A 57,671-nucleotide genomic window follows, 5' to 3' on the forward strand; every position below is an offset into this window, starting at 1 on the left:
GATTTCTCCACCCGCGTCACGCCGGGCAGGCAGGATGAACTCGGCAGGCTGGCGCGGGACTTTAACCAGCTCGCCAGTACCCTTGAGAAAAACCAGCAGATGCGCCGCGACTTTATGGCGGATATCTCCCATGAACTGCGCACGCCACTGGCGGTGCTGCGCGGTGAACTTGAGGCGATTCAGGATGGCGTGCGGCGATTTACCCCAGAATCCATTACCTCGTTACAGGCGGAAGTGGCGACGCTCACCAAACTGGTGGACGATCTGCACCAGCTTTCGATGTCCGACGAAGGCGCGCTGGCGTATCAGAAAACTTCGGTGGATGTGGTGTCACTGGTAGAAATTGCCGCCGGTGCGTTCCGCGAGCGTTTTGCCAGCCGCAATCTCACCCTTTCTGTGGAGGTGCCGGAAAGCGCCACGGTGTTTGGCGATCCCGATCGCCTGATGCAGCTCTTTAATAATCTGCTGGAAAACAGCCTGCGCTATACCGACGGCGGCGGGAAAACGGTCGTCCAGTTGCTCACCCGCGAGAAGACGCTGGTGATGCGTTTTTCCGACAGCGCACCGGGCGTGACCGATGCGCAGTTACAACGCCTGTTCGAGCGTTTTTACCGCACGGAAGGATCGCGCAACCGCGCCAGCGGCGGTTCCGGGCTTGGGCTGGCTATCTGTTTGAATATTGTGGAAGCGCACGGTGGCGCTATCCATGCGGCGCACTCGCCATATGGCGGGGTTAGCATTACAGTTGAATTACCGCTTGAACGCGAAAAATCGAGAGACGTATGACAGAGCTACCCATTGATGAAAACACGCCCCGCATCCTGATCGTCGAAGATGAACCGAAGCTCGGGCAGTTACTGATCGACTATCTGCGCGCGGCAAGCTACGCCCCCATCCTTATCAATCACGGCGATCAGGTGCTCAGCTTTGTACGCCAGACGCCGCCGGATCTGATCCTGCTTGATTTGATGCTGCCGGGCACCGATGGCTTAACCTTATGCCGCGAGATCCGCCGCTTCTCCAATGTGCCGATCATTATGGTGACCGCCAAAATCGAAGAGATCGACCGCCTGCTGGGGCTGGAAATTGGCGCAGATGATTACATCTGTAAGCCCTACAGCCCACGTGAAGTAGTGGCGCGCGTGAAAACGATCCTGCGCCGCTGCAAGCCGCAGCGCGAACTGGATCGGCTTGATGCCGAAAGCCCGCTGATTGTCGATGAAGGCCGCTTTCAGGCCAGTTGGCATAACAAGCTGCTGGATCTGACGCCTGCGGAGTTTCGCCTGCTGAAAACCCTCTCCAGCGAGCCGGGAAAAGTTTTCTCCCGCGAACAATTACTCAATCATCTGTACGATGATTACCGCGTGGTGACTGACCGTACTATCGACAGTCATATCAAGAACTTGCGCCGTAAACTGGAAGCACTGGATGAAGAGCAATCCTTTATCCGCGCGGTCTACGGCGTGGGGTATCGCTGGGAGGCGGACGCCTGCAAACTGGCGTGACGCTTATAAGGAATGGGGGGACGTGAACTCACACGCCGGTTTACTCCCCCTGCTCCTGGCGCTACAATTCCCGCCCTAAATTCAGGGGAACTCCCCTGCCGCCCTACTGACGTGGGGCTGTCTGACCTGTCATCAGAACGAGAAAATCATGTTTAAACCGGAACTCCTTTCCCCGGCGGGAACGCTGAAAAATATGCGTTACGCCTTTGCCTACGGCGCGGACGCCGTTTATGCGGGCCAGCCACGTTACTCTTTGCGCGTGCGTAATAACGAATTCAACCACGAAAACCTGCAAATCGGCATTAACGAAGCCCATGCGCTGGGCAAGCAGTTTTACGTGGTGGTGAATATCGCCCCGCACAACGCCAAGCTGAAGACGTTTATCCGCGATTTACAGCCGGTGGTGGATATGGGGCCGGATGCGCTGATTATGTCCGATCCGGGGCTTATCATGCTGGTGCGCGAACACTTCCCGCAGATGCCGATTCACCTCTCGGTGCAGGCGAATGCGGTGAACTGGGCGACGGTGAAGTTCTGGCAGCAAATGGGGCTGACGCGCGTGATCCTCTCTCGCGAACTGTCGCTGGAAGAGATTGCCGAAATCCGCGCGCAAGTGCCGAACATGGAGATGGAGATTTTCGTTCACGGCGCGCTGTGCATGGCCTACTCTGGTCGCTGCCTGCTCTCCGGTTATATCAACAAACGTGACCCGAACCAGGGCACCTGCACCAACGCCTGCCGCTGGGAATATAACGTGCAGGAAGGCAAAGAAGACGCCGTTGGCAATATTGTGCATGTTCACGAGCCGATCCCGGTGCAGAACATTGAGCCGACGCTGGGTGTCGGCGCGCCAACCGACAAAGTCTTTATGATTGAGGAAGCCAAACGTCCGGGCGAATACATGACCGCGTTTGAAGACGAACATGGCACTTACATCATGAACTCGAAAGATTTGCGCGCGATTGCCCATGTTGAGCGTCTGACGCAGATGGGCGTGCACTCGCTGAAAATCGAAGGCCGCACCAAATCCTTCTACTATTGCGCCCGTACCGCGCAGGTGTATCGCAAAGCGATTGATGATGCGGCGGCAGGCAAGCCGTTCGATACCTCGTTACTGGAAACGCTGGAAGGCCTGGCGCACCGCGGTTATACCGAAGGCTTTTTGCGCCGCCACACCCACGATGATTACCAGAACTACGAATACGGCTATTCCGTTTCCGAGCGCCAGCAGTTTGTCGGCGAGTTTACCGGCGAGCGCAAAGGCGACCTGGCGGCGGTGGCGGTAAAAAATAAGTTCTCCGTTGGCGACAGCCTGGAGTTGATGACGCCGCAGGGCAATGTCAATTTCACGCTGGAGCATATGGAAAATGCCAAAGGCGAAGCGATGGCGGTCGCGCCGGGCGATGGTTATACCGTGTGGCTGCCGGTTCCGCAGGATATGGCGCTGGAATATGCGTTGTTGATGCGCAATTTCGCTGGTCAGACAACGCGAAACCCTCACGCAAAGTAATTTAGCAGGGTTATTTTTACGGTGCGAAGATTCTTAGAATCGGATCACATACCGCCCCGGTTAATACGGTTATTATTCCGATCGCTGAAAAACATAACCCATAAATGCTAGCTGTACCAGGAACCACCTCCTTAGCCTGCGTAATCTCCCTTACGCAGGCTGATTTTTTTCACCATTTATCTGCTTTTCCCTCCTCCTCTCTTTTCCTGAGATACACTTTGCACATTGAATTCTGTCAGGATGAAAAGAATGCGTGCATTTCCCTCAAGCTTATTGATCCTCAATGGTAAAAACGCCGGTGACGAAACGCTTCGCGAAGCGGTGAATTTGCTGCGCGATGAAGGTATGGATATTCAGGTGCGCGTCACCTGGGAAAAGGGCGACGCCGGGCGCTACGTACAAGAAGCACAGCAGCTTGGCGTGGCGACGGTGATTGCCGGTGGCGGCGACGGCACCATTAATGAAGTGGCGAGCGCGTTAGTCAATTGTGCAGGCGACAATGTTCCGGCGCTGGGGATTTTACCGCTCGGCACCGCCAATGATTTCGCCACCAGCGCGGCCATTCCTGAACTGCTGGACAAAGCGCTGCAACTGGCGATTGTCGGTAAAGCGGTGCCGATTGATATTGCGAAGGTGAATGATGCAACCTGTTTTATCAATATGGCGACGGGGGGTTTCGGAACCCGCATCACCAGCGAAACGCCGGAGAAACTCAAAGCCGCACTCGGTGGCGTTTCGTATTTGATTCATGGCCTGATGCGCATGGATATGCTGAAAGCCGATCGCTGCGAGATTACCGGCGAGGATTTTCACTGGCAGGGCGACGCGCTGGTGATTGGCATCGGTAACGGGCGTCAGGCTGGCGGCGGTCAGCAACTCTGCCCGCAGGCGCTGATTAACGACGGGCTGCTGCAACTGCGTATTTTTACCGGCGATGAGATTTTGCCTGCGCTGGTCACGACCTTAACCCAGCCGGAGGATAACCCGCATATTGTCGATGGTCAGTCTGCGTGGTTTGAGATAAGCGCCCCGCACGACATCACCTTTAACCTCGATGGCGAACCGCTGCGCGGTGAGCATTTCCGCATTGAAGTGGTGCCCAATGCATTGCAGTGCCGGTTGCCGCCGGATTGCCCGTTATTGCGTTAACGTATATATCACCGTTGTGGAATGGTTCCGTTCACCAGGCGTTCAGTGGTTTCAGAAACTCGTCATGCGGTGAACGGGACAAGGGGAACACCGCGTTCCCCTTGTCAATCCCCGCGGCCCCGCAGGGAAAAAGGTGCTTCGCACAGCGCTCACCACCCCCGAGCCAGACAGCGGTCGGCTCGACACGCCGTCCTGGCTCGGTTCGCCTCTGGCCGCCAGCCCTGGCGTCCAGTCCTTGTCAGTCACGCTTCGGTTCGCCGATTTCGGCGGGGACTCAACCCCATCGCTGTAAGATACGCGTTAATAAATAACGGTTGTATGGCTGAACGGTTTGTAGGCCTGATAAGCGAAGCACCATCAGGCAGTTTTGCCGGATGGCGGCTCCGCCTTATCCAGCCTACGAGACGGCACACGAATTCAATACGCCGCCACTTCCCGCGCCATTTCGCGGCTGTATTGCTGGCTGGCATTGACCAACATCCGCGTGTAATCCGTTTGCGCCGCGCCGCTGACCAACGCATCAACGGCCAAGGTTTCGAGGATTTTGCCGTACTGCATCACCGCCACCTTCTGGCACAAATGGGCGATCACCCCCAAATCATGCGTCACCATCAGGTAGGTTAACTGCGACTCCTGATGCAGCGCCGCCAGCAAATTAAGGATCTCCGCCTGCACCGACACATCCAGCGCGGAAGTCGGTTCATCAAGCAGCAACACGCGCGGCTCAAGGATCAGCGCCCGGGCAATCGCCACGCGCTGGCGCTGGCCGCCGGAAAGCTGGTGCGGGTAGCGCTCGCGAAACGCGCGGCTTAAACCAACTTTATCCAACAGCGTATTGATGCGCCGATCGCGATCGTTAATGCCGTGGATCTGCAATGGCTCTTCGAGAATATCGCCAATGGTGTGGCGCGGATGCAACGAACCGTACGGATCCTGAAACACCATCTGCACCAGCCGACAGCGCGGCTGGCTGAGGCGTTTTTCCAGTTTCTGTCCGTTAATCGCCAGTTCCCCTTCCCAGTGGGTAAACAGTCCCGCCAGGCACTTCAGCACCGTGGTTTTCCCGGAGCCGGACTCGCCGACCAGGCCGTAAATCTCGCCCGGCTGCACGGCAAAACTGACATCGCTCAGCACCTGGCTGCGCTTCTCCCCTTCGCCAAAGGCGAGGTGGAGGTTTTTCACGTTAATCATGCGGCTCCCCTTATTCGCCAAGCCAGCTGGCCTGACGTTGCAACACCGGCAGCACCGGGCGGCGGTTGTGAATTTCCGGCAGGGCGTGAATCAACCCCTGAGTGTACGGATGCTGCGCGTTATCAAGATCTTTGGCGGCGATGGATTCCACTACCCGCCCGGCATACATCACCAGCACGCGGTCGCAGAAACTGCGCACCAGGTTGATATCGTGGCTGATAAAAATCAGCCCCAGCCCGCGGGATTTCACTAAATCATCAAGCAAACCCAGCACCTGCAAGCGCACCGAGACATCCAGCGCCGAGGTCGGTTCATCGGCAATCACCAGTTCCGGGTCGGTTATCAGCATCATGGCGATCATAATGCGCTGCCCCTGCCCGCCGGAAATCTCATGCGGATAAAGCTGATAAACCCGCTCCGGCTGGCGGATGCGCACCACATCAAGCATCTCCAGCACTTTGGCTTTCGCCTCCGCTTTTTTGCCCGGATGATGGGTCAACCAGGCTTCGGCAATCTGATCCCCGACGCACACTACCGGATTCAGCGAGTATTTCGGGTCCTGCATAATCATCGAGATGCGCTTGCCGCGGATCTGGCGCATCTGCGCTTCACTGACATGCAGTAAATCGATATCGCCAAACTGCATACAGTCAGCCTGAATACGCGCCTTTGCCGGATGCAGGCGCAGCAGCGCGCGCCCGACGGTGGATTTGCCGGAGCCGGATTCGCCGACAATCGCCAGCTTTTCCTGACCGAGGCTAAAGGAGACGCCGCGCACCGCGTTGGTCACCGCGCGTCCATTGACAAAATCGACATGCAGGTTGCGCACATCGAGAAGCGGCGAATTATTCGCTGCGAGGATCGAGGATGTCACGTAAGCCGTCTCCCAAAAAGTTGAACGCCAGGCTGTTAATGAGAATTGCCAGCCCCGGAATGGTCACTACCCACCAGCACTCCATCATGTAGGTGCGCCCGCTGGAGATCATCGCGCCCCACTCCGGCTCCGGCGGTTGCGCGCCGAGCCCCAAAAAGCCAAGACCGGCGGCGGTCAGAATGATGCCTGCCATATTCATGGTGATACGGATAATCACCGATGGCAGGCACAGCGGCACAATGTGCCGCCACAGTACGCGCACGGAGGACGCGCCCTGCAAACGCACCGCCGAGATAAAATCGGCCTGGCGTAGAGATAGGGTTTCCGCCCGCGCCAGACGCGCAATCGGCGGCCAGGCGGTGAGCGTAATGGCAATCACCACATGCTCAAGGCCAGGACCGAGTGCGGCAACAAACGCCAGCGCCAGCACAAGGCTTGGGAAGGAGATAAAGATATCGGTGACGCGCATCAGCACCATATCGACTTTGCCGCCAAAGTACCCGGCGGTAACGCCAAGCAGCAGGCCGAGCGGGCCAACGGTCACGGAGACCAAAAGCACGATATACAGCGTGATGCGCGAGCCGTACACCAGGCGGCTAAAGATATCGCGCCCAAACTCGTCGGTGCCAAACCAGTGCGCGGCATTCGGCGCGCTCAGCGCATTGTTTAAATCCTGCACCAGCGGGTTATAAGGCGCTATCCACGGAGCGAAAATCGCCACTATTAACAGCGCCAAAATAATGCTGCCGCCAATGGCGGTTAGTGGGTTACGCGCCATCTTGCCGACAAAGCCTGCCGCGCGCCCAAACCCGCGTTTTACGCGCAGGCTGCGTTCGTGGCTGGCGGAGGAAACCGGCGTATCAAAAGAGACGGTCATGATTTCGTCCTCGGATCAAAGAGTTGATACAGCATGTCGGAGAGCAGGTTGAGCATCACAAAAATCACCCCCACCAGCAGCACGCAGCCCATCACCGCATTCATATCGCCCAGCAGCAGGCTGCCGGTGAGATACGAACCAAAACCCGGCCAGGAGAATACCGTCTCGATAAGCACCGCCCCTTCCAGTAGCGAACCGTAGGCCAGCGCCACCACCGTCAGCAGTTGCACGAGGATATTGCGAAAAGCGTGATTCCAGATGACCTGGCGTTCAGTCAGCCCTTTGACCCGCGCGGTGATGATGAACTCCTGCGACAGTTGCGCCAGCATAAAGCTGCGCGTCATACGGCTGATGTAAGCCAGCGAGTGAAAACCGAGCAGCGAGGCGGGCAATACCAGGTGATTGAGCGCATTCCAGAACACCGCGCCGTTGCCGGCCAGCAGTGCATCAATCGTTATCAACCCGGTATGGTGTGGCACCACGCCATCCAGCCCCAGATCTAAACGACCTGCGCCGCCGACCCAGCCAAGCCAGGCGTAAAACAGCAGCAGCCCCATCATCCCGACCCAGAAAATCGGTGTCGAATAGCCCGCGAGGCTAATAATACGCACCACATAATCCGACACGCTGTTGCGCCGCGCGGCTGCCAGCACGCCGAGGGGAATACCCAACCCCGCGCCGACGATAATGGCGACGGTCGCCAGCTCCAGCGTTGCCGGGAAGACACGCACTATGTCGTCCAGCACCGGCTTACCGGTGAGCAGCGCATTGCCTAAATTGCCGTGCAGCAAGTTATTGAGATAGATACCAAACTGGGTCAGCAGAGATTGATCAAACCCCAGTTGTTGGTAAACCTGCTGATAGGTGCTGTGATCCGCATCCGGGCCGACAATCGCCAGCACCGGATCAACCGGCATCACGCGGCCGATAAAGAAGGTCAGCAGCAGTAAGCCGAACAGGGTGACGGCGATTTGCGTCAGCCGTTTTGACAGCCGTCTGGCCCGCGAGCCAGGCGCAAGCAGTAGCGTACTCATCCTTTCTCTCCTCCGGTGGCGGCGCTTTTATATACTTCGCGCAGGAAAGTGGTGGCCGACGGATGCGACTGAAAGTTTTTCACTTCGTTGCGCACCACCACCGAATCGACCATTTGTGATAGCGGGATCAGCGCCGGGATCAGCTGGTCATAACGTATCTGGATCTGCTGATAATCCGCTTTCTGCTTATCGGGATCGCGTTCCAGCAGCGCCTTGTCGATCATCTCGTTCAGCGGTTTGTCATAAAAACTGGTGCGCCAGCCCTGGAAGTTGGTAAGACGCGCCTCGTCGCTGTTGTCCGGGTTGTAAACCAACGCGCGCAGGCTGGAGTGCGGATGCGGTTCAACCCCACTGCCGCCGCGCCCGACCAGCATGTCGAACTTACGCTCGCGCATGGCGCCGTAAATCTGGTTACCGGTGCCGGTGATGATTTTGGCGTTGATCCCCGCCTGCATCAGCGTGGATTGCACCGCTATCGCGATATTGAGAAACGGCTGATCGGCAAGCACACGCAGGGTAGTATCAAAGCCTTCCGGGTAACCGGCTTCCGCCAGCAGCTTTTTAGCGCGGGGAATATCGAGCCGGTAGCCAGGATCTGGCAGTGTCGAGGGCATGCCCGCTTTGATAGGCCGCTGGTGCAGCACGCCGTAACCCGGCATCAGCGCTTTGTTAATGCCTTGATAATCAATCAGGTAGCGCACCGCTTCGCGCACTTTCGCCCTCGCGAAATGCGGCTCTTTCATACTCATCGCCACGTAATAAACCGTGCCCTTTTGCACCGCTTCCACGGTGACATTCGGGTCTTTACGCAGGGCATTAATGTCGGAAACCGCCATATTGTTCGCGATATCCAGGTCACCTTTCGCCAGCATCAGGCGCAGGGTTTGCGACTCCTGGAAATGGCGCAGCACCACGCGGCTCAGTTTCGGCTCTTCGCGCCAGTAGTGCGGGTTGCGCTTCATGCGCAGCACATCTTTTGCCTGCCAGGTTTCCAGCATAAACGGCCCGGAACCCGCTTCGTTGGTGGTCAGCCAGCGGTTGCCCCAGTCGTTATTTACCGCGTGGCTCTGCACGATTTTGCTGTCGAGCACGCCGAGATTGCCAAGTGCGCCGAGAGAGTAAATTACCAGTTGCGGATCATTGGCTTTCGGCAGCGCGATCTGCACGGTGTAGGCATCCGGTGCGCTGACCTGCTGGTCGATATTCTTTTTGCTGAAGCCGTAGGATTTCCACACCGAGGCCTGCGCGAGATTCAGGTGCAATAAGCGGCGCATCGACCACACCACATCTTCAGCGGTCAGCGGGTTGCCGGAGTGAAATTTCACGTTGTCGCGCAGGTGAAAGGTGAGCGTTTTGCCATCCGGGCTCACTTCCCAGGACTTTGCCAGCGCCGGTTTCACGTTGGTCAGTTCGTTGGGATCTAACTCCACCAACGAGTCGTAAAGGTTAACCACAATGCCGACCACTTCGTTGCCGGTCATCGCCGCCGGATCGAGGCTCAGCAGGTTGTTCATGTTCATGCCGATGATGAGCTGATCGGGCGGCGTTTTGGCATATGCCGCGCCGCTGCCCATCATCAGCGAGAGCGCGAGTAAGCACGCTCCCGCGAGGGACGTTTTTTTCATGTATACCGCCATGTAGGGTAAGAGTTTTTATATGTCAGTCGTGGCTGACGGTATTGGCTTCGATATACGCAAAATTAATGTCTTCGCCGAGCCCCGGACGCTGCGGCAGATGGACGAAACCCTCTTTATCCATCGGGTCGACGATACTGTTGAGGTACGCCGCCGGTTGGTCGTACTCGAGGAACGGATGCAGCAGACCGCGCTCGTACCAGCGGCAGTTGCGGATCGCGCCAATCACCGCGAGGCTTGCCGCACCGTTGCCATGCACTTCGCAATCCATGCCGAACGACTCCGCCAGATTCGCCACTTTCAACGTTGGCGAAATGCCGCCCACGCCGTTGGCTCCGGCGCGCAAAATATCGCAGGCTCCGGCTTTTACCCAGTCGGCGCGGCTGTGGTGCTTCCCGCCCAGGCTCTCCGGCCCAATGATCGGGATCGATAAGTTCTCCGCCAGCCAGGCATAGGAAGACATGCTCTCTTCTTCCATCGGCTCTTCGAACCAGGCGAAATCGAGTTTTTCCAGTTCCTTGCCGATGTAGAGTGCCTCAGTGCGGCTATACCAGTGGTAGCCGTCGATCATTAAATCAATATCCGGGCCGACCGCCTCACGCACGGCGGCGCAGGCTTTGACATCCATTTTCGGGTTCGGGGCGAACTTCACCGGCGGCATCCAGGTGTGCAGCTTGATGGCTTTATAACCGCGCGCCACCAGTTTTTCGGCAAAGGTGGCGTACTCGTCCGGTGTGGAAAGGCCGCCTTCCAGTTCGTCACCGCACATGGTGCTGCCATAGGCAGGGACTTTATCGCGGTAACCGCCGAGCAGTTTGTAAACCGGCATATTCAGCGTGCGGCCAATTAAATCCCACAGCGCTTGTTCAACAAACGACAGCGCGCGCTCGGTGAGTTGATGGGCGCTGCCGCGCTGCCAGTGCACCAAATCCTGCCAGATGCGCTCGCGGTTAAAGGGATCCTGGCCGACCATTACTTTGCGGAAAAAAGCATTTAATACAAACGGGCGTACGACTTCCGGCGGCGCGAAGGAGTAACCTTTGCTGCCATCGTCCGCCGTGATGGTTAACATCGCCATCTTCGCCTGGGTTTCCGCTCCCGGATGCGAATGCCCGGCGCTGTCCGAGACCCGGCGCGTGGGGTGCTGGAAGACAGTGACGTTTACAGATTCAATTTTCATTTCGTATCCTTGACTTTTTGAAAAGCTGTTTCATAAATCAATATATGCACAAAACATGGTCACATCCTCGGACAAATAGCGCTAAGCAGCCGCCATTTTTTGGGCATGCGCACGAGGATGCGTGACAGTTTTCACAAAAGGTTACGAAATTGTGATCGGGATCCGAGGGGGATTTCAGCGGGGTTTCCCCCTCCTCCCGCAGGAAGAGGGGAAGACTAACGTTACGCGATGGTGACTTTCTCGTTGAGATAGACATCCTGCACGGCGTTAATCAGTTTCACGCCGTCAGCCATGGTTTTCTTAAATGCTTTTCGACCGAGGATCAGGCCCATACCGCCCGCGCGTTTATTAATCACCGCCGTGCGCACAGCATCGCTCAGGTCGGTATCACCGCCTGAAGCACCGCCGGAGTTGATAAGCCCGGCGCGACCCATGTAACAGTTCGCCAGTTGGTAACGCACCAGGTCTATCGGGTTGTCGCTGGTCAGTTTGCTGTAGACGCGCTCATCGGTGTAACCAAAGTTCACCGCTTTATAACCGCCGTTATTCTCAGCCATTTTCTGCTTCACGATATCTGCGCCAATGGTGGCGGCGATATGGTTCGCCTGGCCGGTAAGATCGGCGGAAGCATGGTAATCCACGCCCTCTTTTTTGAAGGCGGAGTTACGCAGATACGCCCACAGCACAGTGACCATGCCTAATTCATGGGCGCGTTCAAAGGCGGCGGAGATCTCTTCAATCTGGCGGCGAGATTCAATCGAGCCAAAGTAGATGGTCGCACCCACGGCGACCGCGCCCATATTGAAAGCCTGCTCAACGCTGGCATACAGCGTCTGGTCATATTCGGTCGGGTAGCTGAGGGTTTCGTTATGGTTCAGTTTCACGAGGAAAGGAATGCGGTGCGCATAGCGGCGGGAGACCGACGCCAGCACACCATAGGTGGAGGCCACACAATTACAACCCGCTTCGATGGCCAGTTCGACAATATTCTTCGGATCAAAATAGAGTGGATTGGCAGCAAACGACGCGCCTGCGGAGTGCTCAATCCCCTGATCGACCGGCAGAATGGAGAGATAGCCCGTGCCTGCCAGTCGGCCGTGGTTATACAGCGTTTGCATATTACGCAATACCGCCGGTGGGCGGTTATTGTCGATCATGACGCGGTCAACATAATCGTGCCCGGGCAGATAAAGCTGGTCGGCTGGGATGGTCATGCAACGGTGTTGCAGAAGGCTTTCGGCGTCGTTGCCAAGTAACTGCACAATATCAGTCATCACTTTGCTCCCGTAAGCTTCGCGCGAGGCGAATTGGATTGTCCTCACCCACCTGGCGGTGGGCAAAAATAAGCCTGGTACCGTGATGCGATATTTTCCACCGTAGCTCAATTTTTCAGCATTATCTGCTGGCACGTTTCGGATCCTGATTTACCACCATTGATGAAAGTGATGCACCGGCCCAATGCCGTGGCCCACTTCCAACGAGTCGGCCTGTGCCAGCGCGGCAGTGAGCCAGCGTTTCGCTTCTGCCACGGTCGCGGCCCAGTCTGCATGGCGTGGTCGCAGCGCCGCCAGCGCAGCAGAAAGCGTGCAGCCTGTGCCGTGGGTGTTTTTCGTGTTAATGCGCTCCGCGGTGAAACGCTGTGCGCCGTCGCGCGTGAATAACCAGTCCGGGCTTTCGGCGTCATCGAGATGGCCGCCTTTCATCAGCACGGCTTCACAACCGAGCGCCAGCAGCGCTTCGCCCTGGGCATGCATCTCTTTTTCGCTACCTGCATGAGGCGCATCGAGTAGCGCGGCGGCTTCCGGTAAGTTGGGCGTAATAAGTGAAACGTGCGGCAGTAACTGCTGGCGCATCGCAACGACCGCCGAAGGTGATAACAGCGGATCGCCGCTTTTGGCGAGCATCACCGTATCGAGCACGACATTGCGCACCTGGTAACGGCGCAACCGCTCCGCCACCGCTTCCACGATGTCCGTTTCCGCCAGCATGCCGATTTTGGTGGTGTCGATGCGCACATCACTCAACACGGAATCAAGTTGCGCGGCGACAAAATCCGGCGCAATACGGTAAACCGACTGTACGCCCCGCGTGTTTTGCGCCACCAGCGCGGTGATCACCGAACAACCATACGCGCCCAGTGCCGAAAAGGTTTTCAGATCCGCCTGAATCCCCGCGCCACCGCTGGGATCGGTGCCGGCAATGGTCAATGCGTTAATCCGTTTCATACGCGTCCCTCCCCGCCCAGGGTGTACAGCGCGTCGAGAAACGCCGCAACAAAGCTGCCTGGCCCCTGGCTTTGCGCAACCGCCAGGCTGCCCGCCTGCGCCATAAAGGAACACGCCGCGGCGACATTCACGACTCTGTCGCCGGGCAGTGCACAACTGGCGGCAACAACAGCGGAGAGCGCACAGCCGGTGCCAACCACGCGCGTCATCAACACATCGCCGCCGGTTACCCTCAACGTGCGGGTGCCGTCGGTGATGTAATCCACTTCCCCCGTCACGGCGACAACCGCGCCCGTCTGCTGGGCCAGTTTACGTGCCGCCGGAAGGGCGGTGCTGGCAGTGTCGGTGGTATCAACCCCGCGCCCGCCTGTGGTCATTCCGCCAAGAGCCAGAATTTCCGAGGCATTGCCGCGAATGGCGGCAGGATGTAGCGCCAGCAGTTGCTGGCAAAAATCAGAGCGGAATGTCAGTGCGCCAACAGCAACAGGATCGAGAGCCCAGGGTTTGTGTGCGGCGTTGGCGCTTTCAACCGCCGCGCGCATCGCGTCAGCGCGTTCGCGGGTCAAGGTGCCTACGTTAATCAGTAACGCATCGGCGATGGCGCTGAACTGCTGCGCTTCTTCGCGCTCAATCACCATCGCCGGTGATGCGCCAAGCGCCAGCAACACGTTGGCCGTGAAGGTTTGTACGACGTCGTTGGTCATACAGTGCACAAGGGGGGAAAGATGGCGGAATTGCTGTAACGCATGTGCGGTTTGCACACGATCAAGCAGGTCAGGTTGCATGGTTTCGCTCCTGCCCGGCGTGAAGAAGGGATGCCGGGCGGGCATCTGACTTCCCTACGCTGGCATTATCCAGATCAGGTGGTACGGGTATTTCTCAGCCTTCACAAAGAAGGGCACCCCGAGTCATGTTGATTACATTTCTTTATTAATTACCAGCTTAGGAGAAGTAGCCTTGGGATGCAAGCTTGCACTTATGGTTATCCTTTCTTCACGCTGTACCTCCCCTTGTACCCCAATTTGTACCTCACATAAAATCAATAAAAGCTTCATTACTTACGATTTAATTATTTGGGTCAAGGAAGTTATCTAAAATTTTGTAGTTACAATCAAATATGCTTTGGCAACAATAGTTGAAAGAACTATCGATTATAATCTACTCCTTTATTAATTTTTAAAGTAACCAAGCATCCCAAAATATATAAAACAAGCAATCTACTACTACCGGTTAACTTTATCGCACTTATAACATGTTATTTTTATATGAAACGGCATTGATTTATGTCCTATCCTTAAGGTGTGTTAAGCATATTATTTTTAATTAACAAGGATATATATTAATGAAAATGAAAGAACATTATGAACAAAGCATTATAGAAGAGTTAGAAATTTTAGAGAATGAGCATGATTTGAGAAATTATCAAAACAATCCTCCTTTAGATATTGATGCTCTTGTTAAGGCATGGTTAGAGAGACAGTCACGCAAAAAAGACAACCATTAAATAACTTAGCTAATTATAAATTTTAATGCATTGTAAAAATCATATTCAATCATTAAAAAACAATGAGGATTAAAACCTCAACAAAATTTAATTTGAATAGGTAATCCCTTTGATTTTTGCATAACAAAAAAGAATAGTAGCCTCTTAGTAATTGGACAAATTAAAGGCTTGTTCTTTTACGAGATTTTAACTTAGGAAATTTAACATTATATACGAGAAAATCGACACAATTAATAAAAAAGATGGCATTGATGCCAGATAATAAAAGGAATTTACATGAACAATAACTTTTATCAACAGCACTACTTTGAATTTATCAGTAGTAAATGTGGTTCGGGAAAAGGACTACATATGCAGAAGATGATTAACGAAGGAATCGCTACTGGTCATCAGCGATATCACATAATCGTACAAAGCACCAAAGTACTTTTAGAACAATTCTATAAGTATTTAGAGCATCATAGACCAGAAATGATTGTATCAGAGGATGATTTAAGCATTAACCTTCTGCAACGAATCAATACGACTCTATCAAGCGGTGAACACAATATAATAATGATTACAGATAAGATGTTTTATCGTATCGAACCAAATCGCTTAAAAGGTTGGAAAGTGTGGATTGATGATTGTACTAAATCTTTCGACCTAATTATAAGAGGCATTAGCGATACAGATCGGGAAGATATTATTAACATTTACAATAAAATGTTAATAACTGAGAAAGAGTACTTAGAGTTAAGCAGTGTTGATAATGATCCAGTCAATTATAAGTATAAATCAGTACAGATTAATGACGATGTGAAATTATCAGCCGACGTTGACCTACTCAAAGAACAGTACAAGACATTGAAATTCTATCACAAGATTGCAGTATTAAATGATTCATTATTAGGTAAAGCAAATCAGTTAGTAATTGCTGGGTGGTATGATCTTAATCGTTATATCGATGCAGGTATCGATATAACTTATCTGGCAAATGACTTTGAACATTCATTACTTTATAAAAGATGGTCGCACTTATTCAAGAAAGTAAAACTACCTTTGGATTATCAGTCTATCAACGCTAATGATCTTCGTATCGATGTTAAGTACTTTTTTGATACAACAAAGCACGATAAAGGGCTATCGAAGGAACAGCTTAAAAAGAACTGTGCCAATATTAAGAAAGTACAGCAATGGATCGTTGATAATGTACCAGTTGATTCTTATTACTGGACTACTAACGATAAAAGTACTTTCAGATTACCCGGTGCACGTGTACCAGTAGTAACAAGAGGTTTGAATCAGTATCAGGATTACAATACATGCATCTTCATGGTTGCATGTAACGCACATCCACAGGCCGAAGAGTACTTAAATGATCTCTTTGATTTAACACGTGAGGATGCACTCAAAGAGTACGAAACGGAGCAATTTTATCAATTCGTGTACCGTAGCTGTGTACGTAATTATGACAGTGATGAACGGGTAACTGTGTATGTCTATGATGATGAGATTGCTAATAGCATTCCTTCTGGTTCTGTAAACAAAATAGATATTGGTTTGCGTTCGTTGAAAAAGAAGAATGTACTAAGTGTATGTGACGAATTGAAAGACCTATTCAAGAACTGGAAAAATAAATGGAATCACAAAGCAGATACTATGTATCGATTTGAAAAATGGGTTAAGAAAACCATAAAGAAATATCCACAATTTTCAGGTGAAAATTTTGATGAACTGCAAGATACTTTATCAGTAGAACCGAAATAAGGGGCTTGATGCCCCTTTTTCATGGCCTATTTTTGGTAAGGCACTTTAGGAAAGGGGGAAAGATGGGAAGAGTTAAACTTAAAAAGGGACATTTGTTCATATTATAAGAGAGAAAGTCCCTTTTTTATAGGTACTCATTTGTTAGAAAAATCATTTGAAACCTCTTAACTATTCGATTTGTGCGAATGAGCAAAGCGAATGAGTAAAATCGAATAGTTAAGATAGATTGATGCCGTTCGCTGAACGGCTTTAATCTTGATTCGTTTACACTAATATTGATTGATGTACATGAAAAGAATAGATACATAACATTGAAATGAATGGGCATGTTCTATCGCGGCAGAGCCGCAACAGAACATAAAATTAAAGGCGAATAAATCTCGTTGCTGACGCACTCGATTTATTCGCCTTTAATTTATTTTATGAATGGTTTTGAGGTACTGATCAAACCTAATCAATATCAGAACATATCTCATTACATAATATTCAGTTATAAATCCTTTTTTTGTACATCCAAAGCTACCCGTCCAACCCTCCCCTCATCTTACAGTGCCTTAGCAATTAACTATCTAAATCCAAGTTATAAGTACTCTGAATACACAAGGTACTTACTGAGCCGATAAGTATTTTATTACTTTTTCATTATAATCCTGCAAAAATCTGTAAATGAAATCTGTTATCACTTAACAGTACACTATCGATCCCCTGTTCAGTACCATTTTTAGGTTTGTTTGTTGCGGTGCTGTTCAGGGGAGTAAATTTTATTTCGGATGTACAAATAAATAAGTTATTGGGTGATCAGAATCAGTTATTTTTGAAATTATGGAGGTAGTGTTTCTGTGTAGTTCATGACACCTACCAACTATATCTTGAACTGATTTTTTAAACAATTGTCTGTCATCATCAGTTAGCTCATTTCTGCGATCCACATACATAAAGGTAACTAAAAGTTTATCCATTTCTATATCAGAATCGGATTTCAAATCGTTTGTTTCTTTTATTATTTCATTAAGCAACTTTAAATTTTCATTAAGCTTAGCATTTGGATACCATTTGTATCGTTTTAATGACCCTAATTTTTTAATTAATGAATAGTTGGCGGATGTTAATTCATTGATCAATGTCTCGACATCAACAATCAAAGAATTTGTATAACTTTCATTAACTTTTTCGTTATTTAAACTTTGAAATGCATTATAACAAAATGCAGTAAATTTAACTCTAAATTTATTGCTCAGTATCCTTATCTCAGGTAAGTCAGTGTATATAATTTGGTTAGCAATTGAATATCCTTCTTCGTTAGTTTTTTGATTGAACCAGTTTGGTGCTTTCAATAAAGCAATCAATGCAACTACAAAAGTACCAGCAGTAGCCACAGCACTTAATGGTGCCCACCAATCTTTAATCTTACTCAGGTCTGACTGACTAACTTGAAAGAATATCATTACACTGATAAGTAACAATATGCCAACTATTACCATTAGCATAATGTTGATAACTTTCATTATTCTTTCCATACGTAACCTATTAACTATACAAGAATATTCATCCTACAATAACTTTCAAGTATTTGATATACCTTTCAGAATGAAAGCACACCGGATAACAAAACCAATCATCATCGTCGCGGCTCTGTGTATACAATGCCTTAAGTCCAGATAGCTCAAACCATCAGTGCCTGAGTCTAATAGTTCAAGATACAGCAGTAAATTGATTCAATGCTAATTGAAATACCCCCATCAATAATATCTATCAGGAGGTAACTTGCTCTATATAAAAGTCTAATCCTATATAGTTCCTTCCTATAAGGCCAGATAGATCATTTTAACAATTAAGGTAATTATATAATATGAAAGGATATCGAATGGATTTTATTTCATAATAAATCCTTAACTGCATATCTTACTTGGTTGTCACTTCATGATTTGAAACGGAAAAAATTTTTTCTTGAAAAATCATATTGTTTTTAACTTACCTAATTTTTTGCTAACCGTTATCAGCCAACATCAGATTTTTAGCAAAAAGATCATGTCTAATAATTATAAATTTAGTATTTGAATGATCACATTTGGTATCACCTTAACATTATCACTATATTTCTAATTCACACAATTAATTATCATTATAACGGTTCCAACAACATTTATATTGTTTATTTCATCATTTGGAACTGTGATTGAGGGATAAAGATTATTATCATTAAGTAAACAAATCCCATCCAAAAGCACCTGTACTCTCTTGAAAAGATAATTACCGTTCTGTAGCATTACCACAAGTTTGTTATCAGTTAATTTGGTATCGTTAGTATCAATCAGCAGAACAGCCCCCGGTAAAAAGGTAGGGTGCATAACGTCAGTGCTGATCCTGATCGCGTAAAGAGAACGCAATTTCTTCTTCGCAAGCAACTGGGCATCCAGTTTTAGTACATCACTGCTCCGATCAATAAAAGGTACAGCTATAACTGCTGAGTCAGAGTTTTTATGACTTTGCTGTCCTGTAGCAAGCCACTCAACAGATACATTTCCTGCTTTAGCGAGTAGAACCAAGTTATCAAGAGTAGGGCTTGATACAGCATGTAGATAGTTGTGTAAGGTACTATAACCAATACCTGCACGTGCCGCGAACTCCCTGCCTGACGTTCCAAGTGCTGTTATGATGTGCTTTAAGCGTTCACTGAACTCTTTGATGCTCTGCTTTTTATCGCTCATTCTATCGCCATTCAACTTAAGGAATACTATTCCTAATTCGATTTGACTTGTTCATTTTAATGATCAATCATATTCATGATTAAGTAATGAGTGATCGTAATGAAGAATCATAAACAAACAGGATCTCAAAAAAAGGAATTAAATGCCAGCACTCGAAACTGGCATAGAGCCGATGTACTGGCTGCTATACGCAAAAAGGGCAGTACACTGGCTAAGCTGTCCCGTGATAACGGCTTACATGAGCGAACGCTATACAACGCCCTTGAGAGACATTGGCCAAAAGGTGAGCAGATCATTGCCGATTATATAGGCGTGAATCGAGAAGAAATCTGGCCTGAACGTTACAACAATAAGGAGGAATGAATTGTGGCTTATGCGACATATACAGTGACTTGTCCGCATTGTGGAAGTACTACGACTGTTAACACCGGAATTAAAAGTAGTGGCACAGGTGTAGGTTCTTGCAGTGCATGTAGAAAAATCGTCAGAGTAGAAGTTGACTCTCAAGGGAATATCAAGCGGGTTTTAAAATAAAAAGGAACAATAAAAATGAAGAAAGTACAGTTTTTTGTTTATATGGCATTTGGATTAGTCATGGCATTTATATTTTATGATTATTTCCGTACATTCAGCGAGCCAGGAATGTCATTTTTAACTGTATTACTCGCATTAGTTACTTTAGCATTTTGGTCTATGGTTATAGTCATTTCACTATGGTGGTCAGTTATAGCCATTCCATCTATTAAAGATAACTATCCCGTATTAACCCAGAAACTACCAAAGTTCTTCAATAATTATTTGCTACCAATTATTCTTGTTTTTTTATTACTGATCGCGGGCCAAGCTAATGTATACATGATGAATGTGCAAGGAAAGAATCTCGGCTTCACGAAAGAAGAACAATTTTCTAAAGCAAAAGAAAAAGGAATTTTCGATAGAGATAAGTGGATAGAGTTCAGAAGTAAGGAAGAAGAAGAACAAAAATTAGCTGATGAACAAGCCGCTGCTGCTGCATTAGAACAAAAGAATAGATCTTATATTGAGAGTAAGATTAATAGTCTGGACAAGAGCAGTGGTAAGTACTTAGTAGCTGAAAATATCTACAAGCAATATGGTGTTTGGGTCGATGATTACATTGCTGTTCAAAAGAAGTCATGCTCACATGAATTCAATCGACTGTTAGCTGCTAATGCAGCATCTGAGCAAGCCATTGAGTACTGGAATCAAACTTCGGATGCCTTGACGCAAAGCGGAACATCTCCTTTTGCTGGCGGGAGAAGTCCTACTACCGATCCCGAAATTCAAAGAACCAAGAATGACATCGATTCTGCACGTTCTCAATTAGAAAAATGTGGTGTAGCTCATCTTAAAGAGATAGATCACCGTGTTACAGTACAAATTGATAACTAAAATAGGCTTATTTCTATGTATTACAAAGTGGTGGTTATAAGTGCAAGTTTACTATTTTGTTTATCGGCTTCTGGTGAGGAACTTAAGCAAAATATTGATAGTACATTACAAAAATGCAAGTTGGATGCTGTTAGCACTATTGACTCACAGAATTGCTATATTAAAGCTACTACAGCGTGGGATATTGAGCTTGGGAATCAGTACAAACTGCTAATGAAAGATCAGCCTGAAAATGTGCGTGCTGCCCTAAGAGATTCACAAAGGCAGTGGATAAAATACAGAGATTCATATAATAATGGAATTGAGAAATTTTACCAAAAGGAAGAAGGTACTATCTGGAGTTTGATTGCGGCTGAAAGCAAAATGAATATCATCCGCGATAAAACATTAGATCTATATCGACTAAGGAATAGTACAAATCTTGGTGGTTGATGTTAAAAGGTAGCGTAGGCTACCTTTTTTATTGCCAACGATGTGTCAGGGCTGGTGGAAAACCGCTATTAATAATTCTTGAAGTACTTTCATCGCTCCATTCACACAGCAAAACGCCGAACATGAGATAATCTTCTGTCTCAGTGTCAAAGTATATGTGCATTAGCTCATGTAAAGCCTTTTCTGTTTGTGTGAAAGAAATCATTTTCTTATTTTAACTTAAGGCGTTGCACAGTTCATTTCTTTCTTGATTCGGCTAATGGTGTTAGTACTTACACCGAATTCAGAAGCCACAGAGCGGACACTGCCACCAGAAGCTAATGCTGCCACTATTTTACTGCGAGGAATGTTCCTGCTATTCCCACGTCCGGCAATACGTCCAGCGGCTTTAGCCGCTTCATAACCTTCACGTTGCCTGAGTAGCATTTGCTCACGTTCCATTTGAGCTATTCCCCCGAGTAGCGTTAAAACAAGATTACCTGTAGGGGAGCTGTCGCCCGTTTTAATACCTTCTTTATGAAACTGGATCGCTACACCTCGTTTAGTCAATGCACCTACGATTGAGAGAAGGTCGGCTGTATTACGGGCGAGGCGGCTGATGTCATGCACGTGTAAAGTATCCCCCTCACGTAAGTACTCCATCATCGTTAAGAACGCTTCACGATTGGTATCTTTCGCACTTACTTTCTCAGTGAATACTTTCTCAAAGCTGATCCCCGTATCTGCTAATTGTCGATCGCTGTTTTGTTGCAAGCTGGATACGCGGATATAAGCGACGTGTGCCATGTCAAAAATCTCTACATTGTTTCGATTTGTATGTTGCGTTTTATTGTAAGGTGTAGCGATGAAAAATCAAGGCAGATCGCTACGTTTAATCAGGTTTGAAGGGAGATTCGATGTGTAGCGATTAAGGATGCTAAATCACTACAATCATAATCACTTTTCGTATAAACAAGATGTACACTTGTATGGTATGACTTCTAACACAGGCTGCAAATAAACACTCTCATCAAAAATTATGATTTATTTAATAGATGAATGGCGGCGACTCTTATATAATTGTGTTTTAAGGTGTGTAGCTTATTTAACTCTGGAATATATCATGAATAACATTGACATAAGCATGCTAAAAATTGTCCCTACAAAGCAATTAGCAGATGAAGTATTACAAAAAAAAAGAAGAGAACTATCTAAATCAATTTGGATCCTGAAAGAAAATATACGTGCAGTCGATTTTTACTGTTACTTTAATGTAAGATTTGGTGCCCCAAATGGATTATTTACAGTTTTAAAAAACAAACATGATTCAGATAACTTAATTCACTGGGATTATACTTTTGATTACAAAGGATATAGGATTAATTTAATTTGTAAAAATTACTATATTGAAATTATGAAAGAGATATCTTTCGAAAATGAATCTGAAGCCAAGCAATTATTTATTGATCAGATCCGTAATGATTTCAAATACTATGGTCGTCAACTTTCTGAATTTAGAAAACATTTAGAGCCATGGTTGGTTTTTATTAATCCTTTCAAGCGATTAAAACAAGTTATAGAAAATCAACTAACCAAACTTGAAGATTTAAATATTAGTAGCATTAAACCAAACAATATATCAGACCCAAGAATGAAAGCAACAAGAGAAGATCTCGAGCAATGGCAAAAAAATGCCGAACAGATAGGAGAGAAATATGTAGAAGCTACTTCGTTAGGTTTATCAATAAGCATGTTGCTTCCTGTATATGCTGAGTCTTTTGTAAACTTTTTAATTTTCATTCTGGCTAAGCCAGAAATTAAAAACGACGTAGATCTTTATAATAAAGTTCTACGAATGAGAATTAATGAACGCGTTAGTTCTTTACATATTAACTGCATAGGATTTTATCAGCCTATAGATTATAATGGAGTTGAGGCGTGTAAGGCTTTTCATTCGATAATGAATAAAAGGAATGAAGTTCTACATGGGAATATTAATCCTATGAACTATTCTTTTGACTTTCTTTATTTCGAATATAGAACACCATTGTTTGAAAACTTCAGAGACATTGAATTCGATACTTATAAAGCCTCAATTCGAGGGATAGAATTTGAAAAATTGTTATGTGATTATCAACATGTGCAAAATTTCATATCTTATATTTTACTTTGTCTTGATGAAAATATATTACACCATGTTAAAACTATAATCGATACAGTCCACCCTGGATGGAATAAAAAAACAAAACGACTGGGTGTATTATCCGCTAATTATGGAGTTGAAGGTGTAATGATATATGGAGATGATGCTAAATTTTATTGAATACAAAAGAGCTTTTGAAAAAACATTAATTTTTAACAAGAAATAACAGAGGGAATAATGGCTACAGATTTAATCACCACTCAATTGATTACTGTTGGCGGTACCATTGGTGGTGCTTTGCTCACAGGCATAGTAACTATTATAAGTCAGTACATTAACAAAAAAAGCAAAGAGAATGAAATTAAACAACAAATTACTTTCAAAATTATTGAAGAAAATTTAAAAGAAAGAAAATTATTGATAAAACCAACATTACAGTTTATCGATTCCTTCAACTTACCTGAGCATCATGAATTTTACGATGACAGTGGTGAGTGGCTTGAAAGAGCAATGATCAGCTCTTACATTAAAATAAAAAAAGAGATCAGTAATTTCATGTTGAATTACACTGTATATATGAATGATGAAATTCGTAATTCTATATGGGATCTATCCACAGCTATTAATAAATTAACTGAATTAGAAAGCAAGTTACGTAACGCATCGAACAACTATGAAGTGAGCGATGACATTATATATATGAGCTGTAAAGATGAACCTTCAAAGATTTGGTCTAAGTTGCAGAAACTAAGAGGTGTTCTTTGTGATGAAATAAACATTATTGAAGTTATATGACTCCAAAAAATGACTTTTCCCCTTACACTCCACATGAAACATGTTCATGTGGAATAAAATTTACCATAAAAACAACTTATCATTTAAAAAAGGCATTCGGAAGTTATCAATTTTAAATCCAACAAATACCATCAATCACATAGCTAACTGATGTTAGCGGAAACGTATGCAAATAACGTTTAGTGATCCCACCACTCTTTTCATGTCCTACTATTTGTTGCAGATGCAATATGTTCTTTACCCACCCAGCCATTGCGGCAGAGCAAACAGAGTGACGAATGCTATGCAGCAGCCTCCGCTGTCCAAAGTCATCTAAGTACGGAATGCCAAGCTGATCACGGACATCCGCAAATTCTTTGCCAATCTTTGTCATGTTCGTACCTGCCACTTCTGAAAAAATCCGCTCTTTCCACTGGCGACCAACGTATTCCATGAACCCCCATTCGATCAACTTAGGGTGGATCGCTACTTGTCGAGTGGCATTTTCTGTTTTCCCCTGCCCTCCTTCTGCAATCAGAAAATAATACCGCTGGCTATCCTCATCATATTTGATTTGTGACTTTTCCAGTTTGGCAATTTCTCCCCTTCTGGCTCCTGTGTATGCCAGCAACAATGTTATCCACTTCTGCCAGCCATCAGGCTGCTTAAGTGCCCACCCTACAAACTTCTTCATCTCCGCCGAACTGTATGCACCGAACCTTGCTTTAGATGGTGCAGCCACTACACCATCAGTTGGAGATTTCATCAAAATATCTTTGTTTTCTGTGAGAAAGGTCTTGAAAAGCGATTTGTAGATTTTTAGATGCTTATGAATGGCTTCAGCCCCTACTAACTCATTCGGTGGTACATCATCACATTCAATCAGTTGCTGGATGTTCATTGAGCGATACGGCTGGACAACACGCTTAGGCAAATTTTCAACAACTTCTATCACCTGCTTAATATCCTGCTTAGTAATCGCCGCTACGTCTGTTGTCTCTCCCAAGACAACCATCAAGACTTCCATGTAACGCTCATTCGCCCTTGAGATTGATTGTGTCCAAGTTTTACCCTTCTCCGCTTTGTACATAGCCCAAGCATCAGAAAGAGTTAGCACGTTTTGCGGTTCGGCTTGTGCCGCTGGCTCCTCGAATGTAGCAGGAACAATTACCGGCTTGTGGGATAACAGTGGAACTTTTACAGACCTACGTTCTGACATGAGCAGGGTTGAAACAAAAGCATCAAACATCGGGATTGTGATGGCTAACGATTTAACAAACGGAATGTGCGGAGCAACACCAACCATCAAAGCAGAGGCTTCACGATAGCTGTCAGTGAGTAGTGATTTTTTATACATCCGACCATTCGAAAGCCGGATCTGTAGGTAGTAGTTACCGTTTCGTTGAAAGGTGTATGGAAGGGTTTTGTACCTCATGATTACGCTCTTTTTGTATCTTAGGTTCATTACACACGGACAAAAAGAAATGTAAGCTCATGATAGTTAATACTAAACTTGGATAACTACGCTGGCATTATCCAGATCAGGTGGTACGGGTATTTCTCAGCCTTCACAAAGAAGGGCACCCCGAGTCATTCAAAATCAATAAGTTGTGATAAGCATTTTATTGACTGGCGTTCAGGATAATGCCAGCCAGAAGCGTTGTAAACGCGCTTTGTCACCTAATGGCTCTGTAAAGCCCGCTCATCAGTGCGTGAAATCAATGATGAATTTGTGCCACTTCGGCGTCGGAAAGCCCTGTCATCTTCATCACCGTTTGGTGATCAAGCCCGTTTTGCAACATGGTACGGGCGATTTTCAATGCCTCCTGCTGACGGCCTTGTTCGAGTCCTTGTTCGAGTCCTTGTTCCAGGCCCTGTTTAATCCCTTTTTGTTCAAGCTGTTGCGCGATGGTCATCAGTTCGTCCTCATATTGCGGTATCCGATGTGCCAGTTGACGTACAAAACCTTCGGCATCTGACGCTTCACCAGCATGTACCAGGTAGTTTATCAACGAAACCAATTGATGTCCCGTTATGTACTCAGCCAACAGAATCTCGGTCAGCCTGTCCAGCAAATCGCTCATATCTCTTTGCTGAATGTGTTTTTGCAGCAGGGTCAGTGCCGCCATACTGCGGTGGTTCATGATTTCATCATCAGGGATCATCGTCACATCAACTAACGGAAAATGGCTACTGTAGAGCGTTTGCGCTGTAGAAGGATCATTAAACATATCAAGCCAGTTAGTCGAATAGGGATAAGGGCTACGTTTACCGGTGTAAAACAACATTGGTATTACCAGCGGCAGCTTTTCGTGGCCCGCATCCAAATGCCGCTGCATCGCGGCGAGCGCATAGCGAATTAAACGAAAAGCCATTTCACTGTCTGGCGTAGACTGATGCTCAATCAGTACTTGAATGTACCCTTCACCACGCGTTGTTTTCAGGCTATAGAGCACATCACTGTATAAATGGCGCAAGCTTTCATCGACAAAACAGCCCGACTCCAGCTTTAGCGTACTCAAATCGCAAATGGCAAGCAGCCTTTCCGGTAGATGCAGTTCCATGAAATCCCGGGCAATATCCGGGGACGTCAGAAACTGCTTGAACATGGCATCATGCGGCATTGAAGCCACACCACTTCCTTTCTTTTTAGACACCGCTCTCTCCTGGCTTATTTAGGTCGAAGCATCAAATGCGCCCAGAGATTACGGACGAAGCCACTGCCGGACAATACGCGAACAAGTATCTACAACAACATGCTGGGCCATTATCAGAATACGTTCAGGTTGCCGACCATCCGCCATTTTCACTTTTCAAAGATAAGTCCTGCCCACTTTCACTGGTTTTTCGCACGCCCTGCGTTGACTACCCTTACCGGTATCAACGCAAACCATGCAAAACGGAGCCTTTATGAAAGCAATCGCCATTACCCGCGCTGCCACTGGCGGCAGCAATCTGGATTACCTCACCGATATCGAACTGCCCCAGCCGCAGGCCAGCGGCCACGATCTGTTGGTGGCAGTAAAAGCCGTTTCCGTCAACCCGGTGGACACCAAAGTGCGTGCCGGTTTTAATGCCGATAGCCCGCGCGTGCTCGGCTGGGACGCGGTTGGCGTGGTGAAAGAGGTCGGCGAGGCGGTAACGCTGTTTCAGCCGGGGGATGAAGTCTGGTATGCCGGTGCCCTGACGCGACCAGGCAGCAACAGCGAGTTTCAACTGGTGGATGAGCGCATTGTGGCGCGAAAACCAGCCTCGCTCGATAACGCCGCCGCTGCCGCCCTGCCCTTAACCGCCATTACCGCCTGGGAGATGTTGTTTGACCGCCTGGGCGTGCAGGAAAAGGGCAACGACGGCGATGTGCTGCTGATTGTCGGCGCAGCGGGCGGCGTGGGTTCAATCATGACCCAACTGGCGCGCCAGCTTACACATCTGACCGTCATCGGCACCGCATCCCGCCCGGCCAGCCAGCAGTGGGTAAAAGATCGCGGCGCGCATCATGTAATTGACCACAGCAAACCGCTGACCGAAGAGTTAGCGCGTATCGGCATCAAGCAAGTGACGCATGTCGCCAGCCTGACGAATACCGGGCAGCACTATCAGCAGTTGATTAACGCACTGCAACCACAGGGCAAGTTAGCGCTGATTGACGACCCGGCGAGCCTTGATGCCGTGCCGCTCAAAGCGAAAAGCATCTCTCTGCACTGGGAATTTATGTTTACCCGCTCGATGTTTTCCACGAACGATATGATTGAGCAGCACCATCTGCTGACGCGCGTGGCGCAGTTGATTGACAGTGGCGTGCTGAAAACCACCCTTGGCGAGCACTACGGCGCAATCAATGCCGCTAATTTGCGCAAAGCCCATGCGCTGATCGAGAGCCAGCGGGCGGTCGGCAAAATTGTCCTGGAAGGCTTTGCTGGCTGATTCCTTGCCAGGATTACTCCCAAACGTAACAAGCGGATCGCGAAAATCGTTATCCGCTTATCCTGCTTTGCCCTGGGTTTGCTTACACTTTTTACCAAAGCGTTATTTTTTGGTGGTTGCTCCACTGTCCGTTAACGGCAATGATGTCGTGCTATTTATACAACTGCGTGAAATGTATAAGAACAACCTGGAGAGAAGTATGCGTAAAACAAAAATGATGCTTCTGGGCGCGCTGTTGGCAACAGCCTCATCGGCTTTTGCTGCCCCGCAAACTGCAACACCGAACGCGACCGGAGAGCAATCTTACGAAGTGAAAGAGTTTGTCGCCGACTTTACCAAATTCACCATTGGCGACACGGTACCGGAGATGTACCGCAGCGACGAGTACAACATCAAACAGTGGAAATTGCGCAACCTGCCCGCGCCGGATGCCGGTAGCCACTGGACGTATATGGGTGGCAACTATGTATTGATCACCGATGCCGAAGGCAAAATTCTCAAAGCCTATAATGGCGATATCTTTTACCACCGCTAAGAGGAGCGCCTGTGATTATCCGCCGCTGGCAGGAAAGTGACAGGCCGTTTTTACGCACCCTTTATTTGCATGCTCGCAAAAACGCCTGGTCCTGGCTCGATAGCAGCGACTGGCGTCTGGAAGATTTTGATGCCACAACCCTGGGGGAAACCATCTGGGTTGCGGAGGAAAATGGGCATCGCATGGGGTTCGCCTCGGTCTCTGAAAACGATAATTTCCTGCATAATTTGTTTGTCGACCCGGCCTTTCAGGGCAAAGGCGTTGGCAGTGCGTTACTGAAACATGTACAGACGACATTTACCCACACCGGAGCGCTGAAATGTCTGCTGCTTAATAAACCGGCGCTGGCGTTTTATCAACACCACGGCTGGCAGGTTGAAGCGCAGGGCGTGTCGCCGCAGGGGGATTATTTGCTGTTGCATTATGTGTTGAAATGAGTGTATTGAAGTGACTGTATTGAAATGCGTTTTTCGCCGGATGGCAGTTAATACCATCCGGCGCGTTTAATCACACCGCGCGAAACGCGATCTCACCGGGGATGATTTCACCCTGCCAGTAAAGCTGCGCTGCAACGCGATCCGCCAGGTTGCGGTAAATCGCGGTGAACTCGCTATCCGGGCGGCTAACTACCGTCGGCGTGCCTTTATCCAGATCTTCACGCAGGGAAATATGCAGCGGCATCTGCCCCAGCAACTGCGTGTGATACTGCTCAGCCAGCTTCTCTGCGCCGCCGGTGCCGAAAATCGGCTCATGATGGCCGCAATTGCTGCAAACATGCATGCTCATGTTCTCGACAATCCCGAGCACCGGCACTTCCACTTTCTCGAACATCACGATGCCTTTTTTGGCGTCGATCAGCGCAATGTCCTGTGGCGTGGTCACTACCAGCGCGCCGGTTACCGGAATGTTCTGCGCCAGCGTGAGCTGAATATCGCCGGTGCCTGGCGGCATATCGAGCACCAGATAATCGAGATCCGGCCATATGGATTCCTGCAACAGTTGCAGCAGCGCTTTGCTGGCCATCGGGCCGCGCCACACCATGGCGTTCTCATCGGTGACCAGATAACCAATCGAGTTGGTCGCCAGGCCGTGCGCCATAATCGGCGCCATATGCGTACCGTCCGGCGAGGTCGGGCGCTCATTTTCCGCACCGAGCATCAGCGGGATCGACGGGCCATAAATATCGGCATCCAGAATACCGACTTTCGCCCCTTCAGCAGCCAGTGCCAGCGCCAGGTTAACGGCAGTAGAGGATTTCCCCACGCCGCCTTTGCCGGAACTGACGGCAATAATGTTTTTCACGCCGTTCACGCCAGGCTGGTTCTTCACGCGTTTCAGGGTGGCGATGTTGTGCGACAGCTTCCAGTCGATGGCGCGCGCACCGGTCAAACGCAGCAGCTCGGCGCTACACTGCGCTTTTAACTCCTCGAAGGCGCTTGCCCAGACGAAAGGCATCACTAATTCAATATGCAGGGTGTCATCCAACCAGGCGACATGATGCACGGCTTTCAGCGCCGTGAGATTGTGCTTGAGGGTTGGGTGTTGAAAATCAGCCAGCGTCCCGGTGACGATTGCCCGTAAGGCTTCCGGGGATTTGGCCTGGGATTGCGAACTCATCCCGACTCCTTTGTAGTTGTAAGGAAAACGACATTGTAGCGGCCAAGTTTACCGCACTGATAACTATTATTCATTTATGGATAAATGCCCTTATCGCTTGGCGCATTAATTGCCCTTTTGGTACTATCGATACCCCTTTTTCTCAAGAAGATGTAATTCCTACTATGACTCAAGTCGCGAAGAAAATTCTGGTAACGTGCGCGCTGCCGTACGCCAACGGCTCCATCCACCTCGGCCATATGCTGGAGCACATCCAGGCTGATGTCTGGGTCCGTTACCAGCGAATGCGCGGCCACCAGGTCAATTTCATCTGCGCGGACGATGCTCACGGCACGCCGATTATGCTGAAAGCGCAGCAACTGGGGATCTCCCCGGAGCAGATGATTGGCGAAATGAGTCAGGAACATCAGACCGATTTTGCTGGCTTTGACATCAGCTACGATAACTATCACTCCACGCACAGCGACGAGAACCGCGCGCTGTCGGAGCTTATCTACACGCGCCTGAAAGAGAACGGTTTTATTAAAAACCGCACCATCTCCCAGCTTTATGACCCGGAAAAAGGCATGTTCCTGCCGGATCGTTTTGTAAAAGGCACCTGCCCGAAATGTAAATCACCGGATCAGTATGGCGATAACTGCGAAGTGTGCGGCGCGACTTACAGCCCGACCGAGCTTATCGAGCCGAAATCGGTGGTTTCCGGTGCCACGCCGGTGATGCGTGACTCTGAACACTTCTTCTTCGACCTGCCCTCGTTTAGCGAAATGCTGCAAGCGTGGACGCGCAGCGGTGCGTTGCAGGAGCAGGTCGCGAATAAAATGCAGGAGTGGTTCGAATCCGGTTTGCAGCAGTGGGATATCTCCCGCGATGCGCCGTACTTCGGCTTCGAAATTCCTGGCGCGCCGGGTAAATATTTCTACGTCTGGCTGGATGCGCCGATTGGCTACATGGGATCATTCAAAAACCTGTGCGACAAACGCGGCGATGTCACCAGCTTTGATGAGTACTGGAAGAAAGATTCCGACGCCGAGCTGTATCACTTTATCGGCAAAGATATTGTCTACTTCCACAGCCTGTTCTGGCCGGCGATGCTGGAAGGCAGCGGTTTCCGTAAGCCGACCAACCTGTTCGTGCACGGTTATGTGACGGTGAACGGCGCGAAGATGTCCAAATCGCGCGGCACCTTTATCAAAGCCAGCACCTGGCTGAACCATTTCGATGCCGACAGCCTGCGTTACTACTACACCGCCAAGCTCTCATCGCGCATTGATGATATCGACCTCAATCTGGAAGATTTTGTCCAGCGCGTGAATGCCGATATCGTCAACAAAGTGGTTAACCTCGCGTCCCGTAATGCGGGCTTTATTGCTAAACGTTTTGACGGCGTGCTGGCGGCTGAACTGGCGGATCCGGCGCTCTACAAAACCTTTACCGACGCGGCAGCTACCATTGGTGACGCGTGGGAAAGCCGCGAGTTTGGCAAAGCAGTGCGCGAAATCATGGCGCTAGCCGATGTGGCGAACCGCTATGTGGATGAGCAGGCTCCGTGGGTGGTGGCAAAACAGGAAGGCCGCGATGCCGACCTGCAAGCGATCTGCTCGATGGGCATCAACCTGTTCCGCGTATTAATGACCTACCTGAAACCGGTGCTGCCGTCGCTGGCAGAACGCGCAGAAGCGTTCCTCAACACCACGCTGGAATGGGATGCCATCAATCAGCCTCTGCTCGGCCATAACGTTAACGCCTTCAAAGCGTTGTACAGCCGCATTGAGATGAAACAGGTTGACGCGCTGGTTGAAGCGTCAAAAGAGGAAGTGAAAGCGGCTGCGGTACCCATGACCGGCGAGCTGGCGGAGAACCCGATTCAGGAGACCATCAGCTTTGATGATTTCGCCAAAGTCGATCTGCGCGTGGCGCTGATTGAGAATGCGGAATTCGTCGAAGGCTCCGACAAGTTGCTGCGCCTGACGCTGGATCTGGACGGTGAAAAACGCAATGTCTTCTCCGGCATTCGTTCTGCTTACCCGGATCCGGGCGCGCTGATTGGCCGCCTGACGGTAATGGTCGCCAACCTTGCGCCGCGCAAAATGCGCTTTGGCGTTTCTGAAGGGATGGTGATGGCCGCCGGTCCTGGCGGGCAAGATATCTTCCTGCTAAGCCCGGACAGCGGTGCGAAAGCAGGCCAGCAAGTTAAATAAAAAAATAAGGCGCTGAATTCAGCGCCTTTTTCTATACTTGAAACGGTATTCACCAAATCAATACTTCACATGGAAACAGGGGATTATCGTGAAATTCAGTAAACTCATCGCAGCACTCTTTTCTGTCGCTTTACTCGTTGGCCTGGTCGGCTGTGGCGAAAAGGAGCAGAGTAAGACCTTTACCTGGTCACAAGCGGGCACGGAAGTGACGCTGACCTATTACTACAACAAAGACGATAAAGTGCTACGCCAGACGGCGAAGAACAAAATCGAATACTCCTCGATTGGCGCGAAGAACAAAGAAGAAGCGATGAAGGTTCTCGATCCGATCAGCAAGCGATACCAGAGCATTAAAGGCATCAAAGAGAGCGTGGATTACGAAGAGACCTACGCGCAGGAGACGCTGGATGTGGATTACAGCGAGGTCGATTTCGCCCAGTTGAATAATTTGCAGGGCTCGGAGTTTACCGGCACGGTGAATGGCAATATCAGTATGTCGCGCTCGGAGGAGTTGCTGAAAGCGCGCGGCTTCAAGGAAGTCCAGTAAATACACGGCATCCTTCAAGCTGCCTCTTTGTTGGCTGCGCCTGCGCAACCCCAGTCACTTACTTCAGTAAGCTCCTGGGGTTGCACCGACTTGCCGCCTCGATGCAGCTTGAATGCTTTGTGTATTAGTTAGTGCCTAATTAGTTATTGTCTGATTGGTTATTCTCTGTTTTGCTCTGCGGCTTCTGCATTCTCACCGCTAACCCACGCAAAAAATAACGCATCACCTGGTCGCCGCACTCGCGGAAATTTTTATGTTCCGGCGCGCGCATCATGGCGGTGATTTCCGGCATCGAAATGCGAAACTGCTGCTCGGTGAGGATCGCCAGAATGTCGTCAGTTTTTAATGAGAAGGCGATACGCAACTTCTTCAGCACAATGTTGTTATTCAGCTTGCGCTCGGCAACCAGCGGCGGCGCACTCTCATCCTTGCCGCGCTTGTCATAAATCAGGCCATTCAGAAACGCGGATAACACAATATCCGGACACGGCTTATAACCCTCTTCATCGTCTTTACGCAACCAGGGGGCTAACTGTTCAGTGGTGACCACCGTGTCCGCCAGCGCCAGAATGCGCACCAGGGCGGTGTTATCAGCCTGTAAGGTGTAACGCAGGCTGCGCAGGATATCGTTATTAAGCATTTTTCTTCCAGGAAATGAGGAACCAGCGCGCAGTGTAGGCATCACGCAGGAATTTACAACCCTAACGCCTCTTTTAAATTCTTCAGATAGCGGCGGCTCACCGGCACCGTCAACCCGTCGCGCAGCAACAGTTCAGCCTGGCCGTTATCTTCCAGACGGATCTCTTTCAGGTGCGCCATATTAACCAGATACTGGCGATGACAGCGCACCAGTGGCGTGCGGCTCTCCAGCGTGCGCAGGGTCAGCTCAGTAAAACCCTCTTTGCCTTCCTGGCTGGTGACGTACACCCCGCTCAGACGGCTACTGACAAACGCCACTTCATCCATCTGCAACAGCCAGATACGGCTGTGGCCGGTGCAGGGAATAAATTTCAGCGAGTCCTGATTTTCCGGCAGCAGCGACACATCCTGCACGCCGCGCTCCTGGCGCAGGCGACTGAGGGTTTTCTCCAGACGCGGCGCTTCAATCGGTTTCAGCAAATAGTCGAACGCGTGCTCTTCAAAAGCCTGCACGGCATACTCATCAAACGCGGTAAGAAACACCACATAAGGCCGGTTGCCGGGGTCGAGCATCCCCACCATTTCCAGGCCGCTAATGCGCGGCATCTGGATATCCAGAAACAGCACATCCGGGTGCAGTTTATGCACCGCGCCAATGGCTTCCACGGCGTTGCCGCACTCGCCAACAATCTCAATGTCGCTCTCTTCCTGGAGCAGAATACGCAGGTTTTCCCGGGCCAGCGGTTCGTCATCAACAATCAGCACTTTTAACATGCGTCTTCCTCCAGCGGGAGTCGTAAGGTAATGCGGGTAAACAGGTCAGGCTCGCAAATAATGGTGATGCCGCACTCATCACCGAAACGCGCGCGCAGGCGCTTATCCACCAGGCTCATGCCCAGCCCGCTGGCATCGCTTTTCGGCTGATACAACCCGGCGTTGTCTTCAATATCCAGTACCAGATGCTGGTCTTGCTGGCTGGCGTGAATGGTGATTTCACCGACGCCAAGTAGCTGCGACGTGCCATGTTTAATGGCGTTCTCGACAATCGGTTGCAGAGTAAACGCAGGCAATCGTAAATGTGCCAGCGTATCTGGCACATGCAGTTGCACCTGCAAGCGCGACTGAAAACGCGCCTGCTCAATTTGCAGATAGGCATTCACATGCTCGATTTCGTCGGCCAGGGTCACCACTTCCGACGGACGCTTTAAATTTTTGCGGAAAAAAGTCGACAGATACTGCACCAGCAGCCCGGCCTGATCGCTGTCGCGGCGGATCACCGCTTTTAGGGTATTGAGCGCGTTAAACAGGAAATGCGGGTTCACCTGCGCGTGCAGGAGTTTGATTTCCGATTGCGTAAGCAGCGCTTTCTGGCGCTCGTACTGCCCGGCAAGAATTTGCGCCGACAGCAGTTGCGCAATCCCTTCGCCCAGCGTGCGGTTAATCGAGCTGAACAGGCGGTTTTTCGCCTCATAAAGCTTGATGGTGCCGACCACGCGCTGATTTTCACCGCGCAACGGAATTACCAGCGTGGAGCCTAATTTGCACTGCGGATGCAGCGAACAGCGGTACGGCACTTCATTGCCGTCGGCGTACACCACTTCGCCGGTTTCAATGGCGCGCTGTGTCCAGACCGACGAAATGGGCCGCCCCGGCAAATGGTGATCGTCCCCGGTGCCGGTAAAAGCCAGCAGCTTTTCGCGATCGGTAATCGCCACCGCGCCGATATCCAGCTCTTTATAGAGCACCTGCGCCACCTTCATGCTGTTCTCTTCGTTAAAGCCCTGGCGCAGAAATCCTTCGGTGGAAGCCGCCACTTTCAGCGCGGTGGCGGAAAACGCCGAAGTGTACTTCTCAAACATGGCGCGCTTATCAAGCAGGATGCGCATAAACAGCGCCGCACCCACGGTATTGGTGACCATCATCGGCGCGGCAATGCTCTGCACCAAATGCAAGGCGCTGTCGAACGGGCGGGCAATCGTAAGAATGATCAGCATCTGGATAAGTTCCGCCACGCAGGTGACCGCCCCGGCGGTAAATGGGTTAAATACCCGATCGGTGCGCCCGCGCTTAATCAAAAAGCTGTGCACCAGCCCGCCGAGTAGCCCTTCGACAAATGTGGAGATCATACAGCTCAGCGCCGTCATGCCGCCCATCGAATAACGGTGTAGCCCGCCAGTCAGCCCGACCAGCCCGCCCACTAGCGGGCCGCCGAGCAAACCGCCCATCACCGCGCCAATGGCGCGGGTGTTAGCAATGGAGTCTTCAATATGCAGGCCGAAATAGGTGCCCAGAACGCAGAAGATAGAGAACGTGACGTAGCACAACAGCTTGTGCGGCAGGCGCACGGTCACCTGAATCAGCGGAATAAACAGGCGCGTTTTGCTCATCAGCCAGGCGATCACCAGAAACACGCACATTTGCTGAAGCAGCAGCAACACCAAATTAAACTCGTACATACCCGCCATACCACATCAACCAAAGCGCGTAACATACAGGGAGTCGCCCTGGGTTTCTTTGAAGCGCTGCAAAAAAATACAAAATCGTGCTCTGTGTCACAAAGTCAGCCAGAGTCATTAACCATTCGCACACAACTTGCGCAAATCGGCTTCAGTCACGTCTGCGCGGACGGGTAGCGGCTACAGTTATAGACGGGTACAGGGAAGCAAAGGTGAAATCATGGCGCTTTACACTATTGGTGAAGTGGCATTGTTATGCGATATCAATCCCGTGACGCTGCGGGCCTGGCAGCGACGTTACGGGCTACTCACACCTCAACGCACGGATGGCGGCCACCGGCTTTTTACCGACGCAGATATTGACCGTATTCGTGAGATCCAGCGCTGGGTCGGGGCGGGCGTGCCGGTGAGTAAAGTCCAGTCTTTACTGGCGCACGACAGCGAAAATAGTCGCGACGCGTGGTGCAGGCAGCAAGAAACTGCCCTGCACTATTTACAGCAGGGCAACCTGCACCTGGTGCAGCAGTGGTTAAGCGAACTGACGCGCGATTACCCGGCCAAAACCCTGGCAAGCCATCTGCTCAATCCGTTACGCCAGCGGCTGCAAGCCCCACAACCTGCGCTTCTGGCGATGCTCGGCCTGTTCGATGGCGTACTGATAAGCCATATCTCCGGCTGGCTTGCGGCCACCCGAAGTAAAAAGCCCGGCAGAGAGGCGCTGGTGGTCGGCTGGCATGTTCAGGACACCACCCGCCTGTGGATTGAAGGCTGGATAGCCAGCCAACAGGGTTGGCAAGTCGGCATCCTGGCGCATGCGCTAACCCAGTTTCGCCCGGAGATGTTTGCTGGTCAGACATTGCTGGTGTGGTGCGGCGAAACGCCCTCCCCCACGCAGCAGCAACAGCTGCTGGCCTGGCAGGAGACGGGGCATAACGTCTGGCTTCTCGGCATTTAATGTTTTATTAACAACTGAGATTGCCTTTATAATGCCGCCTCACTGTAAAGGAGCCTGAGATGAAGCCTGGTAAAATTCTCGTCATCACTATTTTCTTACTGATGGCGATCGGCGGGATCAGCGGCGTGATGCTCGCCGGATATTCATTTATTGTGCGTGGCGGTGTCGGTTAAGCAGTACCGCCAGGCGTTCAAACCCGCGATCGACGATGATCGCCGCCAGCGCCACTAACACCGCGCCCTGCACAATATAAGCGGTATTAAAACCGCTTAGCCCGATGATAATAGGCGTACCGAGCGTACTGGCTCCCACCGTGGAGGCAATGGTCGCGGTGCCAATGTTGATAATCACCGAGGTACGCACGCCGGCGATGATGACCGGTGCGGCCAGCGGTAATTCCACTTTCCACAGACGCTGCCCGGCGCTCATGCCCATGCCCTGCGCCACGCTCTGCACGCTTTCCGGTACGGCGGCAATCCCCGCCAGCGTCCCCTGTAAAATTGGCAACACACCGTAGAGCACCAGTGCGATAATTGCCGGTTCTTTACCAAAACCCAGCACCGGAACCGCAATCGCCAGCACCGCCACCGGCGGAAACGTCTGCCCGACAGCGGCAATGGTTTCTGCCAGCGGGCGAAACTCCCGCCCGGCCTGGCGCGTTACCGCCACTCCGACACCCATGCCAATCACCACCGCAATCACACTCGAGAGGGCCACCAGAGAAAAATGGGCCACCGTCAGCGCAAGAAAGCTCTCCTGCAAATAGACCGGGCGCGGCAACTGCGGGAATAACGCGCTGAATAACGGCGCACTGTGCGGCAGCCACAACAGCAGCGCAACAAACAAGGCAATCAGCCACAGTAACGGGTCACGCAGGATCTTCACCGCCAGCCTCCACGCGTAACAAATCACGAAAATGCAGGCTACCGCAGGGCTGCCCGCTGGCATTAGTGACCGGCAAAACATCGCAGCGCTGGGCGACAAACGCCGACAGCGCTTCGCGCAGGGACATCTCTTCCTGTAACGGTTCGCCGCCTTCGACGCGATCGCTTCGCAGATACTCGCTCACCTGGCGCAGGGATAACAAACGCACGCCCAGCTCGCTGCGGCCAAAGAACTCGCGCACAAAATCGTTATGCGGCGCGGTGAGCATCTCCAGCGGGGTTCCTTGCTGAATCACTTTGCCACCGTCCATCAACACCAGGTGATCGGCCAGTTGCAGCGCTTCGTCAATATCATGGGTCACCAGCACAATAGTGCGACCCAGCAGGCGATGAATACGCACCATCTCTTGTTGCAGGGCGCTGCGCGTGACCGGATCGAGCGCGCCGAAGGGCTCATCCATTAATAACACTTCCGGGTCGGCAGCCAGCGCGCGGGCCACGCCGACGCGCTGCTGTTGCCCACCGGAAAGCTGGTGGGGAAAGCGATCGCGCAGCACCGGCTCCAGCCCAAGCAGCGCCATCAGTTCATCGACCCGCGCGTCACGTTTGTCGCGCGACCACTTTTGCAGTTGCAGCACGGTGGCAATGTTCTGCGCCACCGTCCAGTGCGGAAACAGGCCAATCGACTGGATGGCGTACCCCATGCGGCGGCGCAATTCGAGCACCGGCAACTGGCGAATCTCCTCACCAGCAAAGGTAATCGTCCCTTCGTCATGTTCCACCAGCCGGTTGATCATCTTCAGCGTGGTGGATTTACCGGAGCCGGAGGTGCCAATCAGCACCGAAAACGCGCCGGTTTTGACCTCTAAATCAAGATGGCTGACCGCCTGATGCCCGGCAAAGGTTTTGCTGACGTTATTAAATTCAATCATGTTGTTTTACCTTCAGCAGCGCGATGGCTAAACCAAATACGGCATCGATAACCACCGCCAGGCCGATAACCGGGATAACCCCCAGCAGGACCAAATCCAGCGCGCTGCTCAGTAGCCCCTGAAAAACCAGTGCGCCAAAACCGCCTGCGCCAATCAGCGCAGCAATCACCGCCATGCCCACCGTCTGCACGGCGACCACCCGCAGGCTACGCAGCAACAGCGGTAAGGCCAGCGGCACGCGCACCTGCCAGAATCGCTGGCGCGCGCTCATCCCCATCGCTTCGGCGCTCTCCAGCACATCCGGCGAGACCTGATTTAGCCCGGCGACCACACCGCGCACCAGCGGTAATAGCGCATAGAGAATAAGTGCGATAAGCGCAGGCGTGATGCCGGTTCCGGCAACGCCGAGGCGCGCCAGCCACGGAAAATGCTGCACCAGCCCGGCAAGGGGTGCAATCAGCAGGCCAAACAGCGCCACGGAAGGAATGGTCTGGATAACATTGAGCACGGTAAACACCGGCCCCTGGCGCGCCGAATGGCGATAACACCACAGCCCGATGGCAAAACCAATCACCAGCGCGGGTAACAGCGTGCCGAACAGCAGCGTCAGGTGCTGCGCCAGCGCGTCGTTAAACACCTCCTGGCGATTGGTGTATTCGTGCATCAGCGAGAGGTTATCGAGCTTACCGCTCAGCAGTAAAAGGAGAGGCCAGCACCAGACCTGCGCATTGAGCAGCCAGCGCCATACCGGATGGGTGGCGAAACGCCGAATGGCGTCGCTACAGGCAAGTAATGTTAACGCCAGCCATAGCCACAGGCCGCTGCCCGGCGAAGTGCGTGCCAGCGTGCTACCGCTTTGCGCCAGATCCGCAGCCGCCCTGCCCGCACTCCAGACCAGCAGGCAGAACAGCGCCTCGGCCAGCAATAACGTGGCAACCTGCGCACCGCGCCCGGGAACAAAACAGAGCACCAGCAGCACCCCGGGCGCAAGCAGCCACAGCACCGAGAAAAGCTGCCATAGCGCGCGGCCTTCACCGGAAACCAGCCGGTTCGGTGCGTAATTGATAAACGGCAGCCACGCCGCCAGCCCTCCCAGCACAACCAGCAATAACAGCACCCGGTTGTGGCAGCGTATTTGCGCATCCATTGTCGTCGTTATTTCACCAGGCCTTTTTCTTTCAGGTAATCCGCCGCCACTTTCTTCGCATCCAGCCCTTCAACGGCAATGCTGGCATTCAGTTTCTGCAATGTTTTCTCATCGAGGCTGGCAAAGACTGGTTTCAGCCAGTTGTCCAGCTCCGGGTAGGCTTTCAGCACCGCTTCACGCACCACCGGAGTCGGGGCATAAATCGGCTGCACGCCTTTCGGATCGCTTAAGGTTTGCAGACCGAGCGCCGCCACCGGGCCGTCGGTGCCGTAGGCCATTGCCGCATTCACACCGGACGTCTGTTGCGCCGCCGCTTTGATAGTGACCGCCGTATCGCCCCCGGCCAGGGAGAGCAACTGATCTTGTTTCAGGTTGAAGCCATAGGCTTTTTCAAAAGCGGGCAGCGCATCGGTGCGCTCAATAAATTCCGCCGAGGCCGCCAGTTTGAACTCACCGCCCTCTTTCAGGTAACGGCTGAGATCGTCAAGTGACGTGAGTTTATTTTTCTGCGCCAGATCCTGGCGTACCGCGATGGTCCAGGTGTTATTGGCCGGAGCCGGCGTCAGCCAGACCAGCTTGTTTTTTTCGGCGTCGAGTTTTTTCACTTTCTCGTAGCCCTGCTGTGCGTTTTTCCACGCCGCGTCGTTCTCATCTTTAAAGAAAAACGCGCCGTTGCCAGTGTATTCCGGGTAGATATCCAGCTCGCCAGCGGTGATTGCGCCGCGCACCACCGGGGTGGTGCCAAGCTGCACTTTATTGACTGTTTTTACGCCATGACTTTCCAGTACCTGCAAAATGATATTACCGAGCAGCGCCCCTTCGGTGTCAATTTTGGAGCCCACTTTAATCGGTTCTGCCGCCTGCAAGGGTAAGCTTACGGCGGCGAACAGCGCCAGCGAGCAGGCAATCTTTTTGGTGAGTGTCATTATTGTTTCCTCATTTTTACTGCCTTTTTCAGCAGCTTGAGAAAAAAGCGTAGCTGAAAAAAAGCGCAATGGACGCGATATGGCATAAGAAGGAAAAAAATCAGGCCGGTTTCCCGGCCTGTGTAAGGATTAACGTAGCTCGAACTCGCCCTGCTTCACGCGGGCGGAATCCACGCCGATAAAGACATTGAACTTACCCGGTTCCGCGTCATATTTCATCCGCTGGTTCCAGAACTTCAGCGCATTAACATCGATCGGGAAGCTGACGGTTTTGGTTTCTCCCGGTTTCAGGTTCACCTTGTCGAAACCGCGAAGCTGTTTCACCGGGCGGCTCATCGAGGCGGTGACATCCTGCACATACATCTGGATGACCGTTGCGCCTTCGCGTTTGCCGGTGTTGGTGACATCGACACTGGCGGTGACTTTACCGGTGCGCGTCATCGTCGGCGCCGACATTTTCACATCAGACACGGTAAAGGTGGTGTAGCTGAGGCCATAGCCAAACGGATAGAGCGGGCCGTTGGCTTCGTCGAAGTAACGGGAGGTGTATTTGTTCGGCTTGTCGGCGTTATACGGACGACCGGTGTTCAGGTGGCTGTAGTAAACCGGGATCTGCCCAACCGAGCGCGGGAAGGACATCGGCAACTTGCCGGACGGGTTGTAATCACCAAACAGCACATCAGCAATGGCGTTGCCGCCTTCGGTACCAGCAAACCAGGTTTCCAGAATCGCATCGGCTTGCTGATCCTCTTTCACCAGCGCCAGCGGGCGACCGTTCATCAGCACCAGCACCAAGGGTTTGCCGGTGGCTTTCAGCGCGGCAATCAAATCACGCTGGCTCTGCGGAATGGTGATGTCAGTACGGCTGGAGGCTTCATGGGCCATGCCCTGCGCTTCGCCGACCACGGCAACCACCACGTCAGATTTTTTCGCGGCGGCAACCGCTTCATCAATCATCGCTTTCGGCGTACGCGGATCGACCACTACTGCCGGTTCGTACTGGTTGAGGAAATCGACAATGCCTTTATCGTTGGTGATATTCGCCCCTTTGGCGTAAATCACCTCGCCTTTCCCGGCCAGCGCATCGCGAATGCCGGTCAGCACGGTCACAGACTGATCGGCCACACCGGCGGCAGACCAGCTACCCATCGAATCGCGTTTGCTGTCGGCCAGCGGCCCGACAACAGCCACGGTACCGGATTTTTTCAGCGGCAGCGTTTCGAGGCGGTTTTTCAACAGCACCAGGCTTTCGCGCGCCACTTCCCGCGCCTCTTTGCGGTGCAGGCGGCTTTCGGCATTGGTGTCCTGCGGGTCAGACGCTTTCGGCCCCAAATGGCTGTACGGATCGTTAAACAGACCCATATCGTATTTCACGTTCAGCACGTGACGCGCGGCATCATCCAACTCTTCCATCGTCACCTTGCCGGATTTGATCAGCCCCGGCAGGTATTTGCTGTAGTACTCATCGCTCATGCTCATGTTGATGCCGGATTTCAGCGCCACGCGCACGGCGTCTTCCGGGTCGGCGGCGGTACCGTGTTTGATTAATTCTTTGATTGCGCCGTGATCGGAAATGGTAATGCCTTTAAAGTCCCACTCATCGCGTAGCAGGTCTTTAAGCAGCCAGGAATCTGACGACGCTGGCGTGCCGTTAAGGGAGTTGAGCGCCACCATCACTCCGCCGCTTCCAGCGTCGAGTGCGGCTTTGTACGGCGGCATATAGTCGTTGAACAGGCGCTGCGGGCTCATATCGACGGTGTTGTACTCTTTCCCGCCTTCCACCGCGCCGTAAGCGGCGAAGTGTTTCACGCTGGTCATTACCGAATAGCGATCCGCCGGGCTTTTGCCCTGCATCGCTTCAACCATGGTTTTACCCATTTCGGCGGTTAAGAAGGTGTCTTCCCCAAAGCCTTCCGAGACACGGCCCCAGCGTGGATCGCGCGAGACGTCCACCATCGGAGCCCAGGTCATATTCAGGCCGTCATCGGCGGCTTCATACGCGGAAACACGGCCAACGGTTCTCACCGCATCGAGGTTAAAACTCGACGCCAGACCGAGGCTAATCGGGAATACGGTGCGCTGCCCGTGCACCACATCGTAGGCAAAAAAGAGAGGAATTTTCAGGCGGCTTAATTGCAAAGCCTGGTCCTGCATGGCGCGAATGTCCTGGCGAGTCACGGTGTTGAAAATCGCGCCGACCTGGCTCTCCTTGATCATGTCGCGAATGGCTTCTTTCGGGTTATCCGGCCCGACGCTGATTAAACGCAACTGGCCGATTTTCTCATCGACGGTCATTTTTTTGAGCAGATCAGTGACAAAGGCGTCCCTGGCTTCTGGCGTCAATGGATGGTTACCGAACATCTCCTGGGCCTGCGCGGGTTGCAGCGCGAGACTCACAGCGACACCTACAGAACATAGCCATTTCATGTCGTTTACTCTCTTGTATTTTCACCAAAAACCGCGGTTAACGGGCCGCGAAAAAAAGGCAGTGTGCCATAATCCTGGCACGTCTTGCAGACCTGGACTCTGATTTTTATGCAAATTCGCTCCCCCCCGTCTGGGTTGTGGGACTACTATCAATAGGCATAAAAGTCATACTTCGCCACAAGGAGTGGAATATGTCTCATGAACACAGCGCTTTTATAAACGAATTGAAACGGCTTGTTGGCGCTTCTCATCTGCTTACGGATCCGGCCAAAACCGCCCGCTATCGCAAAGGCTTTCGCTCCGGCCAGGGCAATGCGCTGGCGGTGGTGTTTCCCGGCACGCTGGTTGAACTGTGGCGCGTACTGCACGCCTGCGTGAATGCCGACAAAATTATCCTGATGCAGGCGGCGAATACCGGCCTGACGGAAGGCTCCACGCCCAACGGCAATGATTACGACCGCGATATCGTGATTATCAGCACCCTGCGCCTCGACAAACTGCATCTGCTGGATAACGGCGAGCAGGTGCTGGCATATCCGGGTACAACGCTCTATTCGCTGGAAAAAGCGCTCAAACCGTTAGGACGCGAACCGCATTCGGTGATCGGCTCATCCTGTATTGGCGCATCGGTAATTGGCGGGATCTGCAATAACTCCGGCGGCTCGCTGGTGCAGCGCGGCCCGGCGTATACGGAAATGTCGCTGTTTGCGCGCATTGATGAGCAGGGCAAATTGCAGTTGGTGAACCACCTGGGCATTCAACTGGGTGAAACGCCGGAGCAGATCCTCAGCAAGCTTGATGACGATCGCATTCAGGACAGCGATGTGTTGCACGATCAGCGTCACGGCCACGATCACGATTACATCAACCGCGTGCGCGATGTGCAGGCCGATACCCCGGCGCGCTACAACGCCGACCCGGACCGGCTGTTTGAATCCTCCGGCTGCGCGGGCAAACTGGCGGTCTTTGCCGTGCGTCTCGACACCTTCCCGGCAGAAGCCCGCCAGCAAGTGTTTTATATCGGCACCAACCAGACGTCCGTGTTAACGGAGATCCGCCGTCATATTCTGGCGAATTTCGCCCATCTGCCGATCGCAGGCGAGTATATGCACCGGGATATCTACGATATCGCCGAGCGCTACGGCAAAGACACCTTCCTGATGATCGACAAACTCGGCACCGACAAAATGCCATTTTTCTTCACCATGAAGGGCCGCACCGACGCACTGCTGGAGAAAGCGACGGTCTTTAAACCGCACTTTATCGACCGCTCACTGCAAAAAATCAGCGGCCTGTTCCCGTCGCATTTGCCGCCGCGTATGAAGGAGTGGCGCGATAAATACGAGCATCATCTGCTGCTGAAAATGTCCGGCGACGGCATAAATGAAGCGCAAAGCTGGCTGCAAGACTATTTCGCCAGCGCGGAAGGCGATTTCTTCGTCTGCACGCCGGAAGAAGGCAGCAAAGCGTTTCTGCACCGGTTTGCCGCGGCGGGGGCGGCTATCCGCTACCAGGCGGTTCACGCCGACGAGGTGGAGGATATTCTGGCGCTGGATATTGCCCTGCGGCGCAACGACACTGACTGGTTTGAACATCTGCCGGCGGAAATCGACAGCCAACTGGTGCATAAGCTCTATTACGGCCACTTTATGTGCCACATTTTCCACCAGGATTACATCGTCAAAAAAGGCGTTGATGTTCACGCCCTGAAAGAGCAGATGCTGGAATTACTGCGCCTGCGCGGGGCGCAATACCCGGCGGAGCATAACGTCGGGCATCTGTATGAAGCCACTGAACCGTTAAAACGTTTTTATCGGGAAAATGATCCGACAAACAGCATGAACCCCGGCATTGGCAAAACCAGCAAGCGGAAATTCTGGCAAGAAGCGCAAGATGCAGCGCATCACGATACTACGGTGATGAAATAACCTGGTGCGGCTTTGAATTGCGCGCAACTTCCGTAATAGAGTAACGACAACGCCAGAGAAACGTTTCTCTGGCTTTACTCAATGGAGCCCGTCTGTCATGTCAGCTGTCGATATCATGTCTGGTCCTGCGGTGGTGGTGCGCGACGCCTGCCCCGAAGATGTTCACGCCATTGCCTCACTTTACGCCTGGCACGTGCTCAATGGCCGGGCTTCCTTTGAAGAAGTGCCCCCTACGATTGATGAAATGCGCAGCCGGATGAGCAAAATCGCCAATGACGGTTTGCCGTGGCTGGTCGCGCTGTATCAGGGCATTGTGGTGGGTTACTGCTATGCCGGTTTTTACCGCCCGCGTCCGGCGTACCGCTACACGCTGGAAGAGTCGATTTATGTTGATGCCAGCATGACCGGCCACGGGATTGGCTCGGCATTACTGAGCGCGTTAATTGCCCGCTGTGAAGCGGGGCCGTGGCGGCAGATGATTGCGGTGATTGGCGACGGGAATAACAACGCCGGTTCGCTGCGGGTACATAAAAAGCACGGTTTCGAGATTGCCGGGCAACTGCGCAGCGTCGGTTACAAGCAAGGCGACTGGCGGGATACGTTGATTATGCAGCGTCCACTCAACGACGGTGACTGGACGCTGCCGGAGTAATTAATCGTTTTGCGCGGTAAGTTCGCCCGCCGCCACCGCCGGAGTTTGTGCCATCTGCGCCGCTTTCTGGCGCTTATAGCTTAACGCGGCGGCCGGTACTGGCTGCACTTTCCCGGTTTCAATCCACGTGCGTAAGCGGCTGGCATCGGCAAAGTGGGTATATTTGCCGAACGCATCCATCACCACCAGCGCCACCGGTTTGTTGTTGATAACCGTGCGCATCACCAGGCAGTGGCCTGCCGCATTGGTAAAGCCGGTTTTCGTTAGCTGAATGTTCCAGTTATCGCGATACACCAGATGGTTGGTGTTACGAAACGGCAGCGTATAGGCCGGGTTGGCAAAGGTTGCCATCTCTTCACGCGTGGTGCTCAGTTGCCCAATCAGCGGATACTGTTTGGTGGCAATCAGCAATTTGCTCAGATCGCGCGCGGTAGAGACGTTGTGAATCGACAGCCCGGTCGGTTCAACATAGTGGGTATTGCTCATGCCGAGCGCTTTGGCTTTGGCATTCATCGCCGCGATAAAGGCGTTGTAACCGCCCGGATAGTGGTGCGCGAGGCTCGCGGCGGCGCGGTTTTCCGAGGACATCAGCGCCAGCAGCAGCATATCTTTGCGGCTGATTTCACTGTTCAAACGCACGCGGGAGTAAATCCCTTTCATTTCCGGCGTCTGGCTGATATCCACTTTGATCTTCTCATCCAGCGGCAGGCGCGCATCCAGCACCACCATGGCGGTCATCAGTTTCGTGATCGACGCAATCGGGCGCACCAGATCCGGGTGGCTGGAGTAGATGACATTATTGGTTTGCAGATCGACAATCATCGCGCTGCCAGAGGCGATTTCAGGTTGTGCGGCAGCGGACGCAACAGGGGTTTTCGCCACGGCCATTGGTGCCATGGGCGCACTCAGCACTAAAGCCAGGCTTAATAAAGAGACTCGAAATTTCTGCATGGTGAGGCTTCTGAAAATTATTCACGCACGTTATTACGCACACCGCTTCTGTTCGCCAAAGCAATAACAGGGCTGGCTTTGGCATAATAGCCGCCACGCAGGGTTGTCGCCAGAGGATAATCGTTGCGAGAGATTGCGTTGCCAGCTTTTCTGCCAGCAACGCAACGTTATCAGAACAAACGGTAACCGTAGCCCCACAGAATTACCGTCAGCGCCAGCAGCACTTCCAGCACCAGCACACCAATCGCAAGCGTTGAACTGGAGAAGCTCAACCCCTCTTCCTTGTTGATATTAAGGAAGGTCGGAATGCCGACATAGAGCAGATAGCCGGTGTAAAACAGCGCCACCGTACCGATCAGCGCGCAGAGCCACACCAGCGGATAGAGCGCCACAATACCGCTTAAAAACAGCGGCGTTGCCACATAACCGGCAAACACCATACAACGCGTCAACGATGGCCGCTGCGGGTAACTTCGCGCCATCCACCAGATGACGCGCCCCATAACGGCCACCCCCGCCAGCATCAGGGCATAAAAGATAACCGCCAGATAAAACCCGGTGAATAACGACAGCGTCACGACGTTGTTTTCACCAAAGTTCCAGCCAATTTGCGTGGTACCAATAAATGCGCAGATAACCGGAATGGCCGCCATGATAAGTACATGGTGGGTGTAGTGATGCGAAACCGTTTCGTCTTCGCTTTTGATAACCTGCATTTCACGATCGGGATGGGAAAAGAGTCCCCAGACATGGTTCATAACGCCCCCTCACTGAAAGCCCAACTTCGACTCAGTAAGTATACGTCACTCTGGCGATTATTTTTTGTACAGCGCAAAAAACGCGCGCGGTTGCGTTCAGCGGAAACGGCGCGAAGCGTATATGCTTAACAACGTTTTGCCAGGAGGAGGTAATGACATTGGATATCAATAATCTGATTAGCCAATATGGTTACGCGGCGCTGGTTATTGGCAGTGTGGCCGAAGGGGAAACCATTACGCTGCTTGGCGGCGTGGCGGCGCATCAGGGGTTGCTGCGCTTTCCGCTGGTGGTGCTGGCGGTGGCGCTCGGCGGCATGATTGGCGATCAGTTGCTATATCTTGTGGGCAGACGTTACGGGGCGAAAATCTTGCGGCGCTTCTCCCGCCACCGGGAGAAAATCCACCAGGCGCAGTCGCTTATCCGTCGCCATCCCTATCTGTTTGTGATTGGTTCGCGGTTTATGTACGGCTTTCGCATCATTGGCCCGCTGTTAATTGGCACCAGCCGTTTGCGACCACACATCTTTTTGCCGCTGAACATCCTCGGAGCCCTTGTCTGGGCGCTGATTTTCACCACCCTTGGCTATGTCGGCGGTGAAGTGATCGGCCCGTGGCTGCATCAGTTTGATCAACATGCCAAACGCTGGATCTGGCTCGTTATCGCGGTGGTGCTGGTGTTCTGCCTGCGCGCGTGGTTTCGCCATCGCCGGAAAAAACGCCAGCACACGCCGCCGCAAGATTAAGTGGTTTTCGGTTTGAACTGCGGGTTCGCCAGCATAAAACCGCCGTCGATAATAAACGATTGTCCGGTGGTGTAGCTGGCATTTTCTGAGCAGAGCCAGGCCACCATGCTGGCGATCTCTTTGGTGGTGCCGGGTCGCGCCAGCGGGATATTCGGCATTGAGCCGGGTTTCGCGTCGTCGTCGGTCATGTTGTTCATCGGCGTGGCAATGGCGCCAGGGGCAACGGCGTTGACCAGAATGTTGTGCTCCACCAATTCCAGCGCCATCGATTTTGTTAACCCGCCGAGCGCATGTTTGGCGGCGGTATAGGCGCTGGCTTCCGGCAGCGGCGTATGTTCATGCACCGAGGTGATATTAACAATGCGCCCGCCCTGCCCCTGTTTCACCATCTGCCTGGCGGCGATTTGCGAGCAGAGAAACGCGCCATCGACATCGACGGTAAAAATGCTGCGCCAGTCGTCAAAGGTGACATCCAGAAATGCGGCTTTGCTCATTGCTCCGGCATTGTTGACCAGCGCGTCGATGCGCCCGAAGCGGGAAATCAACGTTTCAATGGCCTGTGCGCCATCGGGTAAATGGCTGAGATCGAGCTGGATAGTTTCCGCTCGTCGTCCAAGTGCTGCAACCCGCTGCGCTGTCTCCTTTGCGCCGTTGTCGTCTGAATGCCAGGTAATGCCAATATCAAACCCCTGCTCTGCCAGCATCAACGCGCTTTGCTTGCCGATGCCGGAATCCGCGGCGGTCACGATCGCGACTTTTGTTTCAGACATACTTCACCCTCCGGTTATTTAATAAGCAGTTAAGTATAGAAAAAAGGCAGGATAGTGAGAGATTGACTAGGCTTTGCATGAACTCAAACACGATAAGGAAGACGAAAATGATGAAGATTTTACTTTGGGCGATCCTGATAATTTTCCTGATTGGTCTGCTGGTAGTCACCGGCGTGTTTAAGATGATCTTTTAAGTAAAATGCCGGATGGCGGCTACGCCTTATCTGACCTACGGGGGTTAGTCGGTTTTGTAGGCCCGGTAAGCGTCAGCGCCACCGGGCGTTTTGTTACTCCCCCTTCGCGTTGTAATTAATCGGCACCCAGCGGTAGCCCCGTTCGGCTTTCATCACTTTGCCGATGCCGGGAAAGGCAATATGCGCTGCTGCGACCCAATCCCCTTCCTGTGCGACTTGCGCCAGCACTTTTTCCCGCGTGGCAACTGCCTTCTGGCGATCGACATCAAAATGAATCGCCACCTCGGGCTGCGGGAATTGCACCGGCTGGGCGTGAATAATATCGCCCCATAACATCAGCGTCTTGCCGCCGTGCGTCACCCGATAAATCACACTGCCTGGCGTATGCCCGGCCGCTGGAATGGCCTCAATACCGGGGATGATTTGCACCGGCGCATGGAAAGTACTTAATTTCCCGGCGTCGATCACCGGGCGCAGCGACCGTTCGGATTCGGCAAACGTGTGCCGCTGCCCCTCTTCCACTTCGGATTTATGCTTCGGGTTGAGCCAGAAATCGACATCGCGCTTATCAACGCGCACCGTCGCATTCACGAATACCGGTTTGCCGTCGCGCTGCACGCCGCCAGAGTGGTCGGCATGAATATGGGTCAGCAATACCGTATCAATCGCCGCCGGATCGATCCCCGCCGCGCGCAGGTTGTCGGGTAAATGCCCGCCTTCTTTGCCAAAAAGCGGCCCGGCACCGGCATCGACCAGGATCAACTGCTTGCCGGTATTAATGACAAAAGCGTTAATCGACGTTTCAGCGTTTACCGGCATATTTGCCTGCGCCATCCGCGCCTGTAAATTTTCCGGTGTGATATTGGTCAGCAGCTTGTCAAACGGCACGGCGACGGTGCCATCGGAGACGGCGGTAATTTGCCAGTCGCCCATCGCCATGCGGTAGTAGCCCGGCGCTTGCGGCTGGTGAGTCGATAGCGGTTCGGCGGCCAGCGTGCTGAAATTCAGCCCGGCGGCGGCGAGTGCCAGTAGCAACGGATAATATTTCATTGTCTTCTCCGGTCGTTTTCGTTGCGCCAGTATCCTGCGACCGCTAGTATCACTCCAATTGATTGGAGCAATAATGACTATCAAAGAGAATGATTTTCGCAAAATCGATCTGAACCTGCTGATCGCCTTTGCCGTGCTGTACCGCGAACAGAGCGTCTCTGCCGCTGCGGATAAGCTGCACCTCGGCCAGCCAGCGGTAAGCGGCGTGCTGTCACGGTTGCGCACCCTGTTTGATGATCCGCTGTTTATTCGCAGCGGCCATAAGATGCAACCGACCAGCCGCGCAACGGAGCTGCACGCCGAGCTGCTGCCGCTGCTTGAACAGTTACAGAGCGCGCTGTTTCAGCAATCGGCATTCGATGCGAAAACCGCGACGGCCACGCTGACGCTGGGCATGGCCGACTGGGTGGAGATGTGGCTGATGCCGAAACTGATCCCGGCATTGCTGCACCATGCGCCAGGCGTGCGGTTGAACGTGGTGGCAAGCGATCCCTTCAGTGATGCCGCCCGGCTGGAAGGGGGCGAAATGGATATGGCAATAAGCGTTGCCGTTGCCGGGCCACGCTGGCTGGAACGGGAAGTGCTGACCACCATGGCGTTTGCGACGCTCTGGCATCCGCAGCAACTCTCACTTTCTGCACCGCTGGATCTCGATACCTTTGCGGCACAAACACATTTGATGGTCAGCTACCGGGAAGCGACCGGTAGCCATTTCGATACATTGCTGGCGAAAACCGGCCATCAGCGGCGCATTCACTACACCACGCCGCACTTTGCCGCCCTGCCGGGCTTGCTGGAAACGATGCCCGCGCTGGCAACGGTACCTGCGGGGCTGGCGGATGAGTGGCGACGCACCAGAGGATTGATGCGAAGCCCGCTGCCGCTGGAGGCAGAACCGATTGAAGTCGCGATGCTATGGCATCAGCGCCACAGCAGCGATCCGGCGGTGATGTGGCTAAAAGAATTTATCGCCACATTAATGGCCTGAAATCTCTGCCCGGTCGCGCCGGGCAGAATATCGCTTATCGCAGGGTTGCGCCGTTACTGGCAATGACATCACGATACCAGAAGAAGCTCTTCTTGCGGCTTCGCGCCAGGGTGCCGTTACCGTTGTCATCCCTGTCGACATAGATAAAACCATAGCGCTTGGAGATCTCGGCTTTCGACGCACTCACCAGATCGATAGGCCCCCAACTGGTGTAGCCCATCACCTCGACGCCATCTGCAATGGCTTCGCGTACCTGCACCAGATGATCGTTAAGATAGGCGATGCGATAGTCATCATAGATGCAACCATCCGCGTCCACTTTATCCTTCGCGCCGAGGCCGTTTTCGACAATAAACAGCGGTTTTTGCCAGCGATCCCACAACATATTTAACATTGTGCGCAGGCCAACCGGGTCGATTTGCCAGCCCCACTCTGACGCTGGCAGATGCGGGTTTGGCACCATGCTGAGGATATTGCCGCGCAGTTGCTTATTCAGCTCTTCATCAGCGGTGACACAACCGCTCGAGTAGTAGCTAAAGGAGATAAAATCGACCGTCGACGTCAGCGCTTCACGATCGGCATCGGTTATCTCAATCGCCATACCGTTGTCGCGGAAATAGCGCAGCATATAACCCGGATATGCACCGCGACACTGCACATCACCGAAGAACTGCCAGTTGCGGTTCTCCTGCAACGTTTCAAACACATCGTCCGGCTTGCAGCTTAAGGGGTACATCAGGCCACCAAGCAGCATATTGCCGATTTTGCTGTCAGGGATGATTTCATGACAGGCTTTCACCGCCCGCGCGCTCGCCACCAGTTGATGGTGAATAGCCTGATAAATCTCCGCTTTGCTGCTGTTATTGGGCAAACCCACACCGGTCATTGGCGCATGCAGCGACATATTGATTTCATTGAAAGTCAGCCATAGCTTCACTTTTGATTGATAGCGGGTAAACACCGTGCGGGCATAACGCTCAAAGAAGTCGATAGTCTGGCGGTTACCCCAGCCGCCGTACTCTTTCACCAGATGCCACGGCATCTCGTAATGAGACAAAGTCACCAGCGGCGTAATGCTGTGGGAAATCAGTTCGTCGAACAGTTTGTCGTAGAAGGCCAGCCCGGCTTCATTGGGTGTGGTTTCATCGCCGTTGGGAAAAATACGTGTCCAGGCGATGGAGACGCGCAGGCAGCTAAACCCCATTTCGGCAAACAGGGCGATATCTTCCGGGTAGCGGTGATAAAAATCGATCGCCACATCTTTTAACGCTCTGGCTCCCGCCACGCGCTCCACCACGTCGCCAAACACCCCGTTTGGCTGCACATCCGAGGTAGAGAGGCCTTTGCCATCTTGCAGATAAGCCCCTTCAACCTGATTAGCCGCCACTGCGCCGCCCCATAAAAAACCTGCTGGAAATGTTGTCACTGTTTTCTCCTTTTTTAACTTGCCACCGCTAGCAGCGGTTTTCCGGCCTGAACTGAGGTAGATGCCACGTTAGATACGCCCGTGTAGCAGTCGCTGTTACTGATAATGACCGGGGTGGCGAGATCGAACCCGGCGGCGAGGATCGCCGCGCGATCGAACTCCAGAAGCAGGTCGCCCGGTTTCACTCTGTCACCCACGCTGACATGCGCGGTAAAGGGTTTGCCTTCCAGCTTCACTGTGTCGATGCCGACGTGAATCAGCATTTCGATACCGCAATCGCTGAGTAAGCCAATCGCATGTTTGGTTTCAAACAGGGAAGCCACTTCCCCGGCAAACGGCGAAACAACCCGGCAGTCCACGGGAATGATTGCCACACCATCGCCCAGTAAACCGCTGGCAAATGTGGGGTCGCCAACTTGATCCAACGCCAGCACGCTGCCACTCATCGGCGCGAGCAACACTTTTTCCGGCAGAGCGCTGACCTTTCCCGCGGGGGCCGCCATCGGTGTTTTTGGCAGCCCGGCAATGCAGGTCAGTATTAACGACAGCCCGAACGCGACGGCGCATCCAACAATGCCGCCCCACAGCGTCGCGTCAACGCCGCCCGGTGGGATCATTTGCGCCAGCGTAAAGATATTCGCCATGCCAAAGGAGTACGCATGGCTGCCGCTAAAGCCGACAATGGCTCCCCCGACAGCTCCCGCGATACAGCCAAAAATAAACGGTCGGCGCAGCGGCAGGGTCAGACCATAGACCGCCGGTTCGGTGATACCGAAAATCCCGGCGGCTATCGACGAACCCGCCAGCACTTTTTGTTGCCCATTACGGGTACGCAGGAAGATACCCAGCGTCGCGCCCACCTGGCCTAGCACCGCAGGCAGCAGGATCGGTAACATCGTGTCCTGGCCGAAAACGGCCATGTTGTTGATCATGAGCGGCACCAGCCCCCAGTGCAGGCCGAAAATGACGCACACCTGCCACAGCGCACCCAGCGCGCCGCCCGCCAGCCACGGCGCCAGGCTATAAATGGACTGGTAAGCGAACGCCAGCATCTGGCTGAGCCAGGTGGCGACCGGGCCAATCAGCAAAAACGTGAGCGGCACGGTAATGGCAATGCAGAACACCGGCGCGAAGAAGTTTTTCAGTGAGGCATGCAGAAAGCGGTTGCCCTGTTTTTCCAGCCAGCAACTTACCCACGATGCAAGAATAATCGGGATAACCGAGCCGCTGTAATTGAGGAATGTCACGGGAATGCCGAGGAAGGTTTCACTCACCGCACCGCTCGCCTGGCTGGCATTGAAGGCGCTTATCATCAGCGGGTGGGTTAATGCACCGCCAATCGCCATCGTGATAAACGGATTGCCGCCGAACTTTTTCCCGGCGGTATAACCCAGCACCAGCGGGAAGAAGAAGAACAGCGCATCGCTGGCGGCAAACCAGATTTTGTACGTGCCACTCTCGGGGTTAAGCCAGCCGCAAACGACGGCCAGCGCCAGCATGCCTTTGAGGATCCCGGAGGCGGCGAGAATGCCGATAAACGGTGTAAAAATGCCGGAAATAATATCAATGATGCGGTTGAACAAGGAGCTCTTATCCTCGCTCACCGTCATTGGCGTGTCGTCCGTCAGACCGGCGTCTTTGCGCACGGCCTGCCATACGTCATGCACATGATTGCCGATGACCACCTGAAACTGGCCGCCGCTTTCCACGACCATAATCACACCAGGATTCGCTTTTAAGCCTTCGGCGTCGGCTTTGTGCATCTCTTTGAGTTTAAAGCGTAAGCGCGTAGCGCAATGCACCACGCTGCTGATGTTCTCCTTGCCGCCCACGTGGCTGAGAATGTCTTTCGCCAGTGTTTGATATTCCATGCTGAGTTCCTTGCCTCTTGTGTCTGAGTAAAAAAAAACCTGAGGCCGGTACCTTGCGGGAGCGGACTCAGGTTTTGCCTGCACTGATTGATGCAGTAACAACCCTGGCGGCACAAATCAGTGCCGTACTTTCCTCACGCGCTCAATGTGGAGCGCGAGAAACATTATCTCTTCCGTTGTCAGTGGCCTCTGATACGTACTGACCAGATGACGCGCCACCTTCTCGGCGCACTTCCATGCCAGCGCGTAGTTCTCTTTCACCGCCAGATGCAGGCCGGGATCGTCATCTTCCACCACGGTGCGGTTCAGCATACGCTGCGAGAAGAACTTCAGATGCGTCACAAAGCGTTGATAGCTAAGAGAATCCTCATCGTATTCCAGCTTTAGCTGGTACTGCACGATATGTAAGATCTCCTGCATCACTTTGGTGATATGCATCACTTCCGGCATTTCACTGTTGAGTTGCGCCGTCACCAGGTGTAAGGCGATAAAACCGGCTTCGTCTTCGGGTAATTCAACGTCCAGGCGCTTAGCGAGGATCTCCCGCGCCTGCTGACCCAGCGCAAACTCTTTTGGGTAGAGGCGTTTTATCTCCCACAGCAGCCCGTTGCGAATGAGCAGGCCTTTTTTCTGCCGCTCAATAGCAAAAAAGCAGTGGTCGGTTAAGGTGATGTACAGACTCTCCTGCAACCTGCCCAGACGCTCGCGGGCCAAATCAATAATGCGATCGCAGGCGGTCATCACTTCCAGCGGGATCTGGCTGAGCAACTCCCCCAGCCGACGCACCAGCTCATCGCTTTGCAGGGCAAACACTTTCTCGATACGGCTTTCATCAAGCTGTTCGCCGGGTCGCTTTTGAAACGCGATCCCCCGCCCCATCACCACCTGCTCGCGCTGATGCTCATCAAGCACCACCGCGACATTATTGTTTAATATTTTGGCGATACGCATCCCGCCCGCGGTCAACGGGCCGGAAGAGGTGGAGCTATCGCCGTTGTAGGCTGCCATCAGCGTAGCAGTGCCTGATAATGTGTTTCATACTGCGGGGCATTCCATTGACCATCAAAGACCGTCAGGGTGATATAGCCCTGGTTTAACCAGCCAGTGTCGGTATCCGCGTTGCTCGGCGTCAGCACTTTATCACTCAGAATTTGCTGCGCGCGGCCATCTTCCAGCAGTTTGTAGCTGTGCTGCGGAACCGGGAATGGCTCGTTGCCGATGTATTTCTCACCCTTAATGTCGCTTTTTGCCAGCGGCGGATAGTTGATGCTCAGCCCCGATCCCACCGGCAGTACTGCCTGGCCTGGCTGCCATTTGGCATGGAGCTTATCCACCAGCGACACCACATAATCGACGGAATCCGGCCAGTATTTATGTGTACTTGGCCAGCCTGCTTTTTGCTCCTCAACCGTCAGCAGGTAACCGATGCTCGCAGCAATGGCCGGGTAGCCATAACGCACGGCACGCGCCGCCGCACCCACGGTGCCGGAGTTAATCTGCGCCACGCCGGTGTTTGGCCCATCGTTGACACCGGAAATGATCAGGTCTGGCGGGTTATCTTTCAGCACGCCAAGCAGACCGAAATCCACCGCATCCGCAGGCGTACCGGGGAAGCAGTAACGTTTATCCGCCACTTTTTTGACGTCAAAAATCTTATTGGGTTTAAAGGTGATAGCCGAGCCAATCCCGCTCTGATTAGTGGCGGGGGCCACCATCCAGACATCAAACCCTTTGGCCGCCAGCTTTTCCTGTAAGGAAATCGTCCCCACGGAGTCGCAGCCATCGTCGTTGACCAGTAAAACGCGCATCGCCCGCTCAGCGGCCTGTACGCTGGTCGTCGCAAGCGCAGTTATCAAAAGTGCCAGTAATGTCTTATTCACGGTGAAGCTCCCTGTTAGTTATGCAGACCAAATTTGTATTCCATCGTTACCCCGCCCCCCACGCCTTTCGAGCGGTGGAAAGCGCGCTTGTCTTCCGTGAGCGACGGTTTACCGTGCACCAGTTTCCAGCTGTAACTTGGGCCAAATCCGGCAGAAATGGACAAGCCAGATATCGCCGCTGGTGCCCACGCCACAAAGCCGCCATATTCCCACTGTGTTAATGCAACGCCCTGGTATTTGGCACCAAAACCGTGATTAGCAAAAATCCCCGCAGTTAATTCTGGCGACAGCGCATATTTCCCATACCAATAAAGCATTTGTTCATTGTCATTGACATAATCATTGCCTTCACCGTCTGCCGGGCTATTAAATGCGCCTCGCGTGTTCTTGCCCATATGCCAATAAAAATGACCTAGCCCATTATCCAGATGCGCTTTAGTTTTTGACCACGCAATACCGGACTCAATATCCTGTGATTGATAACTGACCATCGCGAAAATATGTTGCGCAGTATTGGTAAATCCTCGCGCTCCTTCCCATTCAGCCAGGCCGCGATTGTAATACCAGGCTCCGCGTAAAAGAATGTTCTCATTCTCCGCCAACGGTAATGAGAATTGTGTTTCCAGCCCCTGACGTAAAAGATAATTATCGCTTTCGCCAATAAGCCAGGTGACACGCGTATTTTTCGCCGGGATCCAACTCACATCGCCCGTGACAATATGATCAATGGGCTTATTACTTTTTAACGTATAAAAGCGACGCTTTTCCGGTTCATCGCGCTCGGAAAAGCGCGTAACCCAGGCAGCGCGCGCGGAGAAATCTTCCCAGCCGCTCTCCAGGCTCACACCCTGCCAGGAGCTTGGTGCCGCACGGCTTCGCGTTACGCTGATTGCGCCGAACTTATAAAGCTGCTTCCAGCCCGCATAGAGCCTGGCGTAAGCATGTTCATCTTCCCATTTCAGCTTGCCGTAAAGCTGGCCGATTTTGTTAAAACCCTCCGCATGACCGTTGTGATCGCGCAGCAGATCGCGACCGGCAAAATCGTCATTGGCGTACAGCTTGACCACACTGTACCAGGACGCATCAACGCCGATGACATCCCGATACCAGCCGCTCTGGTAATCAAGCAGCGCCCCCTGCGCCCAGGCTCGCTGCTCGCCGATACCCGCATCAGCATGTTGGTTACTGGTGTTCAGCATCCAGACATTTTTCAACGTAATATCAAATTGACTATTTTCAATAAAACCCTGAGTGTTGGGCAGTTCATTATTAGCGAAAGCGGTAGTGCCGCTTAAACCAGAAATGAATACCAAAGGTAAAGTAAATTTTATCGCTGACATTTTTATTCCATTTTTATATTGCCGACCTAAAAACCAGCATCAAAAAAAACAACAT

55 protein-coding genes and 2 riboswitches (1 of these 57 only partly in view) are annotated in these 57,671 nt (G+C 52.0%); of the genes, 23 read left to right on the plus strand and 32 right to left on the minus strand.

Annotated elements, in window-relative coordinates:
- The 4 genes from baeS to yegS form a co-directional block, all read left to right on the plus strand.
- Positions 1–786, plus strand: partial view of a two-component system sensor histidine kinase BaeS gene (gene baeS / locus Q5705_03890; GenBank protein ID WLI77710.1) — the 3' portion only. The gene continues 663 nt to the left of window position 1, outside the view; 786 of the gene's 1,449 nt are visible here — the last part of the coding sequence; the start codon falls outside the window, past its left edge; the stop codon is at positions 784–786.
- On the plus strand, positions 783–1,505 hold the full coding sequence (baeR, locus tag Q5705_03895) for a two-component system response regulator BaeR (GenBank protein ID WLI77711.1): 723 nt from the start codon (positions 783–785) through the stop codon (positions 1,503–1,505). Before baeS ends, baeR begins: the two co-directional genes overlap by 4 nt.
- Positions 1,506–1,653: 148 nt before the next feature.
- On the plus strand, positions 1,654–3,015 hold the full coding sequence (gene yegQ / locus Q5705_03900) for a tRNA 5-hydroxyuridine modification protein YegQ (GenBank protein WLI77712.1): 1,362 nt from the start codon (positions 1,654–1,656) through the stop codon (positions 3,013–3,015).
- 249 nt (positions 3,016–3,264) lie between these two features.
- Positions 3,265–4,164, plus strand: a complete 900-nt coding sequence (yegS, locus tag Q5705_03905; protein ID WLI77713.1) for a lipid kinase YegS — start codon at positions 3,265–3,267, stop codon at positions 4,162–4,164.
- Between the two features lie 417 nt (positions 4,165–4,581).
- Here the strand turns inward: yegS and Q5705_03910 are convergent, their stop codons facing one another.
- The 9 genes from Q5705_03910 to thiM all read right to left on the minus strand — a co-directional run bounded on the left by Q5705_03910 (position 4,582) and on the right by thiM (position 13,964).
- The gene (locus tag Q5705_03910) at positions 4,582–5,355 is read right to left on the minus strand and encodes an ABC transporter ATP-binding protein (protein ID WLI77714.1); all 774 of its coding nucleotides are present in this window, start codon (positions 5,353–5,355) and stop codon (positions 4,582–4,584) included.
- Between the two features lie 10 nt (positions 5,356–5,365).
- Positions 5,366–6,229 (minus strand): ABC transporter ATP-binding protein, encoded by an 864-nt coding sequence (locus tag Q5705_03915; protein WLI77715.1) that lies wholly within the window; start codon positions 6,227–6,229, stop codon positions 5,366–5,368.
- On the minus strand, positions 6,201–7,106 hold the full coding sequence (locus Q5705_03920; GenBank protein ID WLI77716.1) for an ABC transporter permease: 906 nt from the start codon (positions 7,104–7,106) through the stop codon (positions 6,201–6,203). The genes Q5705_03915 and Q5705_03920 overlap by 29 nt, the downstream gene beginning before the upstream one ends.
- Positions 7,103–8,140, minus strand: coding sequence for an ABC transporter permease (locus Q5705_03925; protein WLI77717.1), 1,038 nt, complete (start codon positions 8,138–8,140; stop codon positions 7,103–7,105). The genes Q5705_03920 and Q5705_03925 overlap by 4 nt, the downstream gene beginning before the upstream one ends.
- Positions 8,137–9,765 carry an ABC transporter substrate-binding protein gene (locus tag Q5705_03930; GenBank protein ID WLI77718.1) on the minus strand — a complete coding sequence of 543 codons (1,629 nt, stop codon included), beginning with the start codon at positions 9,763–9,765 and terminating at the stop codon, positions 8,137–8,139. The genes Q5705_03925 and Q5705_03930 overlap by 4 nt, the downstream gene beginning before the upstream one ends.
- Positions 9,766–9,799: 34 nt before the next feature.
- Positions 9,800–10,954 (minus strand): mandelate racemase family protein, encoded by a 1,155-nt coding sequence (locus Q5705_03935; protein ID WLI77719.1) that lies wholly within the window; start codon positions 10,952–10,954, stop codon positions 9,800–9,802.
- 221 nt (positions 10,955–11,175) lie between these two features.
- Positions 11,176–12,228 carry a class I fructose-bisphosphate aldolase gene (fbaB, locus tag Q5705_03940; GenBank protein ID WLI77720.1) on the minus strand — a complete coding sequence of 351 codons (1,053 nt, stop codon included), beginning with the start codon at positions 12,226–12,228 and terminating at the stop codon, positions 11,176–11,178.
- Positions 12,229–12,378: 150 nt separating this feature from the next.
- Positions 12,379–13,179 carry a bifunctional hydroxymethylpyrimidine kinase/phosphomethylpyrimidine kinase gene (thiD, locus tag Q5705_03945; protein ID WLI77721.1) on the minus strand — a complete coding sequence of 267 codons (801 nt, stop codon included), beginning with the start codon at positions 13,177–13,179 and terminating at the stop codon, positions 12,379–12,381.
- The gene (gene thiM / locus Q5705_03950) at positions 13,176–13,964 is read right to left on the minus strand and encodes a hydroxyethylthiazole kinase (protein WLI77722.1); all 789 of its coding nucleotides are present in this window, start codon (positions 13,962–13,964) and stop codon (positions 13,176–13,178) included. Before thiM ends, thiD begins: the two co-directional genes overlap by 4 nt.
- A gap of 34 nt (positions 13,965–13,998) precedes the next feature.
- A riboswitch (TPP riboswitch) is annotated at positions 13,999–14,095 on the minus strand.
- Positions 14,096–14,521: 426 nt separating this feature from the next.
- On the opposite strand from thiM, the gene Q5705_03955 reads away from it, so the two are divergent.
- Together Q5705_03955 and Q5705_03960 are read left to right on the plus strand one after the other, a co-directional pair.
- Positions 14,522–14,683 (plus strand): hypothetical protein, encoded by a 162-nt coding sequence (locus Q5705_03955; GenBank protein ID WLI77723.1) that lies wholly within the window; start codon positions 14,522–14,524, stop codon positions 14,681–14,683.
- Between the two features lie 276 nt (positions 14,684–14,959).
- On the plus strand, positions 14,960–16,432 hold the full coding sequence (locus Q5705_03960) for a hypothetical protein (GenBank protein ID WLI77724.1): 1,473 nt from the start codon (positions 14,960–14,962) through the stop codon (positions 16,430–16,432).
- 761 nt (positions 16,433–17,193) lie between these two features.
- On the opposite strand, the gene Q5705_03965 is transcribed toward Q5705_03960, so the two are convergent.
- Together Q5705_03965 and Q5705_03970 are read right to left on the minus strand one after the other, a co-directional pair.
- Positions 17,194–17,937: a hypothetical protein gene (locus tag Q5705_03965; protein ID WLI77725.1), complete on the minus strand. Its 744-nt coding sequence runs from the start codon at positions 17,935–17,937 to the stop codon at positions 17,194–17,196.
- Positions 17,938–18,531: 594 nt separating this feature from the next.
- Positions 18,532–19,140, minus strand: a complete 609-nt coding sequence (locus Q5705_03970) for a LexA family transcriptional regulator (GenBank protein WLI77726.1) — start codon at positions 19,138–19,140, stop codon at positions 18,532–18,534.
- 99 nt (positions 19,141–19,239) lie between these two features.
- Here Q5705_03970 and Q5705_03975 point away from each other — a divergent pair, with 99 nt between their 5' ends.
- The 3 genes from Q5705_03975 (at position 19,240) to Q5705_03985 (ending at position 20,982) form a co-directional block, all read left to right on the plus strand.
- On the plus strand, positions 19,240–19,503 hold the full coding sequence (locus Q5705_03975; protein ID WLI77727.1) for a helix-turn-helix transcriptional regulator: 264 nt from the start codon (positions 19,240–19,242) through the stop codon (positions 19,501–19,503).
- Positions 19,504–19,689: 186 nt separating this feature from the next.
- Complete coding sequence (locus Q5705_03980) at positions 19,690–20,550, plus strand: hypothetical protein (protein ID WLI77728.1); 861 nt, start codon at positions 19,690–19,692, stop codon at positions 20,548–20,550.
- Between the two features lie 15 nt (positions 20,551–20,565).
- Positions 20,566–20,982: a lysozyme inhibitor LprI family protein gene (locus Q5705_03985; protein WLI77729.1), complete on the plus strand. Its 417-nt coding sequence runs from the start codon at positions 20,566–20,568 to the stop codon at positions 20,980–20,982.
- 219 nt (positions 20,983–21,201) lie between these two features.
- On the opposite strand, the gene Q5705_03990 is transcribed toward Q5705_03985, so the two are convergent.
- Complete coding sequence (locus tag Q5705_03990) at positions 21,202–21,768, minus strand: recombinase family protein (protein WLI77730.1); 567 nt, start codon at positions 21,766–21,768, stop codon at positions 21,202–21,204.
- Between the two features lie 316 nt (positions 21,769–22,084).
- On the opposite strand from Q5705_03990, the gene Q5705_03995 reads away from it, so the two are divergent.
- The gene (locus Q5705_03995) at positions 22,085–23,284 is read left to right on the plus strand and encodes a hypothetical protein (protein WLI77731.1); all 1,200 of its coding nucleotides are present in this window, start codon (positions 22,085–22,087) and stop codon (positions 23,282–23,284) included.
- Between the two features lie 57 nt (positions 23,285–23,341).
- Positions 23,342–23,899 carry a hypothetical protein gene (locus Q5705_04000; protein ID WLI77732.1) on the plus strand — a complete coding sequence of 186 codons (558 nt, stop codon included), beginning with the start codon at positions 23,342–23,344 and terminating at the stop codon, positions 23,897–23,899.
- A gap of 112 nt (positions 23,900–24,011) precedes the next feature.
- Here Q5705_04000 and Q5705_04005 read toward each other — a convergent pair whose 3' ends face one another.
- Together Q5705_04005 and Q5705_04010 are read right to left on the minus strand one after the other, a co-directional pair.
- Positions 24,012–25,313, minus strand: coding sequence for a tyrosine-type recombinase/integrase (locus Q5705_04005; protein ID WLI77733.1), 1,302 nt, complete (start codon positions 25,311–25,313; stop codon positions 24,012–24,014).
- Positions 25,314–25,375: 62 nt separating this feature from the next.
- Positions 25,376–25,476: riboswitch (TPP riboswitch) on the minus strand.
- Positions 25,477–25,596: 120 nt separating this feature from the next.
- Entirely contained in the window at positions 25,597–26,502 is a 906-nt protein-coding gene (locus Q5705_04010) for an Rpn family recombination-promoting nuclease/putative transposase (protein WLI78962.1), read from the minus strand.
- Positions 26,503–26,788: 286 nt separating this feature from the next.
- On the opposite strand from Q5705_04010, the gene Q5705_04015 reads away from it, so the two are divergent.
- The 3 genes from Q5705_04015 to Q5705_04025 all read left to right on the plus strand — a co-directional run bounded on the left by Q5705_04015 (position 26,789) and on the right by Q5705_04025 (position 28,774).
- A complete protein-coding gene (locus tag Q5705_04015; GenBank protein ID WLI77734.1) occupies positions 26,789–27,802 on the plus strand; it encodes a zinc-binding alcohol dehydrogenase family protein in 1,014 nt (337 codons plus the stop codon).
- Between the two features lie 199 nt (positions 27,803–28,001).
- The gene (locus Q5705_04020; GenBank protein ID WLI77735.1) at positions 28,002–28,337 is read left to right on the plus strand and encodes an RcnB family protein; all 336 of its coding nucleotides are present in this window, start codon (positions 28,002–28,004) and stop codon (positions 28,335–28,337) included.
- A gap of 11 nt (positions 28,338–28,348) precedes the next feature.
- The gene (locus Q5705_04025; GenBank protein ID WLI77736.1) at positions 28,349–28,774 is read left to right on the plus strand and encodes a GNAT family N-acetyltransferase; all 426 of its coding nucleotides are present in this window, start codon (positions 28,349–28,351) and stop codon (positions 28,772–28,774) included.
- A gap of 70 nt (positions 28,775–28,844) precedes the next feature.
- Here the strand turns inward: Q5705_04025 and apbC are convergent, their stop codons facing one another.
- A complete protein-coding gene (apbC, locus tag Q5705_04030) occupies positions 28,845–29,954 on the minus strand; it encodes an iron-sulfur cluster carrier protein ApbC (GenBank protein WLI77737.1) in 1,110 nt (369 codons plus the stop codon).
- Positions 29,955–30,118: 164 nt separating this feature from the next.
- Between apbC and metG the strand changes: the two genes are divergently transcribed.
- On the plus strand, positions 30,119–32,152 hold the full coding sequence (metG, locus tag Q5705_04035; protein ID WLI77738.1) for a methionine--tRNA ligase: 2,034 nt from the start codon (positions 30,119–30,121) through the stop codon (positions 32,150–32,152).
- An 88-nt stretch (positions 32,153–32,240) separates the two neighbouring features.
- On the plus strand, positions 32,241–32,699 hold the full coding sequence (locus Q5705_04040) for a YehR family lipoprotein (protein ID WLI77739.1): 459 nt from the start codon (positions 32,241–32,243) through the stop codon (positions 32,697–32,699).
- A 139-nt stretch (positions 32,700–32,838) separates the two neighbouring features.
- Here the strand turns inward: Q5705_04040 and Q5705_04045 are convergent, their stop codons facing one another.
- Genes Q5705_04045 through Q5705_04055 form a run of 3 tightly spaced genes read right to left on the minus strand, consistent with a single transcriptional unit; the run spans position 32,839 to position 35,794 of the window.
- Positions 32,839–33,339, minus strand: a complete 501-nt coding sequence (locus Q5705_04045) for a DUF1456 family protein (protein WLI77740.1) — start codon at positions 33,337–33,339, stop codon at positions 32,839–32,841.
- Positions 33,340–33,392: 53 nt separating this feature from the next.
- A complete protein-coding gene (gene btsR, locus Q5705_04050) occupies positions 33,393–34,112 on the minus strand; it encodes a two-component system response regulator BtsR (GenBank protein WLI77741.1) in 720 nt (239 codons plus the stop codon).
- A complete protein-coding gene (locus tag Q5705_04055) occupies positions 34,106–35,794 on the minus strand; it encodes a sensor histidine kinase (GenBank protein ID WLI77742.1) in 1,689 nt (562 codons plus the stop codon). Before Q5705_04055 ends, btsR begins: the two co-directional genes overlap by 7 nt.
- 220 nt (positions 35,795–36,014) lie before the next feature.
- Between Q5705_04055 and Q5705_04060 the strand changes: the two genes are divergently transcribed.
- Positions 36,015–36,749, plus strand: coding sequence for a MerR family transcriptional regulator (locus Q5705_04060; protein ID WLI77743.1), 735 nt, complete (start codon positions 36,015–36,017; stop codon positions 36,747–36,749).
- Positions 36,750–36,808: 59 nt separating this feature from the next.
- Positions 36,809–36,922, plus strand: a complete 114-nt coding sequence (locus Q5705_04065; protein WLI77744.1) for a protein YohO — start codon at positions 36,809–36,811, stop codon at positions 36,920–36,922.
- Here Q5705_04065 and Q5705_04070 read toward each other — a convergent pair.
- The 5 genes from Q5705_04070 to bglX form a co-directional block, all read right to left on the minus strand.
- Entirely contained in the window at positions 36,897–37,634 is a 738-nt protein-coding gene (locus Q5705_04070) for an ABC transporter permease (GenBank protein ID WLI77745.1), read from the minus strand. The two genes, Q5705_04065 and Q5705_04070, sit on opposite strands and share 26 nt — an antisense overlap.
- Complete coding sequence (locus Q5705_04075; protein ID WLI77746.1) at positions 37,618–38,565, minus strand: ABC transporter ATP-binding protein; 948 nt, start codon at positions 38,563–38,565, stop codon at positions 37,618–37,620. Before Q5705_04075 ends, Q5705_04070 begins: the two co-directional genes overlap by 17 nt.
- On the minus strand, positions 38,558–39,712 hold the full coding sequence (locus tag Q5705_04080) for an ABC transporter permease (protein WLI77747.1): 1,155 nt from the start codon (positions 39,710–39,712) through the stop codon (positions 38,558–38,560). Before Q5705_04080 ends, Q5705_04075 begins: the two co-directional genes overlap by 8 nt.
- An 8-nt stretch (positions 39,713–39,720) precedes the next feature.
- Entirely contained in the window at positions 39,721–40,638 is a 918-nt protein-coding gene (locus Q5705_04085) for an ABC transporter substrate-binding protein (GenBank protein ID WLI77748.1), read from the minus strand.
- A gap of 129 nt (positions 40,639–40,767) precedes the next feature.
- Complete coding sequence (bglX, locus tag Q5705_04090) at positions 40,768–43,065, minus strand: beta-glucosidase BglX (GenBank protein WLI77749.1); 2,298 nt, start codon at positions 43,063–43,065, stop codon at positions 40,768–40,770.
- A 191-nt stretch (positions 43,066–43,256) separates the two neighbouring features.
- On the opposite strand from bglX, the gene dld reads away from it, so the two are divergent.
- Positions 43,257–44,993 (plus strand): D-lactate dehydrogenase, encoded by a 1,737-nt coding sequence (dld, locus tag Q5705_04095; protein ID WLI77750.1) that lies wholly within the window; start codon positions 43,257–43,259, stop codon positions 44,991–44,993.
- A gap of 97 nt (positions 44,994–45,090) precedes the next feature.
- Positions 45,091–45,645 (plus strand): N-acetyltransferase family protein, encoded by a 555-nt coding sequence (locus Q5705_04100; protein ID WLI77751.1) that lies wholly within the window; start codon positions 45,091–45,093, stop codon positions 45,643–45,645.
- Here Q5705_04100 and pbpG read toward each other — a convergent pair whose 3' ends face one another.
- Positions 45,646–46,596, minus strand: a complete 951-nt coding sequence (gene pbpG / locus Q5705_04105) for a D-alanyl-D-alanine endopeptidase (GenBank protein ID WLI77752.1) — start codon at positions 46,594–46,596, stop codon at positions 45,646–45,648. It lies immediately after the preceding gene.
- Between the two features lie 170 nt (positions 46,597–46,766).
- The gene (locus tag Q5705_04110; protein ID WLI77753.1) at positions 46,767–47,354 is read right to left on the minus strand and encodes a Yip1 family protein; all 588 of its coding nucleotides are present in this window, start codon (positions 47,352–47,354) and stop codon (positions 46,767–46,769) included.
- Between the two features lie 158 nt (positions 47,355–47,512).
- Here Q5705_04110 and Q5705_04115 point away from each other — a divergent pair, with 158 nt between their 5' ends.
- Entirely contained in the window at positions 47,513–48,097 is a 585-nt protein-coding gene (locus Q5705_04115) for a DedA family protein (GenBank protein ID WLI78963.1), read from the plus strand.
- Here the strand turns inward: Q5705_04115 and Q5705_04120 are convergent.
- Positions 48,094–48,867, minus strand: a complete 774-nt coding sequence (locus Q5705_04120) for an SDR family oxidoreductase (protein WLI77754.1) — start codon at positions 48,865–48,867, stop codon at positions 48,094–48,096. The two genes, Q5705_04115 and Q5705_04120, sit on opposite strands and share 4 nt — an antisense overlap.
- A 110-nt stretch (positions 48,868–48,977) precedes the next feature.
- On the opposite strand from Q5705_04120, the gene yohP reads away from it, so the two are divergent.
- Complete coding sequence (yohP, locus tag Q5705_04125; protein WLI78964.1) at positions 48,978–49,061, plus strand: small membrane protein YohP; 84 nt, start codon at positions 48,978–48,980, stop codon at positions 49,059–49,061.
- Between the two features lie 93 nt (positions 49,062–49,154).
- On the opposite strand, the gene Q5705_04130 is transcribed toward yohP, so the two are convergent.
- Complete coding sequence (locus Q5705_04130) at positions 49,155–50,111, minus strand: MBL fold metallo-hydrolase (GenBank protein ID WLI77755.1); 957 nt, start codon at positions 50,109–50,111, stop codon at positions 49,155–49,157.
- 73 nt (positions 50,112–50,184) lie between these two features.
- On the opposite strand from Q5705_04130, the gene Q5705_04135 reads away from it, so the two are divergent.
- Positions 50,185–51,099 (plus strand): LysR family transcriptional regulator, encoded by a 915-nt coding sequence (locus Q5705_04135; protein ID WLI77756.1) that lies wholly within the window; start codon positions 50,185–50,187, stop codon positions 51,097–51,099.
- 34 nt (positions 51,100–51,133) lie between these two features.
- On the opposite strand, the gene ascB is transcribed toward Q5705_04135, so the two are convergent.
- The 5 genes from ascB to Q5705_04160 form a co-directional block, all read right to left on the minus strand.
- A complete protein-coding gene (ascB, locus tag Q5705_04140) occupies positions 51,134–52,525 on the minus strand; it encodes a 6-phospho-beta-glucosidase (protein WLI77757.1) in 1,392 nt (463 codons plus the stop codon).
- Between the two features lie 14 nt (positions 52,526–52,539).
- On the minus strand, positions 52,540–54,396 hold the full coding sequence (gene bglF / locus Q5705_04145) for a PTS beta-glucoside transporter subunit IIABC (GenBank protein ID WLI77758.1): 1,857 nt from the start codon (positions 54,394–54,396) through the stop codon (positions 52,540–52,542).
- A 117-nt stretch (positions 54,397–54,513) separates the two neighbouring features.
- A complete protein-coding gene (bglG, locus tag Q5705_04150) occupies positions 54,514–55,347 on the minus strand; it encodes a transcriptional antiterminator BglG (GenBank protein WLI78965.1) in 834 nt (277 codons plus the stop codon).
- A 56-nt stretch (positions 55,348–55,403) separates the two neighbouring features.
- On the minus strand, positions 55,404–56,276 hold the full coding sequence (surE, locus tag Q5705_04155; GenBank protein ID WLI77759.1) for a 5'/3'-nucleotidase SurE: 873 nt from the start codon (positions 56,274–56,276) through the stop codon (positions 55,404–55,406).
- A gap of 14 nt (positions 56,277–56,290) precedes the next feature.
- Positions 56,291–57,616, minus strand: coding sequence for an OprD family outer membrane porin (locus Q5705_04160; protein ID WLI77760.1), 1,326 nt, complete (start codon positions 57,614–57,616; stop codon positions 56,291–56,293).
- Between the last annotated feature and the right edge of the window lie 55 nt (positions 57,617–57,671).

Origin of the sequence: Kosakonia sp. H02 (assembly GCA_030704225.1) — a bacterium.
In the GTDB taxonomy this organism is placed as follows: domain Bacteria; phylum Pseudomonadota; class Gammaproteobacteria; order Enterobacterales; family Enterobacteriaceae; genus Kosakonia.

Excerpts from the sequence above, each read along its gene's own strand:
- Q5705_04110 (WLI77753.1), bottom strand. The coding sequence starts at position 47,354 with ATGAACCATGTCTGGGGACTCTTTTCCCATCCCGATCGTGAAATGCAG.
- Q5705_04015 (WLI77734.1), top strand. The coding sequence starts at position 26,789 with ATGAAAGCAATCGCCATTACCCGCGCTGCCACTGGCGGCAGCAATCTG.
- apbC (WLI77737.1), bottom strand. The coding sequence starts at position 29,954 with ATGAGTTCGCAATCCCAGGCCAAATCCCCGGAAGCCTTACGGGCAATC.
- Q5705_04045 (WLI77740.1), bottom strand. The coding sequence starts at position 33,339 with ATGCTTAATAACGATATCCTGCGCAGCCTGCGTTACACCTTACAGGCT.
- Q5705_03990 (WLI77730.1), bottom strand. The coding sequence starts at position 21,768 with ATGGCACACGTCGCTTATATCCGCGTATCCAGCTTGCAACAAAACAGC.
- baeR (WLI77711.1), top strand. The coding sequence starts at position 783 with ATGACAGAGCTACCCATTGATGAAAACACGCCCCGCATCCTGATCGTC.
- Q5705_03955 (WLI77723.1), top strand. The coding sequence starts at position 14,522 with ATGAAAATGAAAGAACATTATGAACAAAGCATTATAGAAGAGTTAGAA.
- Q5705_04020 (WLI77735.1), top strand. The coding sequence starts at position 28,002 with ATGCGTAAAACAAAAATGATGCTTCTGGGCGCGCTGTTGGCAACAGCC.
- Q5705_04075 (WLI77746.1), bottom strand. The coding sequence starts at position 38,565 with ATGATTGAATTTAATAACGTCAGCAAAACCTTTGCCGGGCATCAGGCG.
- yegQ (WLI77712.1), top strand. The coding sequence starts at position 1,654 with ATGTTTAAACCGGAACTCCTTTCCCCGGCGGGAACGCTGAAAAATATG.
- bglG (WLI78965.1), bottom strand. The coding sequence starts at position 55,347 with ATGCGTATCGCCAAAATATTAAACAATAATGTCGCGGTGGTGCTTGAT.
- Q5705_03965 (WLI77725.1), bottom strand. The coding sequence starts at position 17,937 with ATGAAAGTTATCAACATTATGCTAATGGTAATAGTTGGCATATTGTTA.
- Q5705_03935 (WLI77719.1), bottom strand. The coding sequence starts at position 10,954 with ATGAAAATTGAATCTGTAAACGTCACTGTCTTCCAGCACCCCACGCGC.
- Q5705_03985 (WLI77729.1), top strand. The coding sequence starts at position 20,566 with ATGTATTACAAAGTGGTGGTTATAAGTGCAAGTTTACTATTTTGTTTA.
- Q5705_03995 (WLI77731.1), top strand. The coding sequence starts at position 22,085 with ATGAATAACATTGACATAAGCATGCTAAAAATTGTCCCTACAAAGCAA.
- Q5705_03910 (WLI77714.1), bottom strand. The coding sequence starts at position 5,355 with ATGATTAACGTGAAAAACCTCCACCTCGCCTTTGGCGAAGGGGAGAAG.
- btsR (WLI77741.1), bottom strand. The coding sequence starts at position 34,112 with ATGTTAAAAGTGCTGATTGTTGATGACGAACCGCTGGCCCGGGAAAAC.
- metG (WLI77738.1), top strand. The coding sequence starts at position 30,119 with ATGACTCAAGTCGCGAAGAAAATTCTGGTAACGTGCGCGCTGCCGTAC.
- yegS (WLI77713.1), top strand. The coding sequence starts at position 3,265 with ATGCGTGCATTTCCCTCAAGCTTATTGATCCTCAATGGTAAAAACGCC.
- Q5705_04010 (WLI78962.1), bottom strand. The coding sequence starts at position 26,502 with ATGCCGCATGATGCCATGTTCAAGCAGTTTCTGACGTCCCCGGATATT.
- Q5705_04065 (WLI77744.1), top strand. The coding sequence starts at position 36,809 with ATGAAGCCTGGTAAAATTCTCGTCATCACTATTTTCTTACTGATGGCG.
- Q5705_04100 (WLI77751.1), top strand. The coding sequence starts at position 45,091 with ATGTCAGCTGTCGATATCATGTCTGGTCCTGCGGTGGTGGTGCGCGAC.
- Q5705_04080 (WLI77747.1), bottom strand. The coding sequence starts at position 39,712 with ATGGATGCGCAAATACGCTGCCACAACCGGGTGCTGTTATTGCTGGTT.
- Q5705_04085 (WLI77748.1), bottom strand. The coding sequence starts at position 40,638 with ATGACACTCACCAAAAAGATTGCCTGCTCGCTGGCGCTGTTCGCCGCC.
- Q5705_04060 (WLI77743.1), top strand. The coding sequence starts at position 36,015 with ATGGCGCTTTACACTATTGGTGAAGTGGCATTGTTATGCGATATCAAT.
- Q5705_03970 (WLI77726.1), bottom strand. The coding sequence starts at position 19,140 with ATGAGCGATAAAAAGCAGAGCATCAAAGAGTTCAGTGAACGCTTAAAG.
- bglF (WLI77758.1), bottom strand. The coding sequence starts at position 54,396 with ATGGAATATCAAACACTGGCGAAAGACATTCTCAGCCACGTGGGCGGC.
- Q5705_03980 (WLI77728.1), top strand. The coding sequence starts at position 19,690 with ATGAAGAAAGTACAGTTTTTTGTTTATATGGCATTTGGATTAGTCATG.
- thiD (WLI77721.1), bottom strand. The coding sequence starts at position 13,179 with ATGAAACGGATTAACGCATTGACCATTGCCGGCACCGATCCCAGCGGT.
- Q5705_04160 (WLI77760.1), bottom strand. The coding sequence starts at position 57,616 with ATGTCAGCGATAAAATTTACTTTACCTTTGGTATTCATTTCTGGTTTA.
- pbpG (WLI77752.1), bottom strand. The coding sequence starts at position 46,596 with ATGCAGAAATTTCGAGTCTCTTTATTAAGCCTGGCTTTAGTGCTGAGT.
- Q5705_04000 (WLI77732.1), top strand. The coding sequence starts at position 23,342 with ATGGCTACAGATTTAATCACCACTCAATTGATTACTGTTGGCGGTACC.
- Q5705_03975 (WLI77727.1), top strand. The coding sequence starts at position 19,240 with ATGAAGAATCATAAACAAACAGGATCTCAAAAAAAGGAATTAAATGCC.
- Q5705_04135 (WLI77756.1), top strand. The coding sequence starts at position 50,185 with ATGACTATCAAAGAGAATGATTTTCGCAAAATCGATCTGAACCTGCTG.
- Q5705_04055 (WLI77742.1), bottom strand. The coding sequence starts at position 35,794 with ATGTACGAGTTTAATTTGGTGTTGCTGCTGCTTCAGCAAATGTGCGTG.
- bglX (WLI77749.1), bottom strand. The coding sequence starts at position 43,065 with ATGAAATGGCTATGTTCTGTAGGTGTCGCTGTGAGTCTCGCGCTGCAA.
- Q5705_03960 (WLI77724.1), top strand. The coding sequence starts at position 14,960 with ATGAACAATAACTTTTATCAACAGCACTACTTTGAATTTATCAGTAGT.
- Q5705_04120 (WLI77754.1), bottom strand. The coding sequence starts at position 48,867 with ATGTCTGAAACAAAAGTCGCGATCGTGACCGCCGCGGATTCCGGCATC.
- fbaB (WLI77720.1), bottom strand. The coding sequence starts at position 12,228 with ATGACTGATATTGTGCAGTTACTTGGCAACGACGCCGAAAGCCTTCTG.
- Q5705_04005 (WLI77733.1), bottom strand. The coding sequence starts at position 25,313 with ATGAGGTACAAAACCCTTCCATACACCTTTCAACGAAACGGTAACTAC.
- Q5705_03930 (WLI77718.1), bottom strand. The coding sequence starts at position 9,765 with ATGAAAAAAACGTCCCTCGCGGGAGCGTGCTTACTCGCGCTCTCGCTG.
- dld (WLI77750.1), top strand. The coding sequence starts at position 43,257 with ATGTCTCATGAACACAGCGCTTTTATAAACGAATTGAAACGGCTTGTT.
- Q5705_03920 (WLI77716.1), bottom strand. The coding sequence starts at position 7,106 with ATGACCGTCTCTTTTGATACGCCGGTTTCCTCCGCCAGCCACGAACGC.
- yohP (WLI78964.1), top strand. The coding sequence starts at position 48,978 with ATGAAGATTTTACTTTGGGCGATCCTGATAATTTTCCTGATTGGTCTG.
- Q5705_04130 (WLI77755.1), bottom strand. The coding sequence starts at position 50,111 with ATGAAATATTATCCGTTGCTACTGGCACTCGCCGCCGCCGGGCTGAAT.
- Q5705_03925 (WLI77717.1), bottom strand. The coding sequence starts at position 8,140 with ATGAGTACGCTACTGCTTGCGCCTGGCTCGCGGGCCAGACGGCTGTCA.
- thiM (WLI77722.1), bottom strand. The coding sequence starts at position 13,964 with ATGCAACCTGACCTGCTTGATCGTGTGCAAACCGCACATGCGTTACAG.